Raw genomic sequence first — 57671 nt, forward strand, 5'->3', positions numbered from 1 at the left:
TTTTCCGGATTGGTATAATATACGCCATTAGCAAAGCCGCGGATTCTCCTACTTACCAAAACAGCGCGTGTTGGGAGTCTAAACCTCCAACCTTTCCATATACTAAGCCTCAGCAGAAATACTGGGGCTTTTTTGTATCTGCTGCTTCTACGAAGTAATGTTGGGATAACTAGGCGCTCCTAGCTCACCTGCGTGCTCGAATCTCCGGAGTGCCTACTCATTCCAGCCTTGCCATATTTAAGACTCTAGTCTGCACGTCTCGGCAGAAATGCTAGCGCTTTTTATTCCTGTCATTTTTACAAGTATCACTTGAAGTACCATGTGTTCCTTTAGCTAACTCTATCGAACACTGATTTAGTGCAGTCTTGCTGTATTTAATGACTTAGTTCAAAGCTAAAGCTTTCTGTTCACCACTCATCTAGCTCCGTAGTCCTGTTAATAACTAACGCTATTCTAGCGAGACGTTGAGTCCCGTTATTTTTGTTTCCAGGTGAAAGGTGAAGCCTTTCGATTGAAGCTTATATAACTTGAGAGTGGGTTATTGGGTAGACTAACGAGTGAGCAGAAGAACGAGTTCTCAGTATGACTTAACCTTCTGAACGAGTTCTGGCCAAATTTAGTGCTCCCCCGAAATTAAGGCTTTCGATTACTCCAATAATAGTGGTATCAAATATCGATATGAGCTCTATGTTCCACGCATACCTTTCAGCGATAGCTTCAGTATGGGAATTGGTGAGTTTGACTTCCATTGGGTATAAAAAAGGCCACCTAAAGTAGGCGGCCTTGGTTGATCTATCTAGGTGTTAATCTAGCTCTTTCTCTGCTTGTTTTGCTTTCTCTATCATAGGAGTGATTGTTGAGCCTTGAACTAGAATAGAGAACACAACAACGGCGTATGTCATGACAAGGATTATCTCTTTTACATCTATTGCTTTGTCTTCAATTACCCAGATACCTGAAGGGATAGAAAGTGCCATGGCTAAAGCTAAGCCACCGCGTAAGCCACCCCAAGTTAGAATCTTAATCGACCACGGGTTGTAAGTTCTAAAGCGTTTAAATCCGATGTAAGACAAGAAAACACTTAAGTAACGTGCACTCAATACTAGAGGGACTGCGAACGCCATTAAGATCCAGTCTTCTTGGTGGAATTTGAACAACAGCATCGACATACCAATTAATAGGAATAATACGCCGTTTAAGAATTCATCTATCAATTCCCAGAAATGATCTAGGTGATCTTCACTCTCTTTCGAGAATCCGATAAAGCGAGTCCAGTTACCAATCATGATACCTGAGACAACCATGGCTAATGGTCCTGATACATGTAGAACTTCAGCAAACGCATAACCAGCAGTTGGGATGCCGATGGTTAATAGCAACTCCATAGAGTGGTCATCGGTGTTGCTGATGAGGTAATGGAATACAAGACCTAAAACAAAACCGTAGACGATGCCGCCAATCGCCTCTTGGACGAATAGCATGGTCACACTGCCGACAGTCGGCGCTTCTGTGCCGAATGCGATAGTAAATAGGGTTACGAAGATAACTAAGCCAAAACCATCGTTGAATAGAGATTCTCCCTCGATTTGAGTAGAGATTCTTCTGGGCGCATCGAGTTTCTTTACTATTGCTAGCACAGCGATGGGATCGGTTGGAGAGATTAGCGAGCCAAAGAGTAGGCAGTAAATCAGATCAAATTGAATACCGATGAACTGACAGAACCCGTACAGCACAAAGCCGATAAAGAATGTTGAAAACAGCGTAGCACCAAGTGCGAGTACTGTTATTTCCCACTTCTGGTCTTTTAGGTTCGGTAATTTAATTCCCAAACCGCCAGCAAAAAGCAGGAAGCCTAGTATTCCTTTGAGCAGGAAGTCTTCAAAGTTGATACTGGCAACGGTTTCTGAGGCGATGTCAGCCAGTTGGAACCAATTGTTTTGTCCTGCAATGATAATCAATAGAGACAGCATCATTGAGCCAGCAGTGATGGCGATGGTTGTCTGCATTTTACCAATTTTGGTATTCACGAAAGCAATGAGCATTGCCGCTGCGGATAAGAAGCATAAGGTGTAATAGACCGACATTGGGATTCCAACATGTAACAAAGTATGAATATGAATTTTCGTTGTCTCATGCTCAAATAGCAAACATTTTTTTGTCATGAGTCGGTAATCAATTTCCTTTTTTAGACGTCTAGACTCCTTTTTAATGTGTGATAGGATGGAGGGATAATTAAAGGAATGAGGTTGTACCGTGGGAAGTAATGTAAGGCAAAAGATTGACGCTCTATTGAAGCAACGAATTTTACTGATTGATGGTGGCATGGGCACCATGATTCAGGACTATAAATTGGAAGAGCAAGACTATCGTGGTGAACGCTTTGCTGATTGGCATAGTGACCTAAAAGGTAACAATGACCTTTTAGTGCTGACACAACCTCAGCTTATCAAAGATATCCATTCACAATATTTGGAAGCTGGGGCTGACATCCTCGAAACCAATACCTTTAACGCTACAACCATTGCTATGGCTGACTATGATATGGAAAGCCTTAGTGAAGAAATTAACTTTGCTGCCGCTAAGCTTGCCCGTGAAGCGGCTGATGAGTGGACGGCAAAGACCCCAGAAAAACCTCGCTTTGTAGCAGGTGTATTAGGTCCGACTAACCGTACTTGTTCTATCTCTCCAGATGTTAATGATCCGGGTTATCGTAATGTTAGCTTTGACGAGTTGGTCGAAGCATACTCCGAATCGACTCGTGCTCTTATTAAAGGCGGTTCAGACCTAATTCTTATTGAAACTATCTTCGATACACTAAACGCTAAAGCGTGTGCTTTTGCTGTGGAATCTGTTTTCGAAGAAGTGGGTATCACTTTACCTGTAATGATCTCAGGTACCATTACTGATGCATCAGGTCGGACACTTTCAGGCCAAACAACAGAAGCTTTCTACAACGCCCTTCGTCATGTTAAGCCTATCTCGTTTGGTTTGAACTGTGCATTAGGCCCTGACGAGCTGCGTGAGTATGTCGGTGAGATGTCTCGTATCTCTGAGAGCTTTGTTTCGGCTCACCCTAACGCAGGTTTACCGAATGCATTTGGAGAGTATGATCTTTCCCCTGAAGATATGGCTGAACATGTTAAAGAGTGGGCTGAAAGTGGCTTCTTGAATTTGATTGGTGGCTGTTGTGGTACTACGCCAGAGCATATTCGCCAAATGGCGGAAGCTGTTGAAGGTGTTACCCCTCGTCAATTACCCGACCTACCAGTATCGTGTCGTCTATCCGGTTTAGAACCTCTGACCATCGCGAAAGAATCTCTGTTTGTAAACGTTGGTGAACGTACAAACGTGACTGGCTCTGCCCGTTTCAAACGCTTGATCAAAGAAGAGCTTTACGATGAAGCCTTGAGTGTCGCTCGCGAGCAAGTTGAAAATGGCGCTCAAATCATCGATATCAACATGGATGAAGGGATGCTAGACGCTGAAGCGTGCATGGTTAAATTCCTCAATCTATGTGCTTCTGAGCCTGAGATTTCAAAAGTACCAGTAATGGTCGACTCTTCAAAATGGGAAGTTATCGAAGCTGGCCTTAAGTGTATTCAGGGTAAAGGTATCGTTAACTCTATCTCTCTGAAAGAAGGCAAAGAGAAATTTGTCGAGCAAGCTAAGTTGGTTCGTCGTTATGGTGCTGCTGTCATCGTGATGGCGTTTGATGAAGTCGGGCAGGCTGATACTCGAGAACGCAAAGTCGAAATCTGTACCAATGCCTACAACATTCTTGTTGATGAAATTGGCTTCCCACCTGAAGACATTATTTTTGACCCGAATATCTTCGCGGTTGCCACTGGCATTGATGAACATAACAACTATGCGGTCGATTTCATCGAAGCTGTGGGGGATATCAAGCGTGACCTCCCGCATGCGATGATCTCTGGCGGTGTGTCGAATGTTTCATTCTCATTCCGTGGTAATAACTACGTCCGTGAGGCTATTCACGCGGTATTCCTATATCACTGTTTTAAAAACGGTATGGATATGGGCATTGTAAACGCTGGTCAGTTGGAAATTTACGATAATGTTCCAGAAGATCTGCGTGATGCTGTTGAAGATGTCGTACTAAACCGTCGTGATGATTCGACTGAAAGATTGCTGGATATGGCGACCGAATACCTAGCGCGTGCTGTTGGTAAGGTTGAAGATAAATCTGCATTAGAGTGGCGAACTTGGCCTGTAGAGAAGCGTTTGGAGCACTCTTTGGTAAAAGGTATCACCGACTTTATTGTTGAAGATACCGAAGAAGCTCGTGTTAATGCCTCTCGTCCTATTGAAGTGATTGAAGGTCCTCTAATGGACGGAATGAACGTTGTTGGTGACCTGTTTGGTGAAGGTAAGATGTTCTTACCACAGGTTGTAAAGTCTGCGCGTGTGATGAAACAGGCGGTTGCCCATTTAGAACCATTCATTAATGCATCCAAAGAAGTGGGCGCAACTAACGGTAAGATTTTGTTAGCGACCGTTAAAGGTGACGTTCACGATATCGGTAAAAATATCGTTGGTGTGGTTTTACAGTGTAATAACTACGAAATTATCGACTTAGGTGTGATGGTTTCTTGCGAGAAGATTCTCAAGGTAGCGAAAGAAGAGAATGTCGACATTATTGGCCTGTCTGGGCTGATTACACCGTCTCTTGATGAAATGGTACATGTTGCTAAAGAAATGGAGAGACAGGGTTTCAAGCTGCCTCTTCTGATTGGCGGCGCAACCACATCTAAAGCTCACACAGCAGTTAAGATTGAGCAGAATTATTCAGAACCTGTTGTATACGTAAATAATGCCTCGCGTGCAGTGGGTGTTTGTACTTCACTACTTTCTGATGAATTGAAACCCGCTTTCGTTGAGAAGCTGGATATCGATTACGATCGCGTTCGAGATCAGCACAATCGTAAGAAGCCTCGTACCAAGCCTGTCACGCTTGAAAGAGCTCGTGCCAATAAAGTTGCTATCGATTGGGATGCGTATACGCCACCGGCACCCGCTAAGCCGGGAGTGCACATTTTCAATGATTTTGATGTGGCAACTTTGCGTCAGTACATCGATTGGACTCCATTCTTTATGACATGGTCATTGGTTGGTAAATACCCTGCAATCCTTGATCATGAGGAAGTGGGTGAAGAGGCAAAACGTTTATTCAAAGATGCTAATGATTTACTGGATCGCGTAGAGAAAGAGAAATTACTTGAAGCGCGTGGCATGTGTGCCATGTTCCCAGCGAACAGTGTTGGTGATGATATTGAGGTGTATACCGATGAATCTCGTACCGAAGTTCTAAAAGTTCTACATAATCTTCGTCAACAAACAGAGAAACCAAAAGGCTTTAACTACTGTTTGTCTGATTACATTGCGCCAAAAGAAAGCGGTAAAGCGGATTGGATTGGTGGCTTTGCGGTGACGGGTGGTATTGGTGAGCGAGAGCTGGCTGATGAATATAAAGCGAAAGGCGATGACTACAACGCGATTATGATTCAGGCGGTTGCTGACCGATTGGCTGAAGCGTTCGCGGAGTACCTGCATAAAGAAGTGAGAAAGGATATCTGGGGTTACTCGCCAGATGAGAATTTGTCTAACGACGATTTGATTCGAGAGAAATACCAAGGTATTCGTCCAGCTCCAGGTTACCCTGCTTGCCCTGAGCATACAGAGAAAGGCACTTTGTGGGAGTTGATGGATGTTGAAAAGGCAATCGACATGTCATTAACGACAAGCTACGCGATGTGGCCTGGTGCTTCGGTATCTGGTATGTACTTCTCACATCCTGATGCCCGATACTTTGCTATTGCACAGATTCAACAGGATCAAGTGGATAGCTATGCTGACCGCAAAGGTTGGGATATGTTAGAAGCCGAGAAGTGGTTAGGTCCTAACATTAACTAGTTTGAATCTATGATGAGCTTTGATTCGTAAAGTAAAAAGAGAAAGGGTTGCTGAATAGCAACCCTTTTTGTATTTGTGATTTATCTGTCGATGATAAACGGACTTTCTATTCAAATAATTCTTGGTGCAGTTTTTGAATCGCCAACTTAGAAACAGATTCATTTAGTAAGAAGCACAGGTTGTGTGGGCTTGCACCGTAACAAATCATGCGTAGGTTGAAGTCTTCAAGAGTGCCGAAGACCTGCTTTGCATAGCCTTTGCTTTCACTCATGTTGTTACCAATAAGAGCAACAAGGCATAGGTCGTGTTCAATATCTACAGAACACAGCTCCTCAAGCTCAATGCGAGCGGCTTCAGGTAACTCAGGGGCACCACCAGAGGTATCCGTTTGATCGAGTGTTAGTGAAACACTGATCTCTGAAGTGGTGATAAGATCGACCGAGATCTTATGTTTAGCAAGGATCTCGAATACCTTTGCCAAGAAGCCATATGCATGGAACATGTTAGCACTGCGTAGCGTAACCATAGTTTGGTTGCAGCGTAGGGCAAGCGCTCTAAATAGAGGAGAGCTCTCAACTTCTTGACGAATCCAAGTACCGCCTAACTCTGGCGCTTTAGAAGAGCCGACAAATACCGGTATTTGGTGGCGTAGTGCAGGTACTAGAGTCGATGGGTGCAAGATCTTCGCACCAAAGTTTGCCATTTCCGATGCTTCACTAAAGCTGATCTCTGGGATAGGAGAAGCTTTAGGTGCAATACGAGGGTCAGTGGTGTAGATACCCGGAACATCCGTCCAGATTTCTAGACCAATCGCCTGTACAGATTCGGCAATCAGTGCTGCTGAGTAATCACTGCCACCGCGGCCTAAAGTCGTGGTGTTACCTTCGCTATCAGCGCCGATAAAACCTTGGGTAACGACAACTTGTTGTTGGCAAAGTGGAATCAGTTTCTCTTGCGCTAGAGCGGCAATATCTTCTAGTTGAGGTTCGGCTTTACCAAAATCATCATTAGTACGCATCACATCTCTGATATCAAAGCGAACAGCAGGAGTGCCTCGTTCAGAGATGATCTGAGCCAAGATGTGTGTCGAAATCAACTCGCCACATGCGACAAGGTGATCCGTCAGTTTAGTACTTGTTTGGAATGATGCGGCCTCTGCAGCGCTCGCAATGTCATCAAGAATGCTGTGGACTTCTTTTTCGATGCTGATTGGATCTGCGAGTTGGTCAAGAATTGCGTTGTGAATGTCCGCTAATTGCGCCATTAGTTCCTGACGACGAGCTTTGTCTTGAACACCATGTGCTAGTTCAACCAGCAAGTTAGTGACACCAGAGCATGCACTACTCACGACCAGTTTCGTGTTTGAGTTGTTTTCAATAATGGCAGCACAACGGCTCATTGCTTCAAAGTTGGCAACACTTGTTCCACCAAACTTAGCGACATTAAAAGAACCAGCTACATTAGATGCACTCACGATATATCTCCCACGACTTCCTAAAATAAAATTACGGTTGGGTAATCCAACGTCCGATGTTTTTCGAAGAGAGTTTTAGAGCAAAAAGAGAGGAATTATTAGAATAGTAACCTCAGAAGCTCTTCACCATATAGAAATGGCGACAGTTGACGGGATTCAGCCCGCTCAACCGATAATAAAGGTCCTGCATCCTTTTATTATCTCGGCACTGCTCCCCATAAATGTTTTGTATTGGAAATGCGGTTCCACAAAACATCTGCCTGGGCAGTGCTCCTCTTCTGCTAGATAGCCGTTTCATTGAACGTTTTTGTGGTAACAATGTCAATCCGTAACTTGAGATAATTGAAAAATAATTTTAACAATTATGTGACAGTGGTTTGACCTCAATACTTATGGCTAATTGCTGAGGTAATCAATTTGCTTTAGGGTGGATTGTTCACAACATTAACGTAAGGGATGTACATGTCTAATTTACCACTCACTACTGCTATCGATAGCTTTTATCCACCACACCGAACGTTAATGGGACCTGGTCCTTCAGATATCTCACCTCAAGTGTTACAGGCTTTGAGCCGTCCAACCATAGGTCACTTAGATCCGCTGTTTATTGCGATGATGGACGAGCTTAAACAGCTTCTTAAATACGCTTTTCAGACTGAAAACGAATTTACGATTGCCGTTTCTGCACCGGGCAGTGCGGGTATGGAGACCTGTTTTGTTAACTTGATTGAGCCTGGTGAAAAGGTGATTGTTTGTCGTAACGGTGTCTTCGGTGAGCGTATGCGAGAAAACGTGGTGCGTTGTGGTGGCGAAGCCATCCTTGTTGATGACGAATGGGGCAAGCCCGTTTCAGTTGAAAAGGTAGAACAAGCATTGGCAGAAAACCCCGATGCCGTTGCTGTTGCATTTGTGCATGCAGAGACATCAACCGGAGCGTTATCTGATGCTCAAGCTATCTCTGCTGTCGCTCGTCAGTTTGATGCGTTAACGATTGTTGATGCAGTGACATCATTAGGTGGTGTGCCATTGCTGGTTGATGAGTGGCAGCTTGATGCGGTTTATTCTGGCAGCCAAAAGTGTCTGTCTTGTGTGCCAGGGCTATCTCCAGTGACTTTCTCTCAGCGTGCGGTTGATAAAATGAAAGCCCGTAAAGCACCAGTGCAAAGCTGGTTTTTGGATCAAAGTTTAGTATTAGGTTACTGGAGTGGAGAAGGTAAGCGTAGCTACCACCATACCGCACCCGTGAACAGCCTTTATGCTCTGCATGAGTCGCTGGTTTTGTTGAAAAATGAAGGCTTAGATAATGCGTGGTCTCGTCATCATGCGATGCACCAAGAGCTTAAAGAAGGCGTAGAAGCTCTAGGGTTAAAGTTTGTGGTTGATGAAGAGAGCCGCCTGCCGCAGCTTAATGCACTTTATTTCCCAGAAGGAATTGATGAGGCTAAGATCAGAACGCAGCTTTTAGAAGAATATAATCTTGAAATCGGTGCTGGGCTTGGCTCTTTGGCTGGTAAGGCATGGCGTATCGGCCTCATGGGTTACGGTGCTCGTAAAGAGAATGTCGCGTTGTGCCTAAAAGCGCTAAAAGATGTTTTGAAGTAGCTGCATGAACTGAAATTAAAAAGAAAAGCGCACGAGAGATCGTGCGCTTTTTTGTATCTACCCCAAGCTCCTACTGCCTACTAAGTGAAGCTTGCGTTGCGAATTCTTAACATTATTCTGCAGACGAAACGTTATCTTCTGCTTGTGACACTTTCTTATACTGAACCTTTGAAAAGTCTCTGTTAGGGAATAAAAAGTTCGCTTCGCTACGAATTTGCTCTGCTTTACTTTCTTCTCCTAGGCCTTGATACGCCAGAATCAGATTGCTGTAGAAAGCCGGTCTTGGTTTGCTCTTAATGATCTCCAGTGACCAATCGATGTAAGGCTGTATAAGGCTCGGGTCGGCTTTGTAGAGGCCGATATTAAGGTAAGTGCTGTATATATCCCAATCGTAGCGATCTTTCCACACCACTGGGTTCGTTACCTGCTTAAGAATGTCCGGATTTTTCGGCTTAGACAGTTCAAACTTAGTCAGTACATAGTTGGTGTGCAGGGCGCTCAACATATAAAAACTGACCAAAATAGGGAGCACTAAGCTCAACACTCTAAATAGGGTCTTGCTAATGATACTGAACGACTGTTGATAATGTCGGGAAGAGCGCTGATCTACCCAGTAAATCAATATAATGAATGTTATCCAGTGAATCGCCGAGTGGTAAAAAGGATACTCAAGTTGAGAGTGCAAAAGGATTGGGATAAATAACGCGAGCAGGGCTAGACGTGTTCCCTTTGCTGAACTTGTTATGCGTGACATCACCAATATTGCAGCAATCAAGATTCCGATGATTGGTACAATCCCCCCTTCAACTCCCCAAAACAGGAACTCATTGTGCGGGTGATCCATTGAAGGAAGACCTGGATGATAGTTCGAGTTGAGTTGATGTTGGCGAGCTGTATATAGCGTGTATTCAGACTCAAATTTCCCGTAACCATAACCTGTAAATGGCTTTTCGATCATCATATCTAAAGCTTGCGGGAACGTATAAGCGCGCGGGCTTTCTAGGTTCGCTTTCTTGCTAGCGAGGCTATCAGTCGCACTTAGGCTGATCACCGAAAAAGCGACGACGACACCGACGAGCACTGATGCGCACCATCCGTAGAAGCGTTTCTTGGTCGAGAACTTGTATAGATAGGGCAGAATGCAGATAAACCCAATGACAGCTGCCAACCATCCGGTACGTGATGCGATGATGATCAGCAAGGGCACGGTTAAGGTTGGAGTTAAATACAGTAGGAATGATTCGCTGATCTTATGGTTATATTTAGCCGGCTGCCTTGCTAAAAGGTAAGCGGACAGCACAAAACCAGTAGCAAGAAAGCTTGCCATTACATTCGGTTGTTGAAATATCCCATATGGTCGGTTTGCAGCAGTGTTGTAGCCAAATAGGTTGCCAGGTTCTAATAAGAAATATTGCACATAGCCAAATAGTGCTTGTGTAACAACAGCAAGTACAATGAACCACAACATACGTTGCTTGTGTTTATTGCTGAACTTAAATTGCTGCAGCACCACAAATAAGGCAAAGCCCGCCCACAATCCAAGCAAGCGTCCTGACGCTCCTTGAGGTGCAGCATTGCTGTATAAAATGGGTAGCGTGAGTATGATGCAGCTAATCAACAAGCCAATTGTTAATTTGGAATACTTGAGTACTCGATTGGTCGCGAGTTGGTAAAAGCCAATCGCTAGCGTGAAGCTTAGCGCTAGCCAAGTGGTAGGGTTAAAGGATAGAGCAAGGCCCGAACCACCAGGATTCGGCATGAAAAAATGCATAGCTAACAAGAATACAACAGCTAAAGAAGCCAGAAATGCTTTGTTGAGTGGTAGCTGAGTGACCTGATTTTCTAGCTGAGTACCGCTAGTGTGTATTGTTGCCATAAATCCCTAACCTTATAAAAACAGAGCTTGTTCCTTCTGAAACAAGCTCTGTTACTTTAACATTTTTCTGTCTGCCCGCAGGGCGCTATTTTACGCCTACTTCAAATTTAACATAGGCTTAAGGAAGCGAGCAGTGTGTGAACCTTCGACTAACGCCACATCTTCAGGTGTACCCTCTGCAACAATCTCACCACCACCTTGCCCACCTTCTGGGCCAAGATCTAGGATCCAGTCTGCTGTTTTAACGACATCTAGGTTGTGCTCAATCACGACAACTGTATTACCGTGATCACGCAGTCTATGTAATACCGTCAGTAGCTGCTGGATATCGTGGAAATGAAGGCCTGTTGTTGGCTCATCGAGAATGTATAAGGTTTTTCCCGTGTCTCGTTTAGACAGTTCACGCGCTAATTTAACACGCTGAGCTTCACCACCAGATAAGGTTGTAGCTGCTTGCCCTAAGCGAATGTAAGAGAGGCCAACGTCCATTAAAGTTTGCAGTTTACGAGCGATAACAGGTACCGGGTTGAAGTATTCACGAGCATCTTCCACAGTCATCTCTAGAACTTCGTCAATGGTTTTACCTTTGTAGCGGACCTCTAGAGTCTCACGGTTATAGCGCTTACCTTTACACACATCACAAGGCACATACACATCGGGTAAGAAGTGCATCTCTACCTTGATTACGCCGTCTCCCTGACAAGCCTCACAACGACCACCACGAACGTTAAAGCTGAATCGACCTGGCTTGTAACCACGAGAACGTGATTCCTGAGTGCCCGCGAATAGTTCACGAATAGGGGTGAAAATCCCTGTGTAGGTCGCAGGGTTTGATCTTGGTGTACGACCGATAGGGCTTTGATCTATGTCGATTACCTTATCAAAATGTTCTAACCCTTTAATCTTTTTGTGCTTTGCTGGAACTGCAGTCGTGGCACCGTTTAATTGAGTGTGGGCGACTTTAAAGAAGGTATCGTTGATAAGCGTTGATTTACCCGAACCTGATACGCCCGTAATACAACTGAACAAGCCAACAGGAATTGTCGCGGTCACATTCTTTAGGTTGTTCCCCGTTGCGCCAACGATCTCGACGACCTTTTTCTTGTCGATAGGCGTTCTCTTTTCAGGCACTGCAATTTCTTTAGCACCGCTCAGGTATTGGCCTGTCAAAGAGTTCGGGTTTTCGATGATGTCTTGCATGGTACCTTCTGCCACCACGTGACCACCGTGCACCCCTGCTCCTGGACCGATATCGATAACATGGTCAGCACAACGAATTGCATCTTCGTCATGTTCCACAACAAGTACCGTATTACCTAAGTCTCTCAGGTGAATTAAGGTTTGCAATAGACGTTCATTATCGCGCTGGTGGAGACCAATTGATGGCTCATCAAGTACATACATAACGCCAACTAAACCGGCACCGATTTGGCTCGCCAAACGAATACGTTGCGCCTCACCACCAGACAGCGTTTCAGCACTGCGTGATAGGTTAAGGTAGTTCAAACCAACGTTGACTAAGAAATGCAGACGATCATTGATCTCTTTCATCACTTTATCTGCGATCTGCCCACGTTGACCGTCTAGCTTCAATTCTTGGAAAAATTGTAGTGCGTCAGCAATGCTAAGTTCAACGATTTCCGGAAGTGTTGTATCACCAATGAAAACATTACGAGCTTCTAATCTCAGGCGAGTGCCATCACAGCTAGAGCACGATTTGGTTGAGATGTATTTAGCAAGATCTTCACGCACTGCGCTCGATTCAGTATCACGGTAACGGCGCTCCAAGGTATTTAAAATGCCCTCAAATGGATGACGCTTAACCCGAATATCACCTCGGTCATTGATGTACTTGAATTCCACTTCAGTACGACCTGATCCTTTTAGAATGATCTCTTGAGTCTTTTTCGGTAGAGAATTAAATGGCGCATACAGATCAAAACCATAATGTTCTGACAGCGACGTTAGCATCTGGAAATAGTAGTAGTTCTTTTGATCCCAACCTTTTATCGCACCTTCAGCAATGCTTAGGTTCTCATCTAAAATCACTCGGCTTGGATCAAAATACTGTTGAACACCAAGACCATCACACGTACCACATGCTCCTGCCGGGTTATTAAATGAGAACAGGCGAGGCTCAAGCTCTTGCATGCTGTAACCACATTTAGGACAAGCGAAGTTAGCAGAGAATACGATCTCTTCTTGATCCGTTTCGTCCATCCAGCCGACGACAGCGATACCGCCAGAGAGCTCTAATGTGGTCTCGAATGACTCGGCTAAACGCTGTTGAAGATCAGGACGAACCTTGAATCTGTCTACCACAACTTCAATGGTGTGCTTCTTATGAAGTTCAAGTGCTGGTGGATCGGATAGATCACAGGTTTCACCATCAATTCGGGCTCGGATAAAGCCTTGCGCAGCTAAGTTTTCCAGTGTTTTAACATGCTCACCTTTGCGCTCTTTGACAATCGGTGCCATCAACATCATCTTTGAGCCTTCAGGCAGTTCTAAGACCTTATCGACCATTTGACTGATGGTTTGTGCTGCTAGAGGGATGTTGTGGTCTGGACAGCGAGGTTCGCCTACTCGCGCATACAATAATCTGAGGTAATCATAGACTTCGGTAATGGTACCGACGGTTGAGCGAGGGTTATGTGAAGTCGATTTTTGTTCTATTGAGATAGCTGGAGATAGACCTTCAATATGGTCGACATCAGGCTTTTCCATAAGAGATAGAAATTGACGAGCGTAAGCAGACAGAGATTCAACATAACGACGCTGACCTTCTGCGTAGAGTGTGTCAAACGCAAGTGACGACTTTCCTGAACCCGATAATCCGGTGATGACAGTCAGTTTGTCACGTGGAATGGTTAGGTTGACGTCTTTGAGGTTATGCGTACGAGCGCCTCTAATTTCTATTTTATCCATCTCAATAGACCATGTAATTTTAAGTGGCTAAAGTATTACATAGAGTGAGATTTGTGCAAAGTTTTACTGGATAAAAAAACAGTAAACAAAAAGGGCGACTCAAAGAGTCGCCCTTTCTAAAATCAGTAACGTTAGTGATTAACCAGTCGTTATGCTTCTTTCTTGGTCGAGTGTTTACCTAGCTCGATTTGCTGCTGGTCTTTCTTGTATAGGTTTTCGAAGCAGTAGTTTGTTGCTTCGATATAGCCTTCAACACTACCACAGTCAAAACGTTGGCCTTTAAATTTGTAAGCCAATACACAGCCTGATTTTGCCTGTTTTAGCAATGCATCAGTGATCTGGATTTCGCCGCCTTTACCTGGTTCTGTCTGCTCGATTAATTCAAAGATATCTGGAGTCAGAATATAACGACCAATGATCGCTAGGTTGCTTGGTGCTGTACCTTGCTCTGGCTTCTCTACCATGTCATCAACTCGGAAAAGGTCATCTTTGATCATTTCGCCAGAGATAACACCGTACTTGTGAGTCTCTTCTTCTGGAACTTCTTGTACAGCAACAATAGAACAGCGGAACTGTTTGTATAGCGCAACCATCTGAGCTAGCACGCCTTGTTGCTCGTTCACACAAAGGTCATCAGCAAGTACTACTGCGAACGGTTCATCGCCTACAAGTTCGCGACCCGTTAAAATAGCATGGCCAAGGCCTTTCATCTCACGTTGACGAATGTAGGTGAAGTTTGCCGCTTCAATCGTTTCACGGATATTAACCAATAGGTCTTCTTTATTGGTGCCGCTAATCTGGTGCTCAAGCTCGTAGTTTTTATCAAAGTGATCCATGATCGAGTGCTTACCACGTCCAGTAACGATGCACATTCCATCCATACCAGCTTCGATAGCTTCCTCTACACCGTATTCAATCAGAGGCTTGTTTACTACAGGCATCATTTCTTTAGGCATTGACTTGGTTGCAGGTAAAAAACGTGTACCGTAGCCAGCTGCCGGGAAAAGGCACTTTTTGATCATGATAAGACCCTTTATCTATAATAATTATTGATTCAACCTGAGTGGTTGATATTTCTGAGGGCAACTCTAGCATAAGTTATGTCGAAAATTCAGCAACAATAGCCATGGTTTACTAGAGCTTCCCTCAAAATTATCGTCAGACTAAGAGGTGGGTCGATTATGCAAGCAGGTTCTGGTTTGCCCATGCTATCGCTTGAACTCTATTTTTTACCGCAAGCTTACGGAATATTTGATAGAGGTGAGATTTAACCGTGAACTCACTAATAAACAAGTCATCGGCGATTTGTGTGTTTGAAGACCCGGATTGAAGACAGCGAATCACCTGGATCTCACGAATGGTTAAATCAACATTGGTTGGTGTGGTGTTGGTATTGACCATATTGCGATAATAAAACAACAGTTGATTGGTTACCTTCCTTGGCAGCCAGTTATCGCCATCAATGACTTCTTGAAGACCACGAGCAATCTTGTCCTTTTGTTCAGTGTTGTAAAAGAGTCCTTTTAGTACCCCATAGGTAAGAAGCTCTGAGGTTGGAAGTTGCTGGGGGACATTGAATAAAATGATTTCGTGATTTTTCCACATAACAGTCAGGTTAGGACAAATAATCAGTAGTTGTGGTACCTCTCTGTAATCGACGAGCAAGATCCGGTTACTCCGCTTTCTATCAACTAGCATTAATTCGTCGGGTGTCATTTTGTAGAGAACAATAGATAAATGCTTTTCTATCTCTTTTACATGTAGATAGGTATCGTTTGGGTCGATGCACAGAAAGTGTAAAGTGCGAGCGTATCTTGATTTTCTCATTGAAACGTCCTGTTTGAGTGGGATTAGATTCCACGTTGTCATGCAGGCTTTAGCTTCTCTAGCGCCTTGATAGTGACTTGCGTTGAATATCAATTATCAAAGTAAATGAGTGGTTTGTAAGTGGAGAAAAAAGCAACATCGCTCTGAATATCATGATTTGTTACGTTTTTATTCTTTGTAGTGAGGAGAGAATAGGAATGCGATTTATCACTGCAGAAAAGCATGCTATTCTTGTGCGCTAAAATTTTCTGAGACTATGAATTTAGACGGAGCAAATCATGGCTAGCCGTGGAGTTAACAAAGTTATATTAGTGGGTAACCTAGGTAATGACCCTGAAATTCGTTACATGCCAAATGGCGGCGCAGTAGCGAACATTACCATTGCAACGTCAGAGTCATGGCGTGATAAAGCAACTGGCGAGCAGCGTGAAAAAACAGAATGGCACCGTGTTGCTCTGTTTGGCAAGCTTGCGGAAGTTGCTGGTGAGTACCTACGTAAAGGTTCTCAAGTTTACATTGAAGGTCAACTTCAAACTCGTAAATGGCAAGATCAAAGCGGTCAAGATCGCTACACAACTGAAGTGGTTGTTCAAGGCTTCAATGGTGTAATGCAAATGCTTGGCGGCCGTGCTCAAGGTGGTGCTCCTGCTCAAGGTGGCATGGGTAACAACCAACAGCAAGGTGGTTGGGGTCAGCCACAGCAGCCACAACAACAGCAACAACAATACAGTGCTCCCGCTCAACAGCAGCCAAAAGCACCTCAACAAGCTCCTCAGCAGGCTCAACCTCAATATAATGAGCCGCCAATGGATTTTGATGATGACATCCCATTTTAGATCCCTGTTTTTAATATATTATAAAGACAGTATTAAATTGGAAAAAGCCGCGTTCATCGCGGCTTTTTGTTACCTACAATTCTTAACGCTTTATTTACAACGTCAATTTATAGTATAAGTAGCAATACGGTATAATGTGAGTTGAAAAGGATTTCGTTATTCATGAGATATACCCCGACACTAAAATTGAGCACTCGATTGGTCGCATTTGTCACCGTGATAGTGATCAGCGCGATGTTCATTCTTTTTATTGGTGGCACACTTTCCTTTAAGCGTATTGGACAGGAATATTTAGACCATTATTTGGTTGGCATTGTCGACGTTGTAGATAAAGAGATGGAAGACCCTGACGCCGCGTATTCAATGCAGCGTTGGATGCCTAAGATGTTGCAGGCGAGCAATATTGTTGAGATGAAACTCTCGAACAAGACCGGCATCGTTTATCGTTTCAAAGATACCTCCCCACAAATTGATCCCAATCGTCTTTATGAGAAAAGCTTCATTTTAGAGCGTAATGAAGGCTACCGAATCGAATTTAAAGCACTTCCTCCTTATATTGGCTACAACTACTCAATGGAAGCGATGTGGTCAATTACTTTGGCTGTCGCATTGGTTCTGTTCTGTCTTGCTCGCGGTGTTCGTTGGTTGAAAGAACAACTCATGGGTTCTGAAATCTTGGAAGAGCGAGGAAGAATGATCTTGGCCGGTCAGGTTGAAGCTCATGCAAAGGGAGATGAGCGAGAGTGGCCTTATACCGCAAGCGAAGCCTTAGATGTATTGATTGAAGAGCTACAAGATGCTCGTCAAGAACGAAGTCGCTTTGATACCTTTATTCGTACCCATACTTTCCTAGATAAACTCACGGGAACGGCAAACCGAGTTTTATTCGATAATAAGCTGGAATCGGCACTGCATGAAAGTGGTGCTCGAGGCGGTGTGTTACTGATACGTATCGACGAATGGGAGCAAGTTAGTGATGCTAACGATAAGCAAACCACAGACGGCTTTATTATTGAAGTCGGTGAAGTACTGTCGAATATCGTTCAACGCTATCCCGATGTCATTTTTTCTCGCTATTACGAAGCGGACTTTGCTGTATTTATCCCTCATCAGGGCGCAAAAGATATTGCGACCTTGGCTGCTCAGTGTTTAAGGCAGTTAGATAAGCTAACTCCGCCAGAGCCTTTAGAGTCGGATAACTGGTGTCATATTGGTGTGACCATGTATACCGAAGGTGAGCGTCATAGCCAGATCATGGATGAAACGGAAACGGCACTAAAGAGTGCTCAGTTAGAGCGTATTAATAACTGGAGCCGTTACCCGAAAGAGAATAAGAATGAGCTTGATAGAGGCAGTGTTCGTTGGAGAACATTACTTGATAAAGCGCTGCTTCCTGAAAATTTAGTAATCTTTGCTCAGCGGTGTTATCTTATGCCGGAACCTGGTCAAGTTAATGAATTGCATAGAGAAATATTTACTAGAATTCAGGATCCTGACAAAGGTTTATTGAAATCGTCTCGATTTATGCCTGCGGTAGAGCAAGTGGGTTATCAAGCTCAAATGGATCAATCTGTTTTGAAGGTTTTGTTGCGTTCGCTTAAAGAATCAACTCAATCTATCAATTATTCAGTGAATCTGAATGTTACCCCGTTTGCTAATAAACAGCACTTTAAGTGGTTTAGGAGTGAGTTGTTACAGCTCTCTGCTCAACACCGCTCTCAGCTTGCGTTTGAATTTCCGGAAGGACACTTGATTGCTCATCTTGATTATATGAGACCGGTGGCAAAGATGTTGCGAGGTTTAGGGTGTAAAGTTGTGGTTGGCCAAGCTGGGCGAACCATTGTTAGCACTCACTATATAAAGGATTTGAAGGTTAGTTATATTAAGCTTCATCGAAGCCTAATAAAGAAAATCGATCAAAGGCATGAGAACCAACTGTTTGTTCGAAGCTTAATTGGGGCGTGTGGTGATTCTCCAACTCAAGTTATTGCCGTTGGAGTCGAGACAAAACAAGAAAAGAATACCTTGATAGAGTTAGGCATTAACGGCTATCAAGGGAGATATTTCGACGAAGAACAACAAATTATCCCTTTGCCTAATCAAGCAGAAAAAGCCGCGAAAGCGGAATCTGTTGTCAAAGTTGGACGAAGAAATCGATGGCGTAAGAGTAGTAGTTAAGAATGAATTTTAAAGCGATTTTAGACAAAATAAAGCCAACGAATAATAAAGGTAGCTCGCAAGTTGTCTTGCTGGGCAATGACGCCATTTATATTTCATCGACAGAACAAGATCCTCAAGTAGCCAGCATTCCCGTGGTTAATGGGGACTGGGAGAGTGCGCTAAAAAAATCGCTTAGCAGTGAGGCGTTTACCAGTAATAGCGTCCAACTGATTGTCTGTGCTAACTACTACCAAACCTACCAAATTGATAAACCGGACATTCCAGAGAGTGAATGGTCGGTAGCACTGCCTTTTTTACTCAAAGATCTTGTTTCAGAAAGAGTCACGGAAATTACTGCGAGTGCGGTCGCGTTACCAACGTCGAACAAGCTGCAAGTATATGTCCTGCCTAAAAAGCTGTTGGACAAGCTTTTGAATATCACTAATTCGGCTCAGGTTGAATTAATAGGTGTTGCTCCTGAAGATGAAATCTGGGGTTACAGTGCAGGCGAACTGTCTAATTTCATTCTTTTACAACGTAGCGTCAATTCACACTTTAAATTGGGTGCGTTTGTCGAAAATACCGTTTGTTTTCAAAGAACCATCCGCAGTGTTGTGCCACCTTTAACGGGTGTTGCGTCAAGTGCTCTGCAGTTAGATGGCCTCGCTTTAGAGCTTCAACGCTCGATTGATTACCTTTCTTCTCAAATTAAAGGCACCCAGCTTCACCAGCTTAAAATCTGTTGTGACGAAGAAGATGAAGCAGAGTTACAAAGTGCCTTAAACAGTACATTGAGCTCGACAGTTTCACTGTTGGTTGAAGGTGAGCGTGATAATTCAGAGAGTTTGTTGCTTAAACTTGCAGCTGAAAAAGAGACGTTTAAGGTCAATCTTTACCCTGAACACCTTAAGCCTAAAAAAGAATATTTTACGCTGACCAATGTTGTTGCGAGCTGGGGAGTAATTTGTGTTTTGATGCTTGGTGGTTACTTCGCAATGCAGTATCAAGTTTCTAATCTAGATAAAGAGCTAACAGCCCTGCAACAAGACTCGAATCAACTTAACAAGCAAGTTAACCAATTGAATAGTAAGTTAACTCAGCATAAACCGTCTCCAGAGAAAGTCGCGGCGGTTGCGCGTCTCAAACGTGAGACTGAGGCTAAAAAAGAGGCTTTGAAGGCTGTTGGACAATACGACGAATCCCAACAAGTCGGGTATTCTGGCGTCATGAATTCCTTAGCTAAATTAGGCCGAAATGACATTTCTCTTTCGCACATCTACATGACCCACGATACTTTAGATCTTAGTGGCTTGGCTCGTAACGCAAATGTCGTTCCGAACTGGATTGGTCAGTTTAAAAGTGAGCTTAATTTAGTCGGACGCACTTTTGAAAAACTAAAAATTGGCCGTAATGATCAGGATGTGGTGACGTTTGAGCTAAGTACTCGTCGGGAGAGTAAATAATGCAGCAGTGGAACCAGCTGAGCGATAAGTTTCTTGCATTAAGTCAAAGAGAGAAATGGCTACTTTTTGTGTGTGGTTTTGTTGGCCTATCGATGTTGTTGTTCACCTTATTGGTTGAGCCTGCGTATCTCGATCTACAAGCTAAAAATGCCAAGGCGAGCAGCCTGACTCAATCGAATCAAAGGCAGCAAGGTGAGTTACTTGTTCTGCAAGCTCAGTTAAACAAAGACCCAGACAAAGAAATTAATCGAGAGTACAAAAAGCTGCTGGTGGAGAGCCAAGATCTCTCTCTTCAGCTTTCTCAGATTGTTGATGGATTAATCACACCTTCTCAAATGTCGCAGTTACTGGAGAGCGTTCTTAACGCCGGTAATGGACTAAAGCTTGAATCGCTAGAGTCATTAAAACCAGAAGCGATTTCGAACAATAAAGAGACCAGCGAATATTCAGGCTACTTTCTTCACCCTGTAAGAATGGAGCTAACCGGCAGTTACTTTGATATCTCAGCTTACCTTCAAGCACTTGAGTCTCTACCTGTGAGTTACTACTGGCGCACATTTGAATACTCAGTAGAAGAATATCCTAAAGCTCGACTGGTGTTCGAGGTTTACACATTAGGTACTAGACAGGAGTTTATCGGTGGTTAGAACTCTTTTGTTGTCCTTGCTATTTAGTAGCTCTTTTGTGTGGGCTGAGCAAGATCCCACGGCGCCATTAGGCTGGCTTTCACCTCAACAGAAAACGGCGCCTGCTAAGAAAGCACCAACTCGTTATCGCTTGCCTTCTTTAGAAAGCATCGTGTGTAAGGGAGATACGCCTTGCTATGCGATTATGAATGGTCAGATTCTCGGACAAGGGGAAACGATCAGAGGGTACCGAGTTAAGAACATAGATCCAGAATACGTCACTCTGCAGAGAAGCTCTAAGCAGTGGAAATTAGAGATGTTCTCTTTAGATGTTAAGAATAATTAAGGTTAGAGTGAAGACATGCGTAAACTTGTAGTAGCAATCCTAGTGTCATCTTTAGTCGGCTGTTCGATGGGGCATAGAGATCCTGTTGAGATTAAAGAGTCTTTAAACGAATCAATTAATGAAGCCAATAGCAGAGCGCTTCATGAGCTGCCTTCGTCGGTTCAAGATGACCTTATGCCTCAGCTTAATTCTGACTCGATGTCTCCGGGGATGGAAACGGTTAAGCGTTTTCGTATTCAGGCAAAAGGCGTTGAAGCGAGAACTTTTTTTGCCAGCTTAGTGAAAGGTACGGAATATAGTGCGGCTATTCACCCAAGTGTGTCTGGAAACCTTACGCTTAATCTAACGGACGTGACGTTAGATGAGGTACTGGCTGTTGCTCAAGATATGTATGGCTACGATATTGAAAAGCGTGGCAAAGTGATTCAAGTTTATCCTGCCGGTCTTCGCACCGTAACGATCCCTGTCGATTACTTACAAGTTAAGCGTTCTGGTCGCTCACTAACGACGATCACCACCGGCACGATCTCTAACTCAGATTCGAATTCATCGAGCTCTTCAAACTCGAACTCGTCAAATTCATCTAACTCTTCTAATTCATCAAACTCGACATCGAATGGTGGTACAGAGATTGAAACGACCTCTGAAAGTGATTTTTGGCCACAGCTTGAAGCGGCGGTTGCTCACTTAATTGGCTCGGGCGATGGGCAAAGCGTTGTCGTGACCCCGCAAGCGAGTGTGATTACAGTGCGTGCTTACCCTGACGAAATTCGTGAGGTTCGAGAGTTCTTAGGTATTTCTCAAAAACGCCTGCAGCGTCAAGTTATCCTAGAAGCCAAAATCATGGAAGTAACCTTGAGTGATGGTTACCAACAAGGTATTAGCTGGTCTAATTTATCTAAGTCGATTGGCAGCGGCGGTGTGGTAATTGATCGACCTGGTGGAACTTTGCCTCCATTAGATGCGATCAGCTCTTTGTTAGGCGGGCAAACCAACGTAACGATCTCAGATGGCAGTTTTGAAGCGGTATTGAGCTTTATGGATACTCAAGGTGACCTGAACGTTCTATCAAGCCCACGAGTCACAGCTGCAAACAACCAGAAAGCGGTTATCAAAGTGGGTACTGACGAATACTACGTGACGGATTTATCTAGCGCGGTAGGCAGTGGTGACAACGCGAATGTGGCGCCTGAGGTTGAACTAACTCCGTTCTTCTCTGGTATTTCTTTAGACGTGACCCCTCAGATAGATGACAAAGGTAGCGTGTTCTTACATGTTCACCCAGCCGTTATTGAAGTAGAGGAAGAAGTAAAAGAGCTCAACCTAGGTTCAACAACGGGCTTGGTGCAACTTCCTTTGGCGAAAAGCTCTATTCGTGAATCTGACTCAGTGATTCGAGCTCGAGATGGCGATGTGGTTGTTATTGGTGGTTTGATGAAATCCAACACCAGTGATGTGACCTCTAAAGTTCCATTCCTCGGTGATATTCCAGCCTTAGGTCATTTGTTCCGTAATACCAATCAGTTAACGCAAAAAACTGAGCTCGTGATCTTGCTTAAGCCAACGATCGTGGGTGTGAATACTTGGCAAAATGAGTTGGAGCGTTCACGTGATCTTCTTCAGCAGTGGTTCCCTGATGAAGAGTAATTGCTTACTTTCTCAATATAGAGTGGCAGTGTCTCACTAAGCTAGGTCGTCGTATGTATCAAGCTCACTTTGGTTTTGAACAACTGCCATTTACCTTAACGCCGAATACCGATTTCTTCTATGGTTTAGCGCCTCATTTCGAAGCGATTCAGACGGTAATCTCGGCGTTGGAAATGGGCGAGGGCGTGATTAAGGTGACCGGAGAGGTAGGCACTGGAAAAACCATGGTTTGCCGGATGTTGGTCAATCACCTACATGACTGTACAGCTCTGATCTACTTACCAAACCCTGTGTTATCAGGGGCAGACTTGCGCCAGGCGGTTGCAACAGAGCTTGGTTTAGCTGTCGATAATGAAGCAACCTTGGTTGATAACATTCAGCATAAGCTCATTGAATTGCACAATTCTGGTTTAAGAGTGGTGGCTATTCTTGATGAAGCTCAGGCTCTATCGGATGAAGCGCTCGAAACATTAAGGTTGTTTGGTAACCTTGAAACGGAAGATAAAAAACTGCTGCAGATTGTTCTATTAGGTCAGCCAGAATTGGATGCTCGATTAGAGGCTTATCACCTAAGGCAGTTTCGCCAAAGAATCACATTTAGTTCGACACTGAGACCGCTGAATCTCGATGAAACGGTGGCTTATATTGATAATCGAATCGCTAAATCTGGTGGCAGTCCTGAGTTATTCAGCTTGAATCAAAAAAAGGCGATCTGTCGTTCGTCGTTAGGTATCCCTAGATTGATAAACCAACTTTGCCATAAGGCTCTATTGCTTTCGTTCAGTGAAGATAAGAAAAGTATCGACAACCAACATCTTTTTTCAGCTATGCATGAAACGTACGATGTGTGTAAGCCTAAATTTAAAACGCCAATACTGTGGGGTTGGAATTAATTATGAGCGTCATTAACAACGCCTTGTCTGAATTGGCAAAGAAAAAGTCAGCGACTTCGATTGAAGCGGCAGTCGTACCTAAAGTAAAAACGCGTTCCCCCCTAGTTTGGGTTGTTGCAGGTTTTACTTTGAGCTTAGCGATGGGCGGTTGGGCGATATCGCAAGGCCCTGTGATTGATCAGTCTATTGTTGAGCAGTCAATCTCAACTCGAGATTTACAGGTTCAAGTCTCTGTCGTTGATGATTCAAATGGCATTCAGGAAGTTGCTCAACCTATCTCATCGCCAACTAAGAAATTGGTGACACTAGACTCTGCGATCCTTTCAACAGAAAACACTGCGATGGCAAAAAGCGCTCAATCTAAGCCTAGTGTTTCCGAATCAGTTGTTATGTCTGCCCCAAAAGCGACAAAACAACAAACACCGGCTAAAGCTCTAAGCGTGCCTGAAACGACTAAGACTGAAATTCCCCAACCGATTTACGTTGCTAGTGTGGCAAAAAAAGCCCCTGCGTCTATCTCTAATGAGCCTGTAGCCTCTGGTGATTCAGAAAATAGCGGAATGTTGATCGAACAGGTTGAGTTAACTCCGGAACAGCTATCTGTGAATGCACAAGGTCGAGCTCAGAAAGCGCTTGATGCGAACGATCTTACTGGTGCGTTGAAGGGCTACACTGAAGCTCTACGCTACACGCCACGAAATGAAGATGTCCGTCAGAAACTTGCGATTCTCTATTTTGGTAAAGGCGATACTCGCAAAGCCTATGAGCTTTATCAGTCTGGAATTAAGCTCAACATCAACAGTGAAAAATTGCGATTAGGGTTATCTAAACTGCTGGTTAAAGCGAATCAATCAGAAGCGGCGCTGAGCCCTTTAGTACACATGCCTCCGCATCCAACTCAAGAGTATCTAGCAATGCGTGCGGCGTTGAGCCAAAAATCACAGCAAGAAGAAATCGCACTCGAGAGTTATCAAAAGTTGGTTGAAGTCGATTCAGATAACGCTCGCTGGTGGTTGGGCTTAGCGATTCAGCAAGAACGCCAGTTAGACTTCGCTGCAGCAAAACAATCATATCAAGGTGCGTTGACTAGAGTCGGTATCTCATCTCAATCACAAAGCTTTGTGCGTGACCGGTTAAAAATACTCAATGCTTTAGAGGAGAGCGGCGATGCAAATTAGATTAAGAAAAAGACTTGGTGATTTGCTTGTCGAAGAAGGCATTATCACTGAGGCTCAAGTTGAACAAGCACTGGCCGCTCAGAAAAGTACTGGGCGTAAGCTGGGTGATGCGCTAATTGAGCTTGGCTTCTTGTCAGAACAGCAAATGCTGAGCTTTTTGTCGCAGCAGTTAGCGATTCCTCTTATTGATTTAAGCCGAGCTGTTGTCGATGTTGAAGCGGTACAGCTTTTGCCCGAAGTACATGCTCGTCGCCTTCGTGCATTGGTTATTGGACGCCAAGGTGACACTTTGCGTGTTGCAATGAGTGACCCAGCCGATCTGTTTGCCCAAGAGTCTTTGCTTGGTCAGCTCGGCGATTACGCGCTGGAATTCGTTGTTGCTCAAGAGAGGCAATTGGTTGATGGCTTCGATCGCTATTATCGAAGAACCAAAGAGATTGCCTCGTTTGCTGAGCAACTTCACGCTGAACACCAAGTTAATGATGCCTTTGATTTCGATATCGCTGAAGAAGACAGTGATGAAGTTACCGTCGTTAAGCTGATCAACTCGCTATTTGAAGATGCTATTCAGGTTGGCGCTTCGGATATTCATATCGAGCCAGATTCAAACGTATTGCGTCTTCGTCAGCGTATTGATGGTGTGCTGCATGAAACATTGCTGAATGAGGTGAATATTGCTTCGGCACTTGTACTGCGCTTGAAGCTGATGGCAAACCTCGATATCTCAGAGAAACGTCTTCCTCAAGATGGTCGCTTTAATATCCGAGCTAAAGGTCAGTCGGTTGATATTCGTATGTCGACCATGCCAGTACAGCACGGTGAATCAGTGGTTATGCGTCTTCTTAACCAGTCAGCAGGCCTACGTAAACTAGAAGAGTCGGGCATACCGAGTGATCTGTTGGTTCGTCTGCGTCAACAATTGCGCCGTCCACATGGCATGATTTTGGTTACCGGACCAACCGGCTCAGGTAAAACAACAACCTTATACGGCGCGTTAAGTGAATTAAACGAACCGGGTAAAAAGATCATTACTGCGGAAGACCCGGTGGAATACCGCCTACCTCGTGTGAATCAAGTTCAGGTAAACCCTAAGATCAATCTCGATTTCTCTACTATCTTGAGAACCTTTTTACGTCAGGATCCCGATATTATTCTTATCGGTGAGATGCGTGACCACGAAACCGTTGAGATAGGCTTGAGAGCTGCACTGACCGGCCACTTAGTATTAAGTACGTTACATACCAATGATGCGGTAGACAGCGCGTTGCGTATGATGGATATGGGTGCTCCGGGTTACTTGGTCGCGAGCGCTGTTCGAGCAGTAGTCGCACAGCGATTAGTTCGTAAAGTGTGTACAGATTGTAAGGTTGAGGATGAGTTAGATGAACCTCGCAAGCAATGGCTGAGCGTCCGTTTCCCTAACCAAGTAGGTGTGCCGTTTATGAAAGGCCGTGGTTGCCAGAACTGTAACTTAACCGGTTACCGCGGGCGAATTGGTGTATTTGAAATGTTGGAGCTAGAGCAAAACATGATGGATGCGCTGAGAGCTAATGATGCGGTAGGTTTTGCTCAAAAGGCCAGACAGTCTGAAAACTATAAACCGTTATTGGCTTCTGCGATGGAATTGGCTCTGCAAGGTGTCGTGAGTCTTGATGAGATAATGCATCTTGGCGAAGGTGATGCGTCCGGTGCCACTGACCCAATTTATCTGTAGGGGTAGAATGATATGCCAACGTATCGTTATGTAGGTCGCAGCTCTGATGGTAGTCAAGTAAGTGGGCAATTAGACGCGAATAACGAAGATCTTGCTGCTGAAAGCTTGATGAGTAAAGGGATCATTCCAACCTCTATCAAACTGGGCAAAAGTGGTGGTTCAGTCTTAGATATGGATGTATCGAGTCTGTTCTTTCCGAGTGTACCGTTAGAGGTGTTGGTTCTGTTTTGTCGACAGTTATACAGCCTAACCAAAGCGGGTGTACCACTATTAAGATCGATGAAAGGCCTCACTCAAAACTGCGAAAATAAGCAGCTGAAAGCCGCCTTGGAAGAGGTGGTTGCTGAGCTAACCAATGGTCGCGGCTTAGCGGCGTCAATGCAGATGCACCCAAAGGTATTCAGTCCGTTGTTTGTCTCGATGATTGGCGTTGGTGAAAACACAGGCCGTCTAGATCAGGCTTTACTGCAATTAGCTGGATATTACGAACAAGAAGTTGAGACTCGCAAACGAATTAAGACTGCGATGCGTTACCCAACATTCGTGATCAGTTTTATCTTGATTGCAATGTTCATTCTTAACATCAAGGTTATTCCACAGTTCTCAAGCATGTTTGCGCGCTTTGGTGTCGACTTGCCGCTGCCTACTCGTATCTTGATTGGTATGTCTGAGTTCTTTGTGAATTACTGGGGCTTAATGCTTGGAGTGATCTTTGGTCTTATCTTCGCTTTTAAAGCTTGGGTGAAGACAGACAAAGGCTTGGAAAAGTGGGATCGATTACGCTTAAAAATGCCGGTCATTGGCGGGGTAGTGAATCGAGCACTGTTGTCACGCTTCTCGCGTACTTTTGCTTTGATGCTTAAAGCGGGTGTTCCACTGAACCAGTCGCTAGCGCTTTCGGCGGAAGCTTTAGATAACCGTTTTCTAGAGTTGCGAGTTCAAGCCATGAAATCGGCCATTGAAGCCGGTAGTACGGTTTCGTCGACCGCGATTAACAGCGAAATTTTCACACCGCTCGTGATACAAATGATCTCCGTCGGTGAAGAGACGGGTCGTATTGATGAGCTATTACTTGAAGTGGCTGATTTTTATGACCGCGAAGTCGATTACGATCTGAAAACCTTAACCGCCAGAATTGAACCCATTTTGTTAACCATCGTTGCAGGCATGGTGCTGATTTTGGCGCTAGGTATCTTCTTGCCGATGTGGGGAATGTTGGATGCGATCAAAGGCTAGGGAATGCTAAATAACCTACAACGCTCACGTTTTGTTATTTGGACAGTGGTTATTCTTTTTCTTATTGTCGGTGTGCTTTCGGCATTCAAAACGGTAGAAGAAGAAGCGACTAACACGGCATTTATCGTCGCGAGCAAGCGGATTTTAGAGCAAGCCAATTTGTTCAAACAGCAGTATTTGTTATCGGGTGCTGGGCAAGAAGAAGGCTCGGAACCCCCAAAGATCTACAGCAGAACTGGGTGGGTAATGCCTATCCAAGGTACGGAGCGAGACTGTAATTATTGGCTGGATCAATTATATCCTCAAGGGAGCATTTTAGGGCTAAGCTCTCCAAGAGTTGAAGATAAAAGTGACAACATACACTTTCACTGTAGTTATCATTATTCTGATAAATATCAGATAGATGTATTGCTTGAAAGCGAAAGGTTTAGTGTAAAAGCCAATATTTTGGCTTTGTGAGAATATTGACACTGTTTTTATGGTTTTATACGTGTGCAAATGTATAATGCGCGTTAGTAATTAGATGAGTAGGTAGAAAATGCTTAAAAATCAAAAGGGTTTCTCCCTTGTCGAATTAGTCATCGTAATTGTTGTCGTTGGTTTATTGGCAGTGGCGGCTTTACCCCGCTTCTTAGATGTGACAGATGAGGCTAAAAAATCCAGTATTGAAGGCGTGGCTGGTGGTTTTGCAACCGCAGTATTATCAGCAAGAGCACAGTGGGAAGCAGAGGCTAGGCCATCAGAGAAGATAGGTGTTGAAACATACAATACTGTAAACTATGATGGTGTTGATTTTTGGTTAACAAGATCAAAAAACAGTAACAACGTCGAGACCGACTTTCGTGATGGCTATCCGTGGACTCTGAACAATAATTCGAGCACTGCTCCACAAGATATTTCAGATGAAACATGTTCTGAGTTGATGGAAAACTTGCTGCAAAACCCACCTAAAGTTGGTGCGGTTTCAGATATCGCTAATGACTCAAATTACAAATATTCAGCGCAAGCGAATTCAGGTGATGCAACCTGTACTTACGTTCAATTAGAAGGTAGTACAGAACATGAATTTGTTTACGAAATTAAAACTGGTCGTGTGACCGTAACTTTGCAGTAAGTCTGCGTAAAATTAAACATAGAGAGAGCTTAACTATGAAAAGACAAGGCGGTTTCACCCTAATCGAACTAGTGGTTGTAATTGTTATTCTAGGTATTCTTGCTGTAACTGCGGCACCGCGTTTCCTAAACCTGCAAGATGATGCTCGTGAGTCTTCACTTCAAGGTCTAAAAGGTGCAATTGATAGTGCTGCAGGTATCGTTTATGGCAAAGCTGCTGTAGAGGGCGTTGAGTCTCAAGAGTACACTGCAACGCCAGCTCCAGAAGTAGAGGGCATTACAACTTCTTTTGGTTACCCAACAGCGGATGCTGATGGTATTGGTGCAGCAGTTGTTGGCTTGTCTACAGATTGGTCTGTAACTGCTAGTGTTGCAAATACCAGTATTACATACTCATTCTCAGGCACTGCTGCTAACGCAGCGGCATGTATCGTTACTTATACGCAAGCTACTGGTACAACAGCGGCAAGTGCTGCAACTACTACTGTAAATTTAGGCACTGCAGCTGATGGCTGTGGTGGTAACTAGATTTTTGTTCTAGACCAGCTTCGGCTGGTCTTTTTTTGTATTTAATATGTTTAAACTGCTACTTTATCCTTCCATACAGTAATTTATAATCTAGATAGTCAAATTAACCAATTAAGGCTTATATGAATACAAAGCCAAACAAAGGTTTCACTCTAGTAGAATTAATTGTGGTGATTCTTTTACTTGCGATTATCTCTGTGACAGCTGCCAGCCGATTTGGTGGTCGCCAAATTTATGAATTATATGCTCTTCAAGAGCAGGTTTCTTCTGTTGTTCGACAGATTCAGCTCAATAGAATGCAATCCAATATGGATATGTCTGTGTCTGGGGCTGAAAGCTTACGTTTGGTGGCAGCTAATGGTTGTCTTGGCTCTCAATCGGGCTGTGACAATCTAGCCGAAACTAGAAGTGATGTTATTTCTAGTGATGATTACACGTTTTCATCTCAACCTCTCTCTACGACCTCTTCCCCAATAGAATTCAACTTATTGGGTAACCCTGAGAGTGCCGCTTCAGCTGGCGTTCAAATTACCATTTCACCAAGAAATAGTTCAGACAGGGCTTGGGTTTGTATCAATTCTCAAGGTTTTGTTTATCCAAGTAATCAGGTATGCCCATGAAGTACGTAAATAATGGCTTTACGCTTATCGAGTCGATCATTGTTATTGTGCTACTTGGGTTTGCAATGCTCGCATTTTCTACTTTTCTTGCACCACAATCCGCACTTTCAGGGCAAGTGAATTATTCCAACCGAGCTTCAGCATTAGGTCAAAGTATTATGACAGATCTTTTAGCTCGAGATTACGGCTCGGTGAGCTCTGGTACTCCAATTGAACTTGGCAGCACTTATACTAATTTTAATGTGGATTTGGTTGTTGCCAACGATACGCCAACTGCTTCGATGCAGAAATTTACCTTAACAATTACCGCCAGCAATAACTCTCCTATCACTTTAGTCGCTTATAAAGGGGAGTATTAATGAAAGGGAAAGGGTTTACGCTTATAGAGATGATTTTAGCTATTGTCATCTCAAGTATTGTCTTGCTTGGTGTCGCGAATTTTACTGAACTTGGAGTGAGAGGCTATTTTGGCTCTGTAGAGCGCTTTCGACTACAAACTGAAGCTAGATTTGTACTGGAAAAGCTTTCGCGTGAAGTGAGGCATGCTGTACCTAATCTGTTTCCTGCTTCTGTAAGTAGCGGATGTGTCTCATTTTATCCCATTGTTGACTCGGGCTTCTACGCGATCTCCGGTGCGGATATTAATTTTCTAGTGAGTGACAGCGGAGCGACAAGCAGTTCATTACAATCTATGTCACTGGTTATAAACCCGACTAGACCACATACTGATATCAGCAACCTAAATAATATATACACCCTCAATAATGTAGTTCCTCCAAGTGCATCCGCTGCATACTTTTCAATTCCAAACGGAGCTAACACTCTTGTCAGTGAATCTGTAGGTAAAAGGCACTACATTTTTGACTCAAATAACCTTGTGGAGTATTGCCTTGCGAATAGTAATTTACTAACTCGTAATGGTGTCACAATAAGCGATCGAGTTATGAGTGAGAATAGCACTCTGAGTTATCAACCTGCGGATGTTCAGAGTAACGGTGTTGTTGAGTTGATTCTCGAGTTTGCAGAAAATAATGAGTCCACAGTGTTTGAGCTAGATATACAGGTGATTAATGTCCCGTAAATCAACCCAAAAAGGTAGTGCGTTAGTCATTGTCATCTTTGTTATCGTGGTGCTTGGTTTCTTAGCGACAAGTTTGAGTCGAACGAGTTGGTCTGATAATGATTCAAACACTCGAGTTGTACTTGGCACACAAGCTTGGTTGCTCAGTCACTCTGTTAATGAGTATGTTATGACTCAGTTTTATCCGGATCCTGATCCTCAGGCTTCTTCTGCTGTTGCTAGTGTTTGTAGCAGCAATGATCTCCAACCCGGAGGTGGGATTTTTACGGTAGCAAGCTCTATGGTTGATACGGCTTCGGTGAATTGCTCTCTTGAGCGAGTGCAGTGTTCCAATCGAGGAGAGCTTGATGGCTTTGTTTTCTATGTTCTAGAGTCTTCGGTAATTTGCGGTTCTGGTGTGAGCCAAGTGCAACGTAATCAAGAAGTGTGGGTGAAGGAGTCAATACGATGAAAGCATGTAGATATATTTTAGTTGCCTGTTTCTGCCTATTCCCTTTGATCGCGACAGCGTCGACTTGTAACGTAGATCCGAGCGGTGAATTTAAAATATCATTTAATATCAATTCCGCCCAGCTTGTTGAATCTGTGTTTGCAGAGCAAGAGCCCGGAAATAACCGCCCGGAATACACCATCTGGACCAATGATATTAATGAGCCTACGGTGGGAGATACGCCCTTTATTCGCGATCCTCGTTACATGGTTGGTGGGGGAGACTATAGTGTTCAACTGATTTATCAGCCGGGAGCGGGAAATGATGCCGGAACCGCAGACTACTACGTTGACGATGGGCAGGGTTTTACTTTTTTAGGCAATTACCCCGCAGACTTTAAAGGTATTCACCCGCAAAGCGTCGATATTAATAGTGGGGACAGTACTGAACTAGAATGTGACAGCTCGGATATCGAGCCACCGCCGGTTTATTCAAACGATGCTCAGTATGAATTTGGTATCGTTCAGTGCTCTGGTGGAGAATGTAAGATCCCACTGACTCAGTCTTATACCAACACTCCACTGGTGTTTGTGATGCCAACCATTGATTCAAGTGCCCCTGACGCGGATGCTCCTGCAACGTTAATGGTTACCGAGGTAAGCAAAACCGAAGCGACCATCAAGCAGATTAAGGCGCCAAAGAATGGCGGTGGTTCAGATTTAGATAGCCAACCGATAACAGAAGTCAGTTACCTTGCGATTGAGCCCGGTGTGGCCGATTTTAATGGCCATGAAGTCATAGCGGGTTATTTGAACACCGATGCAGCCAGTGCTAAATCAGGCTCAAATAGTAATGATAGAGTCCTTTATAGCGATTTTGGCGGAGCTGGCTTTTCTTCTAATCCGGTGGTATTGCATCAAATTCAAACTCGAAATAACAATGATAAATGGATGACCTCTGGCAAGGTTAGGCGAACCGATGAAACGTCATACATTGATTTGTTTTTGGAGCTAAGTGCTTCTCACCGCAGTAACGATGATTATGACGATGAGAAGATCGCGTTTTTAGCGACGTTAGCCACCAATACTAACCTTGATGTTGATGGTTTTAAGGTTCAATTTGCAAGAGGGCATGATACGCCAAGTCAAAGCGGTAATGACCCAATGTTGGATGGCTGTGAGGATAAGTATGCTACCACCTCTCTAACGAATATTGACGGGATCATAGCTAATAAACAAGAGAGGGCTGGTGGACACGGAGGCTGGCTACGTCGATGTAACATTAACACGAACCAAGTTAGCTTTGTTGTAGATGAGGACTTTAGAGACCGCACGCATATTCCGGAAGAAGTGGGTTACTTTGCGTTTGAGTTACCTGAGGTGGTTCCTGTTGCCAACGTGTGTAACTTGTTTCCCGAGCCCATTCAGAGTTGGACTGGTGTGAATAGCTCATTGACGGTTACCAGCCAGCAAACAAAATTTAGCGGCTGGTCTAATAACTATATTAATCAATCTTTAAAAAAGGTCTCTGAAGGCTATGAGCTCTTTAATGATAAATGGACAACAAAAGATGACTTTTTATTATTGGGTTTTGATGATGCGAGTGAGTTTTATCATATTTATAATTTTCCAGTGTGTGATGAACATCAATGTGATGTTGGTAATAATGATAGCCAACTTGAATTAAGAAAGATTAAAGGCAGTTACGTAACCTCTATTGCAGAAAAAAATCCATCAGAAAGTTTAACCATTACGGGCAAGGCTTCGGATATTTTGCAGAGCTGCGGAGCGGACTCAGAGATATGTTCTTACCAAATTAACGGTGAAACAATAGATGTTTTCATTGAGAGTAACTTGTCTAAGCTCGTTATCAACAAGCAGGGGAATGATTATAATCTAGTTCGAGTCGTCTTAGATGAAGACAGTTATATCTCAGATGTTAAAGTTAGTGGAGGGGCGGGTGTAGAACTGGTTTTTCCTGATAATTCCACGGTGACCTTTGATAATTATGAGCATGATGCAGGAGATTTGGTATATGCCTTTGAGGGCAACTCTCAAATAAATGTGATAACACGTATGAAGTTTAACTTGGCAGTTGATATACAATCTGACTTCGCTTATCCCATTATATACGCTCCTAAAGGTGAGGTCATATTTGACGTTGGGAACTCTACTTTCAAAGGATTTATTCTCGCAGATACTGTAGATTTAAATCAGACAGCTATTCATGGTGCCGTGACAGCGAGAGTCGCCGTGCTTGATAATGGTGTAACGATAATCAAACCTGATTATTCTTGTGAACCCCCAGTACAGCAAGGATTATTGGTTGTAGAACCTCAACAATTATATAGCCTAACCTGTGAGCGAATTCCGGTTGAGTTTCGCCTAGAAGAGAATGGCGAATTGGTCGACTCTAATGAGCAGTTTGAAGCGACGGTAACCCCAACGGGAACGCGATGGTGTACGGGTGAAGCTAACAATGCGTGTGAAACTCCGGATTATACGTTTGATGGTGGCATTCGAACCTTGTATTTAGACTCTGATACGGTTGGTAGTTTCAGTGTTGGGGGAGTCTACGATTCAGAGCCCGCAACATCGACACAAGTTTTTTATGTGCCCTATAAGTTTGATACAAGCCCAAGCCAAATACATATGAATGCAGCTCAAGACTCTCAAGAGTTAGTGGTAGAGGTGACGGCTCAAGCTTGTGATCAAGGCGTTGTTAGCCCAGTAAATGGCTATACTAAAAACTTATCATTTGATGCTTCTAAAGATTACTTTCTTGAAATGCCTACCCCTGAAGATGGATCACTTGATGACTTCTCAGTTACAGATCTAAATTTTGATAATGGTGGTGCTACAACTGAAGTAAATTGGAGCAATGTTGGGCAAGTTAATGTAGTTATCAATGATCCTAGCTTTGATTGTTCTGAAATTGAAGGGTGTCCTATTTATGAACAGCCTGATTCCGCAAGTTCGGGGTTGGTTGGTAGCTTTGTTGTCAAATCTAAACCTTATGAGTTTGCTGTATGTACTGATAGCGATTCAAGTGGAACGAGTACAGAATCCAGTAGTAGTGGCTTTGTTGCAGCGGGGGAGAGCTTTGATGTGGACGTGAAACCCATGATTACCGGAGCTAATGTAAATTCCGTATGTTCAAATAATGTAGGTGTTCCTTCGAATTATTTTGTGTCTCAAGCTTCGATCAGTGTTTCCCATTATTTAGACACACCAAGTGAGGGTGTACTTGGCTATTTGATGCCCGACACGATATCTCCGAGTATTTCAATTAGTGATCAGTCAAATGGTGGGTACCAACTTGATGGGTTAACCTACTCAGAGGTAGGAAGTTTTGAATTGGTTGCAATTGAAACGGGTAACTTTTATAGCACCATTGCCCCTCCAAATGGTGATTCAGGTGTCACTGGGTCTAAAACTATCGGCCGTTTTTACCCCAAATACTTCATGCAAGGTGACCCTGAGTGGAATGTTACAAATCAAAATAATATTGCGTACCTAAGTCAACCTTATGACTCAACCGTTCATCAGGTATACCCAATGGCATCAGGTGAAAGCAGTGTTGGTAACGCGCTTAACAACTATCAATTCTTTGCCCCGAGCCTACAAGCCAGTTTTGGTATTCTGGATGATACAGCTGTCGATAATGGGTTCTTGCTGGATACTGAGGCAGGCACTTGGTCTACTGATCGTAAGCATTGGTTGTTGAACGATAGTGCCGCTGTTCTTCAGCGAGTTACGGATTTGTATGACGTTAGCCGCAGAGATGCACCGTTTAATACTTCAGATGCTAACTCCACTATTACCCACTTTGGCTTGACTGTTGCAGGAGTTGATCCTGTTTCATTTACTGACTCTGATATTTTGACTGATTCTGTCGAGTTTCCGGTCCAGCCTCCAGCTCGTTATGGTCGAATGGCGCTCGATGATATTGGTGGTAATTCTGATACTACTCTAACTATTCCATTGCGCGCTGAGTTCTGGGATGGCAGCGAGTTTATTGTTAACGAGGATGATGACCGCAGTACCTTCAATGGGGCTAATACTTGTAAACAAGTTATTTGGCACAGTGAAGGGGCGGCAACCACTTTAGTTTCACTTAACGGTAGTGGAAATGTGGATGATGGAGAAGAAGAGGTCACAGCAAATCAAAATACGCCAGCAGGAACAGACGCGCCACGTGAGCAAGTTCGTCTGTGGTTAAGAATGGATGACTCTGAGCCTGATAGCGATGGCGGAAATAACATCTCATGTAGTGGCAGTGATCAAGATCAACCATGGCTACGTTACAACTGGCGCCAACTGGGTGATGAAGATCCATCCACCGTCGTCACATTTGGTATCTACCGCGGTAACGATCGTGTGATCTACCGAGGTGAAAGTGGCTTAACAGGTCAGTAATAATATAATTTTTGCCCCTTAAGTTAGGAATCTGTAAGAAATTGCGGGTTTCAGTCCATGTTTGCACTTCAATGCCTTGCCGTAACAGCAAGGCATTGGTACATTTAGTGCAATTTTTGTCTTCTAATTCTTGCAGGATGAGCGAAGAATATGTTTAAAAAACTTCGTGGCATGTTTTCAAACGACCTATCGATTGATTTAGGTACAGCCAATACCCTTATTTATGTAAAAGGCCAAGGCATTGTTCTTGATGAGCCTTCAGTTGTAGCTATTCGCCAAGATCGTGCGGGTTCTGCAAAGAGTGTCGCTGCTGTTGGCCACGCTGCTAAGCAAATGCTTGGTCGTACGCCTGGTAACATCTCAGCGATCCGTCCAATGAAAGACGGTGTAATTGCCGACTTTTACGTAACGGAAAAAATGCTTCAGCACTTCATCAAACAAGTGCATGACAACAGTGTGCTTAAACCAAGTCCTCGTGTTTTGGTTTGTGTACCTTGTGGTTCAACACAGGTTGAGCGTCGTGCTATCCGTGAATCAGCGTTAGGTGCTGGTGCTCGTGAGGTTTACCTAATCGATGAGCCTATGGCTGCTGCGATTGGTGCTGGCCTACGTGTCTCTGAGCCAACAGGTTCAATGGTTGTTGATATCGGTGGTGGTACTACTGAAGTTGCGGTTATCTCACTGAACGGTGTGGTTTACTCGTCTTCTGTTCGCATTGGTGGTGACCGTTTTGATGAAGCGATCATCAATTACGTTCGTCGTAACTACGGCAGCTTGATCGGTGAAGCGACAGCAGAGAAGATCAAACACGAAATCGGTTCAGCTTACCCTGGCGATGAAGTCGAAGAGATCGAAGTACGTGGTCGTAACCTTGCTGAAGGTGTGCCTCGTAGCTTTAGCCTAAACTCAAACGAAATCCTTGAAGCACTTCAAGAACCTCTATCTGGCATCGTATCTGCAGTCATGGTTGCACTTGAACAGTGTCCACCAGAGCTGGCTTCTGATATCTCAGAAAACGGTATGGTACTAACAGGTGGTGGTGCACTGCTTAAAGACCTTGATCGCCTGTTAACAGAAGAAACAGGTATCCCTGTTGTTGTTGCAGAAGAGCCATTAACGTGTGTTGCTCTAGGTGGCGGTAAAGCTCTAGAGATGATCGACATGCACGGCGGCGATCTGTTCAGCGAAGAATAATATCTAGTGTTAGGCTCTTTTCTTATCTAGTTTTATGTAAAGAGCCTAGGACCTTGTCTATAGGATCAAATGTAGCTCTAGGACCAAATATAGAATGAAGCCAATTTTTGGTAGAGGTCCCTCTCTACAATTGCGCCTGTTTTTTGCTGTAATTTTATCAGCCAGCCTTATGCTGGCTGATAGTCGTTTAGATGCTTTCTCAAATGTTCGCTATCTATTAAACAGCATGGTTGCGCCTATTCAATATGCAGCCAACTTGCCTCGCACTATGTTCGATGGTGTTTACGACCGTTTTAGCACTCGCAAAGGGTTAATTGAATCTAACCATAATATTAAACGAGAAGTCTTGCGTCTGAAGAGCGAGCTGATTCTGCTTGAGCAATATCAAGAAGAAAACAAGCGCCTTCGTAAGCTGTTAGGCTCGCCGTTTATCCGTGATGAGAAGAAAGTCGTCACAGAAGTTATGGCGGTAGACACTTCACCATATCGCCATCAAGTCGTGATCGACAAAGGTCAGATTGATGGGGTGTATGAAGGTCAGCCGGTGATCAACGAAAAAGGCATTGTCGGCCAAGTCACTTTCGTTGCTGCTCATAATAGTCGTGTATTACTACTCACTGATGCAAACAATGCGATTCCTGTTCAGGTTATTCGTAATGACATCCGTGTGATTGCTTCGGGCAATGGCATGATTGATGAGATCCAGCTAGAGCACATTCCAACCAGTACCGATATACAAGAAGAAGATCTGTTGGTGACATCAGGTCTTGGTGGGGTATATCCAGAAGGTTATCCAGTCGCCTATGTTACGGCCGTTGATTACGACCCGAAACGTGAGTTCGCTGTGATTAAAGCAGAGCCTGTGGTTGAGTTCGATAAGCTCAGATACCTGCTGCTTGTATGGCCTGATGAAAACAAACAGATGCAAGCGGATCAATCGAGCATAGAACAAGCATTGTTAGAGGGCGAAGATGGCCAATAGCGTTTTGAGAAGCAAGGTAGTAATTTTCTGCTCATTTTTAATAGCACTGATTCTGCAGACGATCCCTTGGCCTGGTAGCTTAGATTTATTTAGACCATCTTGGTTACTGCTGGTTACGTGTTACTGGGTTTTGGCTCTACCGCATCGTGTTAACGTGGGTAGTGCTTTGATTTTAGGCTTATTGTGGGACCTTTTGATCGGCTCTACTCTGGGTATTCGAGGCATGATGATGGCAATAGTGATGTACATTATTGCGATGAACTTCCTCGTCATTCGTAACATGGCGTTATGGCAGCAAGCGATGATCATTGCCGCGTTAACGGTCTTGTTTGAGGTGTTGATCTTCTTTGGTGAATATTTGATCCAAGATGTTGTTTTCAATCCGTTATCGTTATGGAGCGCATTGATAAACTGTATACTTTGGCCTTGGATGTTTTTATTAATGAGACGCGTGCGTCGCCATTGGCATGTGAGGTAGCGTGACGATGGAAAAGAAACATTTAGTTTTGGCATCCGGCTCTCCACGCCGCAAAGAATTGCTATCTCAACTCGGTTATGAGTTTTCTGTCCTCGTAACCGATGTTGAAGAGTGTAAACACGCTCAAGAAACCGCCGAAGAATATGTTAAGCGACTATCTTTAGATAAAGCTTTAGCTGCGTTGTCTTTATTGAAAGATAACCCTTCTGAAAGGCAGCATGTCGTTCCTAGTTCTGATACTGTAGATCATGGCTCTGATATAGTCGTTCTTGGTTCTGACACAGTCGTCGTAAGCCAAGGGCAAGTGCTTGAGAAACCCACCGATTTTGCTGACTCTAAGCGCATGCTTACTCAGTTAGCGAATGAACGTCACCAAGTGATGACGGCGGTTTCTGTGGTTTCAGAAGAAAAACAAAGAACAGAAATCATTATTACCGACGTATGGTTTAAACCCCTCAGTGAAAAAGAAATAGAACAATACTGGCAAACAGGGGAGCCATGCGATAAAGCCGGTAGCTATGGGATCCAAGGTTTGGGCGGACGCTTTGTCACCCGAATCGAAGGTAGTTATTACGCCGTTGTCGGCTTACCTTTATTTGAAACGGACCAGCTACTGCAAGAATTCTTATAATTACTAACCTGAGGTGCACCATGAGTGCTGAATTGTTGCTGAACGTGACCCCGAGTGAAACTCGTGTGGCCATGATTGAAGGGGGGGCTCTTCAAGAGATCCATGTCGAACGAGATGCTCGACGCGGTATCGTAGGAAATATCTATAAAGGACGTGTAAGCCGTGTTCTTCCGGGAATGCAGGCGGCTTTTGTGGATATAGGCCTTGAGAAAGCAGCTTTTTTACACGCCTCTGATATTGTCCCACACACTGAATGTGTCGCTGAAAACGAAAAGAAACAATTTCAGGTTCGTGATATTTCAGAGCTTGTCCGTCAAGGGCAAGACATTGTGGTGCAAGTGGTCAAAGACCCTCTTGGTACTAAAGGTGCTCGCTTAACCACTGATATCACTCTACCGTCTCGTTATCTGGTATTTATGCCGGGCGCAAGTCATGTTGGTGTATCTCAACGTATCGACAGCGAGTCTGAACGTAACCGTCTTAAAAAAGTCGTGTCTCGTTACTGTGACGAACATGGTGGCTTCATCATCCGCACTGCCGCAGAAGGTGCAGATTCAAATGAGTTGGCACAAGATGCCGCATTCTTGAAGCGATTATGGCTAAAAGTATTAGAGCGTCGTGGTAAGCACAAGGCGCGTACTCGCTTGTACGGTGAGCTTTGCTTAAGCCAACGTATCTTACGTGACTTCGTCGGTACTGAGCTGAGCAAGATTCAGGTCGATTCTCGTCTAGAATATGAAAACCTAAAAGAGTTTACCTCTGAATACGTGCCTGAGCTGACAGACAAGCTTGAGCTGTATGAAGGTGATAAGCCTATCTTTGATATGTACGATACCGAGAACGAAATTCAGCGTTCATTGGAGCGTAAAGTCGAATTAAAGTCTGGTGGATATCTGATTATCGACCAAACTGAAGCGATGACCACGGTTGATATCAACACTGGCGCGTTTGTTGGTCGTCGTAATCTAGAAGAGACGATTTTCAACACCAATGTAGAAGCGACTCAAGCGATTGCTCGTCAGCTGCGTCTACGTAACTTAGGTGGCATCATCATTATCGACTTTATTGATATGTTGTCTGAGGAACATCGTAAGCGAGTACTAACTTCTTTAGAGGCTGCGCTCGACAAAGACCGTGTGAAAACCAATATTAATGGCTTCACGCAGCTTGGGTTGGTTGAGATGACTCGTAAACGTACTCGTGAAAGTATTGAGCATATCCTATGTTCGAGCTGTCCTGCTTGTGAAGGCCGCGGCAGTGTGAAGACAGTTGAAACCGTTTGTTATGAAATTCTTCGAGAGATCACGCGAGTGAATCGTGCGTACGACGCCGATAAATTTGTGGTCTATGCGGCAGCTGCCGTAGCTGAGGCGTTAGAGGGCGATGAATCTCATGCGCTTGCGGAGCTTGAAGTCTTTATTGGTAAGCAAGTTAAAATCCAGGCTGAGCCTCTGTACATACAAGAGCAGTTTGATGTTGTTATGATGTAATGGAAATTTTGTGAGCTCAAGCGTTACTCTGATTCTACGTGCATGTTTATGGTTAGTGGTTACTCTCTTAGTAACGCTAGCCATTGCCGTTACTACACTGCGTGTAGCCTTGCCCAATTTAAACAAGTATCAATCTGAAATTGAGCTTTGGGTAAACCAACACTCCGGTTTTGATTTTTCGATTCAAGATGTGGGCGGTTTTTGGCGTAACACTCACCCCTCTATTGCTCTGCAAGGCGTTAAAGCTAGCCTCCCCAATGCAGAAGATGTGACCTTCTCTGTTGAGCGTGTTGAAGTCGAGTTTGACTTGATTCAATCGCTCGTGCAGATGCGCCCGGTTGTGGCCGATCTAGTCATGAATCAAATGTATCTTGATATCCGCTCAATTGATCTGTTTGCCGGACAAAATGGCAAAGACGAACCTACAGATCCCGAGTCTTCCAAGCGAGTGATACAAGAGCTCGATAATTTACTGCTAAAAACACTCGTCGATGTAACTGCAAAAGATTCTTCTATTCTTTATCACTCTGTTTCGGGTGAAGAACGTCAGCTCGATATAGAAACCTTAAAATGGCAAAATTCAGACAAACATCACCTTGCTGAAGGTGTGGTGAGTATCAAAGGTGCCAATCTAAACTCTCTGTCAGTGAGTGCTAACTTTATTGATGGTGGGTCACTGACTGATGTGACTGGTGAGTTTTATGTCAGTGCCGACAGCATTTCTGTTAAGCCATGGCTTACGCATTATATGCAGGCGGAATCCGGCATTGAAACGGGTACAGTGAGCTTAAATAGCTGGCTAACACTGCGTAATAGCAAACCTGTGAGCGCTTATGTTGAAGTTCTGCCTTCGGAATTAACATGGAACGAAGATGGCAAGCATGACTTGATGCTTGAATCCGGCGTCTTTAAGTTGTCTCCGATTGATGATGGTTGGCAAGTAAATGGTCACTCACTTAATTTGAGAACTGACGATACGCCTTGGTCAGAACTGGATGTGGCGTTTAAGTGGAACAAAGGTCCTTGGGAGTTGAATGTCTCTGAACTCAATATTGAGACAATTACTCCACTGATTAAGCTACTGCCTGATTCAGAACAATCCACCAAAATGATAAATGTCTTGTCACCGGGCGGCTCTGTTTCTGATCTTCGCGTATCCATGGATTCAGGTATCGAGAGTCTGCGTTATTCAGCGAGCTTCTCTGATCTTGCTATCGAGCAATGGGAACTAGTCCCAGGCTTTAGCCAAGTGTCCGGTAGCGTGTTTGGCTCTGCATCAGAAGCGAAAGCAAGCCTGCATGTTATTGACGATGTATTCCCTTACGGTGACGTATTCCAAGCTCCTTTGAATATCAAACAAGGTCAGGTTGATATTGTTTGGCAGCAAGATGAAAACGGCTGGAGGCTTTGGTCTGACAAAATCACAGCTGCCACCCCCGATTTACAAGTACTAGGCGCATTCCGCTTAGACTTCCCAAAAGATGCGAGCCCGTTTTTATCCTTCTACGGCGAAGCGGACGCTTACAATGTCGGTGAAACATGGCGCTACTTACCTACACTGGCTCTTGGGCAAGATCTAACAGACTACCTTTCAACTGCGATTCAAGCCGGTAAAGCGGATACCGTAAAACTGTTGTGGCATGGTGATTTGTCTCAATACCCATACACTAACCACGATGGTATTTTCCAGGTTTGGGTTGGCTTAGAAGATGCGAAATTCAGCTTTGATACCGCGTGGCCACTGATTACTGATCTTCAGCTTGATCTGTTGTTTGAAAATGATGCGATGCATCTGGATTCTCGCTCAGCTCAACTGATGGATGTGACGGCAGATCGAATCACAGGACGCATTCCTTATTTAGGGGAAGGCGGCCATATTGAAATTGAAGCTAAAGCGACGGCGTCTGGCAACGCAGTACGCGATTACATGACGTCTTCGCCACTGGTGGGCTCGGTAGGCGCAGCCTTAACCGCACTTCAAGTGAGTGGTGATGTCTCTTCTGAGTTCCAGCTGAATATTCCGTTTGATTCTAAAAAAGAAGCAAGAGCATGGGGTTACGCCGACTTAAGTGGCAACCATGTTGAGATTGAAGCGCCGCCAATGGTGCTCGAGAACACCACGGGTCGAATTGAATTTGATAATGACGTAGTGACGGCAAATGGCCTCGCTGCGGATCTGCTTAACCAAGGTATCTCGCTTGATTTTAAGGGCCTTAATGATGGTCCTGGCTATGCAGTTGATATTGATGTGTTAGGTGATTGGGACGTCAAGCCTCTAGAACCTTACATCGGTGAGCAATGGTTAAGCCGCTTATCAGGTCATGCGCAATGGCAAAGCCAGATTGATATCCAGCTGAATGATATCGGCTTTACCTACCAACTAGACTTACAGTCAGACCTAAAATACTTGGCGAGTGATTACCCATATCCATTGGCGAAAAAATCACTAGAAAGTGGCTCTGCAAGGCTACAGACATCGGGTAACCAAGAGACGATTACCGCGCGCCTGCAATTGCCAAACACCAAGTACCAAGCTGAGATTGATATCACAGGCGACGTGCCTGAGTTAACGGCGACCAACTTAGTGCTTGGTCGCGGTGGCTACAAAATTAGCCCGGTGGTGGGCCATCACGCACTGATTCGTACAGACAAATTCAATGCCGATGATTGGTTATCGGTTGTAATGGAACCGGTAAAGCCTTCAACGGCTGTACTTAGTCAAATGAACACGCCAACCATACCTGCGCCAAGCCGCATTACCTTTGAGAGTAAAGAGCTGATCTTGGGTAGTATCTCTTGGAATGACGTCGATTTTAGTGCTCGTAAGAACAAACAGGCGTGGCAAATGGAAGTGTCTAGCCAAGAGCTAGAAGGGGATATTAACTACCTGCCTCCTTATGATTTGACAGTTTCACTGGATCGTCTGCATCTGTTTGTTCCTGAGTGGAGTGATAAGAACAACCAAGATCAGCAACTGCTGCAACGTAAAGAACAAGCTGCGCCATTGATATCCAAATTGGATAGAGAGATCCACGATGCGATGCCAAACCTGACCCTGACGCTGAACGACTTTTGGCTGCAAGGCTATAAGGTCGGTAAAGTCGATGTTGAGATGGCCAGACAAGATAATCGCATTGATTGGAAGAAGATTCAGGTTCGAAGCGGCGGCAATAAAGCGGATGTCAGCGGTTGGTGGGAACTGGACGGTGACAAGAGTCATTCCGCGCTAACGGTTGATGTTGAAGGCGAAAACAACAGTGAGCTCATGGGGCGCTTTGGTATTACTTCCGGGATTCAAAAAGCGCCATTCGCGTTGGAAGGTCAACTAAATTGGGATGGTTCGCCTTGGGGAATCAAAATGGATACCCTTGATGGCAACGTTAAAACCAAGTTTGGTAAAGGCATTATCTCGGATGTGAGCGGCGCAGCTCGATTACTTGGCCTGTTTAGCCTAGATTCGATCATCCGCAAGATGCAGCTCGATTTCTCAGATGTGTTTGATAAAGGTATGGCCTTCAACAGCATCACCGGAACGGGCGAGATTCAAAATGGTATCTTCCTGACCAATGATCTGAACATGGATGCGGTCGCAGGTGAGATGAAAATCAAAGGTATCGCTAACCTCAACACGCGTCAGGTTGATGCTGAGGTGAACTTTACCCCAGATATTACCTCGGGTATTCCCGTATTAACGGCCTTTGCGGTAACCCCTCAAACGGCGCTGTACGTATTGGCGGTGACCACGGTTATCTCGCCAGTTGTGGAAGTCTTTACCCAAGTAAATTATTCGGTGAAAGGACCATTGGATTCACCAACGGTGAGCGAACTTTCTCGTAGCTCTGGCGAGTTTCAGCTGCCAGAGAAGCTGAGAAAATTAGCCGAATAGGCCTTAAATTAGCCGAAAAGACCTTATGCCCGAGTCAGCGAATATACGGTGAAATGCTGATTTCTGAATCATAATGAATGGAGGAGCGATACACATGGATTGTGTTGGGTTGATTCAAATGACATCTGGCCCTAGCCCTGAGTTGAACTTTGAGTACCTTGCTCAAGAAGTTGCAAAGTGCAAAGGGTTGGGGGCTAAGTGGGTTGTGTGCCCTGAAAACGCGTTAGTCTTTGGCAGTAAAGCCGACTATCACCAGTATGCTGAGCCTTTAAATGATGGTCCACTGCAAAAGAAAATCTCTGAGCTAGCAAAGCTTCACAGAATTTGGATCGTCATTGGCAGTATGCCGATAAGCACAACTAACGGAGTGACGACCACCACCTTGGTGATTGATGATTTTGGTTGCCTCGTTGCTCATTACGACAAGCTACACATGTTTGATGTGGATGTCGCTGACGCCCATAAGTGCTATCGAGAGTCGGATATTTTCACTCCGGGCAACCAAGTTGTGACAGCGGAAACGCCTTTTGGTCGCTTAGGTTTGAGTATTTGTTATGATGTGCGCTTTCCACACTTGTATTCAGAGTTACGTAAGCAAGGGGCACAAATCATTGTGGTGCCTGCGGCTTTTACAGCGGTAACGGGTCAAGCGCACTGGGAAGTACTATTAAGATGCCGCGCGGTTGAAACACAGTCGTGGATTGTCGCGGTAGGTCAAGGCGGAAAACACCCTTGCCAAAGAGAAACATGGGGACACTCAATGGTGGTTGATCCATGGGGACGAGTGGTCGCACAGTTAGACCAAGATCCTAAAAGTATGGTGGTTGAGATAGACACATCCAGTTGCGAGTCCATTAGGCAAAATATGCCCATCGCGCAACACTCTCGATTTACCAATCAATTTTAATTACAAACAAGAGCCATCTATGAGCATTAATCAAATTGAAGAAGCGCTACTGAACCCGACAGGGCTTACGGAGCAAAATATCGCAGATACATTGGCGAGTATTGCTACCCGCCAAATTGATTATGCTGATATCTACTTTCAGTCAAGCTGGCACGAATCTTTAGTGCTAGAAGACAGCATTATTAAAGACGGCTCTTTCAATATCGATTGCGGTGTTGGCGTTCGTGCAGTATCTGGTGAAAAGACTGGTTTTGCTTACTCTGACCAAATCCAATTGGATGGTCTTAAGCAGAGCGCAATTGCGGCTCGTGGTATTGCTAAACAAGGTCAAAACGGCAAGGTTCAAGCGTTCAAACGCAACTCTAATCAAGCTTACTATGATGCAGTTAACCCGCTTGCGAGTTGGGAAAAACAGCAGAAAACAGAATTACTAAAATCATTAGATGCTTACATTCGCACTAAAGAGCCGATGGTGACTGAAGTATCGGTGAGTTTAAGTGGTGTGCATGAGCAGATGCTGGTTGCTGCGACTGATGGCACTTACGCTGGTGATATTCGTCCGCTGGTTCGCTTGTCTATTAGCGTACTTGCACAGAAGGGTGATCGTCGTGAGCGTGGTAGCGCTGGTGGTGGTGGCCGTTTTGGTTACGACTTCTTCTTAAGTGATGACAAAGGCACTCAAGTTGCTTACCAATTTGCGGATGAAGCGATTCGCCAAGCATTAGTTAACCTTGAAGCGGTTGCAGCGCCTGCTGGTGCCATGCCTGTGGTTCTTGGTTCTGGTTGGCCGGGCGTTCTGCTGCATGAAGCGGTAGGCCACGGTTTAGAAGGCGACTTCAACCGTAAAGAGTCGTCAGTATTCTCCGGCAAAGTTGGTGAGCAAGTAACTTCAAGCCTATGTACGATTGTCGATGACGGTACATTAACGGATCTACGCGGTTCATTGAACGTCGATGATGAAGGTGTTAACGGTCAGTACAATACGTTAATCGAAAACGGCATCCTAAAAGGTTACATGCAAGATAAGCTGAACGCTCGTCTAATGGGTGTAGCACCGACAGGTAATGGTCGTCGTGAGTCATACGCGCATCTTCCAATGCCACGTATGACGAATACATACATGCTACCGGGCGAACACACACCGGAAGAGATCATCGCGACGGTTGAGAAAGGTATCTACGCACCGAACTTCGGTGGCGGTCAGGTCGATATCACATCAGGTAAGTTCGTATTCTCAGCGTCTGAAGCGTACATGATTGAAAACGGTAAGATCACTCACCCAGTGAAAGGCGCGACGCTAATCGGTTCTGGTATCGAAGCGATGCAGCAGGTGTCTATGGTGGGTAACGACCTAAGCATCGACCGTGGTGTGGGTGTGTGTGGTAAGGCTGGTCAAAGTGTGCCAGTGGGTGTTGGTCAACCAACATTGAAACTAGACTCGCTAACCGTTGGTGGTACTGAGTAATTCAGACTAACCTCTGCCGACTTACTTCAAAATATTAAATTGAAAAGCGCCTCCAATGTGAGGCGCTTTTTGTTTTTAGATTACTGATTCAGTGAGCGTATAGAGTCACTACATGTTCTCTTCCGCAAACTCAGCTAGTCGGCTACGCACCACACCATTGAGGTGGATGTTGGCACTGCCTTCGAAGTTTTTAAAACGCTCAACCATGTAGGTTAAGCCTGAAGTCACAGGGGTTAGGTAAGAAGAATCTATCTGCGCTAAGTTACCTGAGCAGACGATCTTAGTACCTTCACCACAACGGGTGATGATGGTTTTTATCTGTGAAGCGGTGAGGTTCTGACACTCATCCAAAAGCACAAAGGCATTTTGAATCGAGCGGCCACGCATGAAGTTGATTGATTTGAACTGGATATTGGCTTTGTCACAGATGTACTTCATCGAGCCTTCTGTGCAGTGGTCGTTCTTGTGCAGCGCTTCCAGTGTATCGGTCACTGCGGCTAACCAAGGCAACATTTTCTCTTCCTCTGTACCCGGAAGGAAACCTATCGATTCACCAATATCAGGGGTGTTGCGGGTTACGATGATCTTATCGAATTGCTTACGTTCAATGGTTTGTTCAAGTGCAGCAGCCATAGCAAGCAGTGTCTTACCACTACCTGCGGCGCCAGTGAGAATCACAAGATCAATATCAGGGTCGAGCAGCGCATCAATCGCCATGCCTTGATAGACGTTCTTTGGTGTGATGTCCCATGCTCTGCGATTCATCAATCTTTCGCGGCTGAGGTCTCTCAGGGTAATGCTTTCCGGCTCAATCTCCTCGACTCGAGCGGCAAAGTCACTTTCTTCGTCAATCACATATTGGTTGAGGAAGGTTGGCTCGAACGGCGCTCTTGCTAAGGTGTGCAGCGTCTTGCCGCCTAAACTTCTGCTCTCGACATTATCGATACCATCCCAAAATGAGCCTTCCAGTTGTTGGAAGCCTTTGGTGAGGTATTGGATATCATCAATCAGTTGGTCAGTTTGATAGTCTTCAACAAAACGTACACCGGCGCCTTTTGCTCGTAAACGCATATTGATGTCTTTGGTGATGAGAACCACTTCGCGTGGTGCGCGTTTATTTTGAAGATAGAGGACAGCGTTGAGGATTCGGTTATCGCCCGCCTTGTCATCGGCAAAGGCTTTGATGCTTTCTTGAAGTTCGTAGTCAGCGAGTATTGAAATACTGCCAGATGCATTTATGTCTTTAGAAAAAGGGATGCCTTCCGATATTTGGTCTGGTGTGGCTTCCCTGAACAGGTCTTCGAGCGTTCGAATAGCAATTCTCGCATCTCGAGCAACGTCTCTTTTACTGTCTTTGATTCTGTCGAGTTCTTCTAGCACTGTCATGGGGATAACGACATCGTGCTCTTGGAAAGAAAATATAGCGAAGGGTTCGTGAAGTAGGATATTGGTGTCTAAAACAAATAGCTTCCGGTTGGTCTCGCCCATAGCATCTCCTTGCCGACGTGCGGCTTGCCTTGCATTCATTGAACGTAGATAAAGCTCATATAAAGATTAGTATCTGATTCTGGTGATAGTCAACTACTCACCTAAACTTCATCTAGAGGAACAGCACCATATCGTTACGAGTGAATATGGTGTATTCGTTTGAGAGCAGCAATCTGCTACCTATAGATTAACCATGAATTTTTGACAGTTTGATTGCACTGGCGAAAACAGAAAAAAAGCATGAAATCATCTCCTTTAGGCGTGACCTAAATCACAGCATCGAGTAAGATTAGCGACCTTTTTCTGCACCATTTTCTCGAGATATTTATTATTGAGAGCGCACTTAAAAAGTGGCTGCAAACTAGACATTTTTGGCTATATTTTTAGTTCAGGAGCGATAACGTTCTTGTTTGAAACTGCAGTTAAGAAGACCAAATTCCAACTATAAGATTGAGGTAGTCGATTCATGACATTTGCTTTGGGGCAACGCTGGATAAGCGATACGGAGAGCGATTTAGGTTTAGGTACCGTTGTAGCAATGGATGCTCGCACAGTGACACTAATGTTTGCAGCGTCAGAAGAAAACCGTGTTTATGCACGTACTGATGCTCCCGTAACCCGAGTAACGTTTAATGTAGGCGATGTCATCGAATGCCAAGAAGGTTGGTCTCTGTCTGTCGAAGAAGTTATCGAAGACAAAGGGCTGCTAACCTACTTAGGTACTCGCGAAGATACCCAAGAAACAGAAGTCACTCTGCGTGAAATCTTCTTAAGCAACCAGATCCGCTTTAACAAGCCACAAGATAAGCTATACGCAGGTCAAATCGACCGTATGGATAACTTTGTGTTGCGTTACCGTGCGCTAAGCAACCAGTACCAACAACACAAGAGCCCGATGCGTGGCTTGTGTGGTATGCGTGCTGGCTTGATCCCTCATCAGCTATACATCGCTCATGAAGTGGGTCGTCGTCACGCTCCGCGCGTTTTACTGGCTGATGAAGTGGGCCTAGGTAAAACCATCGAAGCGGGCATGATCATCCACCAACAGGTGCTGTCTGGCCGTGCTGAACGCATTCTGATTGTGGTTCCTGAAACTCTACAACACCAATGGTTAGTAGAGATGATGCGCCGTTTCAACCTGCATTTTTCTATCTTCGATGAAGAGCGTTGTATTGAAGCGTTTGCTGAATCAGACAACCCGTTTGATACCCAGCAGTACGTTCTGTGTTCTTTGGACTTCCTACGTAAGAGCCGTAAGCGCTACGAGCAAGCACTTGAAGGCGAGTGGGACTTGTTGGTTGTCGATGAAGCGCACCACCTTGAGTGGAGCCAAGACAAACCAAGCCGTGAATACCAAGTGGTTGAAGGCTTAGCGGAAAATACGTCTGGTGTGCTACTACTAACAGCAACGCCTGAACAGCTTGGTCGTGAGAGCCACTTTGCACGTCTGCGTCTGCTTGATCCTGATCGCTTCTACGATTACGAAGCATTCGTTGAAGAAGAAGACCAATACGCACCGGTTGCTGATGCAGTAACGGCTCTGTTCTCTGGAGTGAAGCTTGAAAACAGCGCGAAGAACCAGATTACGGAACTGCTTTCTGAGCAAGATGTTGAGCCTCTATTCCGCGTTATCGAAGGTGATAGCAGCGAAGAAGAGCAAGCGTTAGCTCGCCAAGAATTGATTGATAACCTTATGGATCGCCATGGTACTGGCCGTGTTCTTTTCAGAAACACACGTGCTGCAATCAAAGGCTTCCCTAAGCGTAATGTAAACCTACTGCCGATGGAGATTCCAACGCAGTACACAACCTCAATGCGTGTATCTGGCATGATCGGTGGCAAAATGGCTCCCGAAGCTCGTGCAATGAAGATGCTGTATCCAGAAGAGATCTTCCAAGAGTTTGAAGGTGAAGATTCAAGCTGGTGGCAGTTCGACTCACGTGTTAACTGGTTGATTGAAAAGATCCAAGACAAGCGCAGCGAGAAAATCCTAGTGATCGCCTCTCGTGCAAGTACGGCTCTTCAATTAGAGCAAGCACTGCGTGAGCGTGAAGGTGTACGTGCAACTGTATTCCACGAAGGCATGTCGATTCTAGAGCGTGATAAAGCTGCGGCTTACTTTGCTCAAGAAGAGGGCGGCGCTCAGGTTCTTATCTGTAGTGAAATCGGCTCTGAAGGTCGTAACTTCCAGTTCGCTAACCAACTTGTGATGTTCGATCTTCCATTCAACCCAGACTTGCTTGAGCAACGTATTGGTCGTTTGGACCGTATTGGTCAGCTGCGTGATATCGACATTCATGTTCCTTACCTAAAAGGCACATCACAGGCGATTCTTGCGCGTTGGTTCGATGAAGGTCTGAACGCATTTGCAGAGACGTGCCCAACGGGTCGCACGGTTTACGATAAGTACTCAGATGTTCTTATTGAGATGCTGGCTTCTGGTAACACTGAGCAACTTGATGAAGTGATTGAAGAGTCTGCCAAGCTAAATCAAAGCCTGAAATCAGATCTAGAAAAAGGCCGTGATCGCCTATTAGAAATGCACTCAAACGGCGGCGACAAAGCGCATGAAATTGCAGAGAAGATTGCCTCGACTGACGGCGACACTAACCTAGTAACGTTTGCACTAAGCCTGTTCGATACGATTGGCTTGAACCAAGACGACAAGGGTGAGAATGCTCTGGTTGTAACGCCGTCTGAGCACATGATGGTGCCAAGCTACCCAGGCTTACCATACGAAGGCGCAACCATCACGTTTGATCGTGATACTGCGCTTTCTCGTGAAGACATGAACTTCATTAGCTGGGAACACCCAATGATTCAGGGCGGTATCGATCTGCTACTGAGTGAAGGTGTTGGTGCATCAGCGGTATCACTACTGAAAAACAAAGCGCTGCCAGTGGGTACTATCCTGCTTGAGCTGGTTTACCTTGTGGATGCGCAAGCGCCGAAACGCAGCGGTATCAGCCAGTTCTTGCCTAAGACGCCAATTCGTTTGATGATGGATGGCCGTGGTAATGACTTATCAGCTCAGGTTGAGTTCGACAGCTTTAACCGTCAATTAAGCCCTGTAAACCGTCACCTAGCGAGCAAGCTAGTTAACTCGGTACAAGGTGAAATTCACAAGCTAATCGAAGCGGGTGAGACGCACGTACTTCCTAAAGTGGAAGAAGTGCGTGAACAAGCTCAACGAGATATGCAGACTAACCTGAACGGTGAATTAGAGCGTCTACAAGCGCTTAAAGCCGTGAATCCTAATATTCGTGATGAAGAGCTAGAGGTAATCGAAGCTCAAATCAATGAACTGACCGGTTACATCAGCAAAGCTCAGGTTCAGCTAGATTCATTACGCTTGATTGTGGTTTCTCACAACTAGTTTTGAATTAGCGAAATGCTTCAACGAAATAAGGCCTTCATTATGAAGGCCTTATTTGTATCTGTAGCTTAATTAACAATTCAAGTAGCTGGTTACATTAACCACTTCCACCAAACAAATACCGCTAGGAAACCAAATAGGTAAACAAGACCTGCTACAGACAACCATTTTAGTTTGCTGCCAATGGCTAGTGCTTCTGGAAGCTTAGCCTTATTCACTAGGATGAAGTTAAGCAGCGCGAAGAATGGCGTTGTTGCAAACGCGAGTACCATTGCGAAATCGAGCATAGGCATCAGTGCTGCGCTAAAGAACATCACAATCGCGAGTGCCGCGATAGAGACAATGATTATCCAGCCTTGCAGCATTCTTGGGCTTGAATCTTTTTTGAATAATAGACGTTGTGATTCAGCAAGCACGCGTGAGTAGCCATCGATAACGGTAATGGTGCTACCAAAGATACAGAAGAAAGCGATAAGAGCGATTAACGGGCGAGACCATTCACCAATTGTCGAAGCGTAGATGCCGACCAATTGATGAGTAAAGCCAACACCGGAGCGAGACAGTTCAACTCCCGAACCGTGAAGTACTAGCGCGCCTAACGCAACGAATACTAAAGCAAGCAGCGCCGTACCAATGTAGCCAACGTTAAAGTCGAACAGCGCTGATTGTGCGGTCACTTCCTGCTTCTCTTTTTGGCTTTTTAGCCACATAGAGGTGATGCTTGATATTTCGATAGGCGCAGGCATCCAACCCATGGTCACCACGATAAAACCAATAGCAGCCAATGACCAAGGCGACGGTGGAACAAAAGCAGCATCAGGTTCGACTGGAGAGCCGATAGCAATGGCGACTGCAGCTAAGGTTGTGATGGTTAAGATCGCCATGATCGCTTTAGATAGTGTATCTAGAGCACGATAATGGCCAGCAAACAGAATGATCAAACAGGTCGCTAAAACGATCATGCACAAGGTGCTAGTGGCTAAATCGAAAGGAACAAAGTAACTGAGTAGGCTTGCACTGAATAATAGCAGGGCAGCGGTATTCACGACCGCAGATATGGCACTCAAGATCGAAAAGATCACAAGGTATGGGCGGCCTAGGTTAGAGTAACCTTCCACCAAGCTTTGACCCGTTCCTAGCGTGTATTGGATGCCGGCTCTGAAGAATGGATATTTAAATACGTTAACGAGGATAATGAGAGCGGCAAGCTGCCAACCATAAATCGCACCCGCCTTGGTTGAGGCGACTAAGTGAGAACCACCTACAGCCGCTGCGGCCATCATAACGCCTGGGCCAAGAGACTTAATTAAACTTGATAGGGGAGCTGAGGTTGGTGTTTTTGTGTTGGTGGTTTTAACCGTACTTTCCATCATTTTTCCTTTGATGCTGACTTCTTATTATCTGTTACCCTATCAATACCATGTTTTGTAAAGCCGTCAACTTTTATGTACGAAAATATTGAAAATTGTATTTATTTATAAACGAATCAACCGTGAATTATTTGTTCACTAGCAATTAAGAGGCTTCAATGGCGTTAGAACAGTACACACCACCACGTGAACCGTGGATTGATATTGTTTATCAAGATGACGATATTCTTGTGGTGAACAAGCCTGCAGACCTGCTTTCTGTTCCGGGTAGGTTACCTGAGCATTACGACAGCATGTGGAGTCGGTTAGTTGTCGAATTTCCAGAGATTCAAGTCGTTCATCGATTGGACATGTCGACCTCAGGCTTGATGCTGCTCGCTAAACACAAACAAGCTGAGCGTCATTTGAAGAAGCAATTTCAATATCGACTGACACACAAACTCTATTACGCCCGAGTATGGGGTTCAGTAGAAGAAGCTGAAGGTTTGATTGACCTCCCTCTTATTTGCGATTGGCCAAACCGGCCGAAGCAGAAAGTGTGTTTCGAGGATGGTAAATCATCTCAGACTCGTTATGTGGTAGAACAGCAAGAACTCCAAACGACTTTACTTAAGTTACTGCCAATTACCGGGCGTTCTCACCAATTGAGAGTGCATTGCATGGAAATAGGCGCACCGATTGTGGGTGATGAGTTTTATGCAACGCCAGATGCATTTATCTATAGCGAGAGGTTAGCTCTGCACGCGTGTGAACTCAGTTTTTATCACCCGGCCAATGATCAGTTATTCAAAGCCTTTGTTCCGTGTGAGTTTTATCCTCAAGCATCGCCACAAATCGAACAGCACTTTGAAATTGCGCCTGAGCTTCCAGACTACAGTAAGCTAAAAGCTTAGAATGGACTGATTCATAGATCTAACCAAGGAAGAAGAATGCCAACGCTGAAAGTTGTGTTTCTCGATAGAGCGACTATCCCATCTCAAATTCATTTAAAGCCTCTGAGCTTTGAGCATGAATGGGTAGAGTATGATTTCACAGCTCCTGAGCAAGTATCAGAGCGAGTTGAAGAAGCTGATGTGGTGATCACTAACAAGGTAGTGCTCAATGAGTCGAATCTCGCTGGTGCGAAAAAACTCAAGTTGATCGCGGTTTCAGCGACCGGTGTCAATAATGTCGATGTGGAATACTGCAAATCTAAAAACATTGCAGTGACAAACGTGCAAGGCTATGCGATTCAATCGGTTCCTGAACATGTCATCGCAATGCTGTTTGCACTTAAACGAAACCTTGTTGGTTATCATAAAGACATTGAGGCGGGCGAGTGGCAAAAGGACAAGCAGTTCTGCTTCTTTACTCATCCGATTCAAGATGTGGCTGGCAGCACACTGGGGTTGATGGGGAGTGGCAGCTTAGGTCAAGCCACCGCAATGTTAGCCAAAGCGATTGGTATGAAGGTGATGTTTGCCGAGCGAAAAGGAGCAGAGTCTTGTCGAGAAGGGTATCTACCTTTTGATACGGTATTGAAGCAAGCGGATGCGATCAGTCTACATTGCCCATTGACTGATGCGACCCAAAATCTGATTTCAGAGCGAGAGCTCACAATGATGAAATCGAGCGCGGTATTAATTAATGCCGGGCGCGGAGGTCTAGTAGATGAACAAGCCCTAGTTGAGGCTTTGAAAAAACATGAGATTGCAGGCGCAGGTATGGATGTGTTTACACAAGAGCCAGCCGACAACTCAAATCCACTATTGGCTAATAGCCACTTACCGAACTTATTACTCACTCCACATGTGGCGTGGGGCAGTGACAGTTCAATTCAAAAGCTGTCTGATATCTTAATCGACAATATTGATGGGTTTGTTGCGGGTAATCCGCAGAACTTAGTGAGTTGATTGAAGAATTAAATTGCGTGAACGAAAAACAAAAAAGGTTGGCTTTTAGGCCAACCTTTTTAGATCGTTGTGTCGATTAAGTGATTTAGCCTTGCGGCTTAACTACCAATACATTGATTGGTGAGTTCTGTACCACTTTGCTTGCAACAGAACCAAGCACAACTTTGTCGATTTTCGAACGCTTATGGCTAGGCATCACGATAAGGTCAGCGCCCAGTTTTTCTGCGTAATCTAGAATCGTTGTGTAAGTCTTGCCTTCGGCAACGTGAACTTTATACACCACTTCATCGTCAATGTGCTTGTCAGCAAACTCTTTCAGCTGATTTTTAACATCAAGCTTCATTTGGTTCGCTGCATCTTTCGGGAAGTAAGACGCCACCATCGACATGTGAATGCCTGGTAGTACGTTCAGAATGTGGATTTCAGCATTGCTGTGTTTTGCGTGCCATACCGCCAGTTCGACTGCCTTATCAGAAAAGCCTTTGTCATTAAGATCAACAGGAACAAGGATTTGTTTATACATGTATTCGTCTCTTTTTAATCAGCGCTAAGCTTTCACTTAGCACTGTAATTATCCTTTCCATGTAATAAAGCCAAATAGCGCTAAGCACTACTCAGCCTTATCCATTACGCGCTAATCTCATCCTTACGAGCACGTCTTCTTTGGTTCATCGCTAAACCAATCAAAATGATCAGAGCTGGTAAGAATACCCACTCTTTCATTGGTCGATCTGCATCTTGGATAACGGATTTGATTTCCCAATCGAAATCAATACCAGCCGCTTCTGCTGGGCTACCGAACTCAACCATATCAACAATCATCTTGCCTTCTGATTCAGTCAGCATTAGACCCATAGAGGCAATACGATCTTCACTTGAGGTCGCAGAATCTTCAAACGGCAGGCGAACTGTCTTTTCAGAATAGTCACCTTCTAAGTTTTCGCCACCCACTCTAAGTTCAAGTGATTGTCCCACATCCAGCTTTTCCGTGATTTGAGCAATCTCAACTCCAGGTGAAAGAACTTTCTCTGGGTAAATCATGTCCCACCAGAAGCCAGGGCGGAAGAAAGTGAAGGTTAATGCAATAAGCAGCACCGTTTCCCACCACTTGTTCTTGGTGAACCACCAACCTTGTGTTGCAGCTGCGAAGATAAGTACCGCAGTCACAGATGAGAAAATCGTTAGTGCTAAGTGCCACCAAGAATCAATGCCCATCAGTAGTAGTTGAGTATTGAAGATGAACATGAAAGGTAGAATTGCGGTACGGATATCATAGGTGAAGCCTTGGATACCAGTACGAATCGGATCTGATTTCGCAATTGCCGCTGCTGCAAACGCCGCGAGACCTACCGGAGGTGTATCATCCGCAAGAATACCGAAGTAGAACACGAATAAGTGAACCGCAATCAATGGAATGATCAAGCCGTGCGCAGCGCCTAGGGTCACGATTACCGGAGCCATCAGCGTTGATACAACGATGTAGTTCGCCGTTGTTGGCAAGCCCATACCTAAGATCAAGCTGATTACTGCAGTGAATAGCAACATAAGAATGATGCTACCGCCTGAGATAAACTCAACGAAGTCCGTCATTACTAGACCGATACCCGTTAGAGTCACCACGCCTACAACCGTACCTGCAGCCGCTGTCGCGACACCGATACCAATCATGTTACGTGCGCCTGAAACCAAGCTCTCTGCGAGATCAACGAAGCCAGCTTTAGTTTGCTCTGCAAGATCGTCTGATTTGTTCATCAGAGTCATTAACGGACGCTGAGTGATCAGAATGAAGATCATGAACACGGTCGCCCAGAATGCCGACAGACCTGGAGAGAAACGTTCAACTGTTAAACACCAAACAAGCACCACGATAGGCAATAGGAAGTGCAGGCCAGACTTAATTGTTGGACCTGGATCCGGAACTTCTTTGAGATCCGCATCGATTTCCATGCCGCCTTCAGCTGCGTATTTTGCTGATACACGAACCAGAGCGACATAAGCGACTAATAGAGCCACCGTTACGATTGGTGTTGCAGCATCGCCAAAGACATCTTTCGTCCAACCGACACCGTAGTAAACTGCGGCACTGATAACACACAGACCTAAAATGGTACCCGTGAAAGACAGTAAGCTTTGTACGATAGTTGGTGTGTGGCGACGAGGTAGGCCAGTCATACCTGCTTTACATGCTTCTAGATGAACAATGTAAATCAGAGCGATGTAAGAGATCAGAGCGGGCAGTAGCGCGGCTTTGATTACTTCTACATACGAAATGCCCACATACTCAACCATCAAGAAGGCTGCTGCACCCATGATAGGTGGTGTTAATTGACCATTGGTTGAAGCCGCGACTTCTACCGCACCGGCTTTTGTGCCCGGGAAACCAACACGCTTCATTAGCGGGATAGTAAAGGTACCCGTGGTTACCACGTTCGCGATAGATGAACCTGATACCAAACCAGACAGACCTGATGCGACAACGGCTGCTTTCGCTGGGCCGCCTTTCATGTGACCAAGCAGTGAGAATGCAACTTTAATAAAGTAAGCACCGGCGCCAGCACGTTCTAGCATTGCACCAAACAGTACAA

41 protein-coding genes and 1 riboswitch (1 of these 42 running past the window's edge) are annotated in these 57671 nt (G+C 44.7%); of the genes, 31 read left to right on the plus strand and 10 right to left on the minus strand.

Annotated features, from left to right (window positions below; translation table 11 throughout):
* Nucleotides 1-803: 803 nt before the first annotated feature.
* Nucleotides 804-2084: a sodium:proton antiporter gene (locus AB4274_RS04030; protein WP_017061334.1), complete on the minus strand. Its 1281-nt coding sequence runs from the start codon at nt 2082-2084 to the stop codon at nt 804-806.
* A gap of 169 nt (nt 2085-2253) precedes the next feature.
* Here AB4274_RS04030 and metH point away from each other — a divergent pair, with 169 nt between their 5' ends.
* Nucleotides 2254-5931, plus strand: coding sequence for a methionine synthase (gene metH, locus AB4274_RS04035; protein ID WP_372111083.1), 3678 nt, complete (start codon nt 2254-2256; stop codon nt 5929-5931).
* Nucleotides 5932-6037: 106 nt separating this feature from the next.
* On the opposite strand, the gene lysC is transcribed toward metH, so the two are convergent.
* Nucleotides 6038-7405 carry a lysine-sensitive aspartokinase 3 gene (lysC, locus tag AB4274_RS04040; RefSeq protein ID WP_372111085.1) on the minus strand — a complete coding sequence of 456 codons (1368 nt, stop codon included), beginning with the start codon at nt 7403-7405 and terminating at the stop codon, nt 6038-6040.
* 108 nt (nt 7406-7513) lie between these two features.
* Nucleotides 7514-7691, minus strand: a riboswitch (Lysine riboswitch).
* Between the two features lie 176 nt (nt 7692-7867).
* On the opposite strand from lysC, the gene AB4274_RS04045 reads away from it, so the two are divergent.
* Entirely contained in the window at nt 7868-9007 is a 1140-nt protein-coding gene (locus tag AB4274_RS04045) for an alanine--glyoxylate aminotransferase family protein (protein WP_017061337.1), read from the plus strand.
* A gap of 112 nt (nt 9008-9119) precedes the next feature.
* Here AB4274_RS04045 and AB4274_RS04050 read toward each other — a convergent pair whose 3' ends face one another.
* The 4 genes from AB4274_RS04050 to AB4274_RS04065 all read right to left on the minus strand — a co-directional run bounded on the left by AB4274_RS04050 (nt 9120) and on the right by AB4274_RS04065 (nt 15638).
* Nucleotides 9120-10883 (minus strand): PglL family O-oligosaccharyltransferase, encoded by a 1764-nt coding sequence (locus AB4274_RS04050; protein ID WP_372111087.1) that lies wholly within the window; start codon nt 10881-10883, stop codon nt 9120-9122.
* Nucleotides 10884-10979: 96 nt separating this feature from the next.
* Nucleotides 10980-13811 carry an excinuclease ABC subunit UvrA gene (gene uvrA / locus AB4274_RS04055; protein ID WP_017061339.1) on the minus strand — a complete coding sequence of 944 codons (2832 nt, stop codon included), beginning with the start codon at nt 13809-13811 and terminating at the stop codon, nt 10980-10982.
* Between the two features lie 149 nt (nt 13812-13960).
* Nucleotides 13961-14833, minus strand: coding sequence for a UTP--glucose-1-phosphate uridylyltransferase GalU (gene galU, locus AB4274_RS04060; protein WP_372111090.1), 873 nt, complete (start codon nt 14831-14833; stop codon nt 13961-13963).
* 157 nt (nt 14834-14990) lie between these two features.
* Nucleotides 14991-15638 carry a LuxR C-terminal-related transcriptional regulator gene (locus tag AB4274_RS04065; protein ID WP_029235092.1) on the minus strand — a complete coding sequence of 216 codons (648 nt, stop codon included), beginning with the start codon at nt 15636-15638 and terminating at the stop codon, nt 14991-14993.
* Nucleotides 15639-15916: 278 nt separating this feature from the next.
* On the opposite strand from AB4274_RS04065, the gene AB4274_RS04070 reads away from it, so the two are divergent.
* The 26 genes from AB4274_RS04070 to tldD all read left to right on the plus strand — a co-directional run bounded on the left by AB4274_RS04070 (nt 15917) and on the right by tldD (nt 46960).
* A complete protein-coding gene (locus AB4274_RS04070; protein ID WP_017061342.1) occupies nt 15917-16474 on the plus strand; it encodes a single-stranded DNA-binding protein in 558 nt (185 codons plus the stop codon).
* 162 nt (nt 16475-16636) lie between these two features.
* Nucleotides 16637-18652, plus strand: a complete 2016-nt coding sequence (gene csrD / locus AB4274_RS04075; protein ID WP_017061343.1) for an RNase E specificity factor CsrD — start codon at nt 16637-16639, stop codon at nt 18650-18652.
* Nucleotides 18653-18654: 2 nt separating this feature from the next.
* Nucleotides 18655-20097 (plus strand): MSHA biogenesis protein MshI, encoded by a 1443-nt coding sequence (locus tag AB4274_RS04080; RefSeq protein WP_017061344.1) that lies wholly within the window; start codon nt 18655-18657, stop codon nt 20095-20097.
* Nucleotides 20097-20744: a type 4a pilus biogenesis protein PilO gene (gene pilO / locus AB4274_RS04085; RefSeq protein ID WP_017061345.1), complete on the plus strand. Its 648-nt coding sequence runs from the start codon at nt 20097-20099 to the stop codon at nt 20742-20744. The genes AB4274_RS04080 and pilO overlap by 1 nt, the downstream gene beginning before the upstream one ends.
* The gene (locus tag AB4274_RS04090; protein ID WP_017061346.1) at nt 20737-21069 is read left to right on the plus strand and encodes a hypothetical protein; all 333 of its coding nucleotides are present in this window, start codon (nt 20737-20739) and stop codon (nt 21067-21069) included. The genes pilO and AB4274_RS04090 overlap by 8 nt, the downstream gene beginning before the upstream one ends.
* Before the next feature lie 15 nt (nt 21070-21084).
* The gene (gene mshL / locus AB4274_RS04095; protein ID WP_372111092.1) at nt 21085-22716 is read left to right on the plus strand and encodes a pilus (MSHA type) biogenesis protein MshL; all 1632 of its coding nucleotides are present in this window, start codon (nt 21085-21087) and stop codon (nt 22714-22716) included.
* Nucleotides 22717-22769: 53 nt separating this feature from the next.
* Nucleotides 22770-23609, plus strand: coding sequence for an ExeA family protein (locus AB4274_RS04100; protein WP_017061348.1), 840 nt, complete (start codon nt 22770-22772; stop codon nt 23607-23609).
* A 2-nt stretch (nt 23610-23611) separates the two neighbouring features.
* Nucleotides 23612-24787, plus strand: coding sequence for a tetratricopeptide repeat protein (locus AB4274_RS04105; protein WP_371724379.1), 1176 nt, complete (start codon nt 23612-23614; stop codon nt 24785-24787).
* Nucleotides 24777-26501, plus strand: coding sequence for a GspE/PulE family protein (locus tag AB4274_RS04110; RefSeq protein WP_017061350.1), 1725 nt, complete (start codon nt 24777-24779; stop codon nt 26499-26501). The genes AB4274_RS04105 and AB4274_RS04110 overlap by 11 nt, the downstream gene beginning before the upstream one ends.
* A 12-nt stretch (nt 26502-26513) precedes the next feature.
* Nucleotides 26514-27737 (plus strand): type II secretion system F family protein, encoded by a 1224-nt coding sequence (locus tag AB4274_RS04115; RefSeq protein WP_017061351.1) that lies wholly within the window; start codon nt 26514-26516, stop codon nt 27735-27737.
* A gap of 3 nt (nt 27738-27740) precedes the next feature.
* Nucleotides 27741-28196, plus strand: a complete 456-nt coding sequence (locus AB4274_RS04120; RefSeq protein ID WP_102321219.1) for an MSHA biogenesis protein MshF — start codon at nt 27741-27743, stop codon at nt 28194-28196.
* Nucleotides 28197-28275: 79 nt separating this feature from the next.
* Nucleotides 28276-28851 (plus strand): prepilin-type N-terminal cleavage/methylation domain-containing protein, encoded by a 576-nt coding sequence (locus AB4274_RS04125; RefSeq protein WP_017061353.1) that lies wholly within the window; start codon nt 28276-28278, stop codon nt 28849-28851.
* Nucleotides 28852-28886: 35 nt separating this feature from the next.
* Nucleotides 28887-29378, plus strand: coding sequence for a type II secretion system protein (locus AB4274_RS04130; RefSeq protein WP_102321218.1), 492 nt, complete (start codon nt 28887-28889; stop codon nt 29376-29378).
* 122 nt (nt 29379-29500) lie between these two features.
* Complete coding sequence (locus tag AB4274_RS04135; RefSeq protein WP_102321217.1) at nt 29501-29998, plus strand: Tfp pilus assembly protein FimT/FimU; 498 nt, start codon at nt 29501-29503, stop codon at nt 29996-29998.
* Nucleotides 29995-30357 (plus strand): prepilin-type N-terminal cleavage/methylation domain-containing protein, encoded by a 363-nt coding sequence (locus AB4274_RS04140; protein WP_102321216.1) that lies wholly within the window; start codon nt 29995-29997, stop codon nt 30355-30357. Before AB4274_RS04135 ends, AB4274_RS04140 begins: the two co-directional genes overlap by 4 nt.
* On the plus strand, nt 30357-31079 hold the full coding sequence (locus AB4274_RS04145) for a PilW family protein (protein ID WP_102321215.1): 723 nt from the start codon (nt 30357-30359) through the stop codon (nt 31077-31079). The genes AB4274_RS04140 and AB4274_RS04145 overlap by 1 nt, the downstream gene beginning before the upstream one ends.
* Complete coding sequence (locus AB4274_RS04150; RefSeq protein ID WP_017068732.1) at nt 31069-31530, plus strand: hypothetical protein; 462 nt, start codon at nt 31069-31071, stop codon at nt 31528-31530. Before AB4274_RS04145 ends, AB4274_RS04150 begins: the two co-directional genes overlap by 11 nt.
* Nucleotides 31527-35927 carry a DUF6701 domain-containing protein gene (locus AB4274_RS04155; protein WP_372111097.1) on the plus strand — a complete coding sequence of 1467 codons (4401 nt, stop codon included), beginning with the start codon at nt 31527-31529 and terminating at the stop codon, nt 35925-35927. The genes AB4274_RS04150 and AB4274_RS04155 overlap by 4 nt, the downstream gene beginning before the upstream one ends.
* Nucleotides 35928-36077: 150 nt before the next feature.
* Entirely contained in the window at nt 36078-37121 is a 1044-nt protein-coding gene (locus AB4274_RS04160; protein ID WP_017062957.1) for a rod shape-determining protein, read from the plus strand.
* A 94-nt stretch (nt 37122-37215) separates the two neighbouring features.
* The gene (gene mreC, locus AB4274_RS04165) at nt 37216-38103 is read left to right on the plus strand and encodes a rod shape-determining protein MreC (protein WP_004735927.1); all 888 of its coding nucleotides are present in this window, start codon (nt 37216-37218) and stop codon (nt 38101-38103) included.
* On the plus strand, nt 38093-38581 hold the full coding sequence (gene mreD / locus AB4274_RS04170; protein ID WP_017061361.1) for a rod shape-determining protein MreD: 489 nt from the start codon (nt 38093-38095) through the stop codon (nt 38579-38581). Before mreC ends, mreD begins: the two co-directional genes overlap by 11 nt.
* 7 nt (nt 38582-38588) lie before the next feature.
* A complete protein-coding gene (locus tag AB4274_RS04175; protein WP_017066953.1) occupies nt 38589-39212 on the plus strand; it encodes a nucleoside triphosphate pyrophosphatase in 624 nt (207 codons plus the stop codon).
* Between the two features lie 20 nt (nt 39213-39232).
* The gene (rng, locus tag AB4274_RS04180; protein ID WP_372111100.1) at nt 39233-40702 is read left to right on the plus strand and encodes a ribonuclease G; all 1470 of its coding nucleotides are present in this window, start codon (nt 39233-39235) and stop codon (nt 40700-40702) included.
* A gap of 10 nt (nt 40703-40712) precedes the next feature.
* Nucleotides 40713-44588, plus strand: a complete 3876-nt coding sequence (locus AB4274_RS04185; RefSeq protein ID WP_372111102.1) for a YhdP family protein — start codon at nt 40713-40715, stop codon at nt 44586-44588.
* Between the two features lie 94 nt (nt 44589-44682).
* Nucleotides 44683-45495, plus strand: a complete 813-nt coding sequence (locus AB4274_RS04190; RefSeq protein WP_372111105.1) for a carbon-nitrogen hydrolase family protein — start codon at nt 44683-44685, stop codon at nt 45493-45495.
* A gap of 19 nt (nt 45496-45514) precedes the next feature.
* A complete protein-coding gene (gene tldD / locus AB4274_RS04195; RefSeq protein WP_017061366.1) occupies nt 45515-46960 on the plus strand; it encodes a metalloprotease TldD in 1446 nt (481 codons plus the stop codon).
* A 108-nt stretch (nt 46961-47068) separates the two neighbouring features.
* Here the strand turns inward: tldD and AB4274_RS04200 are convergent, their stop codons facing one another.
* Nucleotides 47069-48448 (minus strand): PhoH family protein, encoded by a 1380-nt coding sequence (locus tag AB4274_RS04200; RefSeq protein WP_017062953.1) that lies wholly within the window; start codon nt 48446-48448, stop codon nt 47069-47071.
* A gap of 466 nt (nt 48449-48914) precedes the next feature.
* Here AB4274_RS04200 and rapA point away from each other — a divergent pair, with 466 nt between their 5' ends.
* On the plus strand, nt 48915-51824 hold the full coding sequence (gene rapA, locus AB4274_RS04205; protein ID WP_017062952.1) for an RNA polymerase-associated protein RapA: 2910 nt from the start codon (nt 48915-48917) through the stop codon (nt 51822-51824).
* A 92-nt stretch (nt 51825-51916) separates the two neighbouring features.
* On the opposite strand, the gene AB4274_RS04210 is transcribed toward rapA, so the two are convergent.
* Entirely contained in the window at nt 51917-53194 is a 1278-nt protein-coding gene (locus tag AB4274_RS04210) for an NRAMP family divalent metal transporter (RefSeq protein WP_372111108.1), read from the minus strand.
* Nucleotides 53195-53352: 158 nt separating this feature from the next.
* Here AB4274_RS04210 and AB4274_RS04215 point away from each other — a divergent pair, with 158 nt between their 5' ends.
* Both AB4274_RS04215 and AB4274_RS04220 read left to right on the plus strand, forming a co-directional pair.
* A complete protein-coding gene (locus tag AB4274_RS04215; protein WP_372111110.1) occupies nt 53353-54087 on the plus strand; it encodes a pseudouridine synthase in 735 nt (244 codons plus the stop codon).
* 36 nt (nt 54088-54123) lie between these two features.
* Nucleotides 54124-55086 carry a D-2-hydroxyacid dehydrogenase gene (locus AB4274_RS04220; protein ID WP_372111113.1) on the plus strand — a complete coding sequence of 321 codons (963 nt, stop codon included), beginning with the start codon at nt 54124-54126 and terminating at the stop codon, nt 55084-55086.
* A gap of 85 nt (nt 55087-55171) precedes the next feature.
* Here the strand turns inward: AB4274_RS04220 and AB4274_RS04225 are convergent, their stop codons facing one another.
* Entirely contained in the window at nt 55172-55609 is a 438-nt protein-coding gene (locus tag AB4274_RS04225; protein ID WP_017061372.1) for a universal stress protein, read from the minus strand.
* Between the two features lie 104 nt (nt 55610-55713).
* Nucleotides 55714-57671: the 3' portion of a TRAP transporter permease gene (locus AB4274_RS04230; protein ID WP_102428414.1), read on the minus strand. Its footprint extends 622 nt past the window's final position; 1958 of the gene's 2580 nt are visible here — the last part of the coding sequence; its start codon lies beyond the right edge, outside the window; its stop codon occupies nt 55714-55716.

This window comes from Vibrio sp. 10N.261.55.A10, from assembly GCF_041470825.1.
GTDB lineage: Bacteria > Pseudomonadota > Gammaproteobacteria > Enterobacterales > Vibrionaceae > Vibrio > Vibrio crassostreae_C.

Bases quoted from the DNA above. Each gene is read 5' to 3' on its own strand.
- AB4274_RS04030 (WP_017061334.1), bottom strand. From the start codon at position 2,084: ATGTCGGTCTATTACACCTTATGCTTCTTATCCGCAGCGGCAATGCTC.
- AB4274_RS04045 (WP_017061337.1), top strand. From the start codon at position 7,868: ATGTCTAATTTACCACTCACTACTGCTATCGATAGCTTTTATCCACCA.
- AB4274_RS04050 (WP_372111087.1), bottom strand. From the start codon at position 10,883: ATGGCAACAATACACACTAGCGGTACTCAGCTAGAAAATCAGGTCACT.
- uvrA (WP_017061339.1), bottom strand. From the start codon at position 13,811: ATGGATAAAATAGAAATTAGAGGCGCTCGTACGCATAACCTCAAAGAC.
- galU (WP_372111090.1), bottom strand. From the start codon at position 14,833: ATGATCAAAAAGTGCCTTTTCCCGGCAGCTGGCTACGGTACACGTTTT.
- AB4274_RS04065 (WP_029235092.1), bottom strand. From the start codon at position 15,638: ATGAGAAAATCAAGATACGCTCGCACTTTACACTTTCTGTGCATCGAC.
- AB4274_RS04070 (WP_017061342.1), top strand. From the start codon at position 15,917: ATGGCTAGCCGTGGAGTTAACAAAGTTATATTAGTGGGTAACCTAGGT.
- csrD (WP_017061343.1), top strand. From the start codon at position 16,637: ATGAGATATACCCCGACACTAAAATTGAGCACTCGATTGGTCGCATTT.
- AB4274_RS04080 (WP_017061344.1), top strand. From the start codon at position 18,655: ATGAATTTTAAAGCGATTTTAGACAAAATAAAGCCAACGAATAATAAA.
- pilO (WP_017061345.1), top strand. From the start codon at position 20,097: ATGCAGCAGTGGAACCAGCTGAGCGATAAGTTTCTTGCATTAAGTCAA.
- mshL (WP_372111092.1), top strand. From the start codon at position 21,085: ATGCGTAAACTTGTAGTAGCAATCCTAGTGTCATCTTTAGTCGGCTGT.
- AB4274_RS04100 (WP_017061348.1), top strand. From the start codon at position 22,770: ATGTATCAAGCTCACTTTGGTTTTGAACAACTGCCATTTACCTTAACG.
- AB4274_RS04105 (WP_371724379.1), top strand. From the start codon at position 23,612: ATGAGCGTCATTAACAACGCCTTGTCTGAATTGGCAAAGAAAAAGTCA.
- AB4274_RS04110 (WP_017061350.1), top strand. From the start codon at position 24,777: ATGCAAATTAGATTAAGAAAAAGACTTGGTGATTTGCTTGTCGAAGAA.
- AB4274_RS04115 (WP_017061351.1), top strand. From the start codon at position 26,514: ATGCCAACGTATCGTTATGTAGGTCGCAGCTCTGATGGTAGTCAAGTA.
- AB4274_RS04120 (WP_102321219.1), top strand. From the start codon at position 27,741: ATGCTAAATAACCTACAACGCTCACGTTTTGTTATTTGGACAGTGGTT.
- AB4274_RS04125 (WP_017061353.1), top strand. From the start codon at position 28,276: ATGCTTAAAAATCAAAAGGGTTTCTCCCTTGTCGAATTAGTCATCGTA.
- AB4274_RS04130 (WP_102321218.1), top strand. From the start codon at position 28,887: ATGAAAAGACAAGGCGGTTTCACCCTAATCGAACTAGTGGTTGTAATT.
- AB4274_RS04135 (WP_102321217.1), top strand. From the start codon at position 29,501: ATGAATACAAAGCCAAACAAAGGTTTCACTCTAGTAGAATTAATTGTG.
- AB4274_RS04140 (WP_102321216.1), top strand. From the start codon at position 29,995: ATGAAGTACGTAAATAATGGCTTTACGCTTATCGAGTCGATCATTGTT.
- AB4274_RS04145 (WP_102321215.1), top strand. From the start codon at position 30,357: ATGAAAGGGAAAGGGTTTACGCTTATAGAGATGATTTTAGCTATTGTC.
- AB4274_RS04150 (WP_017068732.1), top strand. From the start codon at position 31,069: ATGTCCCGTAAATCAACCCAAAAAGGTAGTGCGTTAGTCATTGTCATC.
- AB4274_RS04155 (WP_372111097.1), top strand. From the start codon at position 31,527: ATGAAAGCATGTAGATATATTTTAGTTGCCTGTTTCTGCCTATTCCCT.
- AB4274_RS04160 (WP_017062957.1), top strand. From the start codon at position 36,078: ATGTTTAAAAAACTTCGTGGCATGTTTTCAAACGACCTATCGATTGAT.
- mreC (WP_004735927.1), top strand. From the start codon at position 37,216: ATGAAGCCAATTTTTGGTAGAGGTCCCTCTCTACAATTGCGCCTGTTT.
- mreD (WP_017061361.1), top strand. From the start codon at position 38,093: ATGGCCAATAGCGTTTTGAGAAGCAAGGTAGTAATTTTCTGCTCATTT.
- AB4274_RS04175 (WP_017066953.1), top strand. From the start codon at position 38,589: ATGGAAAAGAAACATTTAGTTTTGGCATCCGGCTCTCCACGCCGCAAA.
- rng (WP_372111100.1), top strand. From the start codon at position 39,233: ATGAGTGCTGAATTGTTGCTGAACGTGACCCCGAGTGAAACTCGTGTG.
- AB4274_RS04190 (WP_372111105.1), top strand. From the start codon at position 44,683: ATGGATTGTGTTGGGTTGATTCAAATGACATCTGGCCCTAGCCCTGAG.
- tldD (WP_017061366.1), top strand. From the start codon at position 45,515: ATGAGCATTAATCAAATTGAAGAAGCGCTACTGAACCCGACAGGGCTT.
- AB4274_RS04200 (WP_017062953.1), bottom strand. From the start codon at position 48,448: ATGGGCGAGACCAACCGGAAGCTATTTGTTTTAGACACCAATATCCTA.
- rapA (WP_017062952.1), top strand. From the start codon at position 48,915: ATGACATTTGCTTTGGGGCAACGCTGGATAAGCGATACGGAGAGCGAT.
- AB4274_RS04210 (WP_372111108.1), bottom strand. From the start codon at position 53,194: ATGGAAAGTACGGTTAAAACCACCAACACAAAAACACCAACCTCAGCT.
- AB4274_RS04215 (WP_372111110.1), top strand. From the start codon at position 53,353: ATGGCGTTAGAACAGTACACACCACCACGTGAACCGTGGATTGATATT.
- AB4274_RS04220 (WP_372111113.1), top strand. From the start codon at position 54,124: ATGCCAACGCTGAAAGTTGTGTTTCTCGATAGAGCGACTATCCCATCT.
- AB4274_RS04225 (WP_017061372.1), bottom strand. From the start codon at position 55,609: ATGTATAAACAAATCCTTGTTCCTGTTGATCTTAATGACAAAGGCTTT.